60 protein-coding genes and 1 tRNA gene (1 of these 61 cut by a window edge) are annotated in these 52426 nt (G+C 70.1%); 33 read left to right on the top strand and 28 right to left on the bottom strand.

What is annotated here, in order from left to right:
* Positions 1–196, bottom strand: partial view of an NAD(P)/FAD-dependent oxidoreductase gene (locus IEX91_RS04785; RefSeq protein WP_188877435.1) — the 5' portion only. It extends 845 nt beyond the left edge of the window; the window shows 196 of its 1041 coding nt (coding positions 1–196); the start codon lies at positions 194–196; its stop codon lies beyond the left edge, outside the window.
* Between the two features lie 123 nt (positions 197–319).
* Between IEX91_RS04785 and IEX91_RS04780 the strand changes: the two genes are divergently transcribed.
* Together IEX91_RS04780 and IEX91_RS04775 are read left to right on the top strand one after the other, a co-directional pair.
* On the top strand, positions 320–1096 hold the full coding sequence (locus IEX91_RS04780) for a 23S rRNA (uridine(2552)-2'-O)-methyltransferase (protein ID WP_188877434.1): 777 nt from the start codon (positions 320–322) through the stop codon (positions 1094–1096).
* Positions 1097–1138: 42 nt separating this feature from the next.
* A complete protein-coding gene (locus tag IEX91_RS04775; RefSeq protein ID WP_188877433.1) occupies positions 1139–1672 on the top strand; it encodes a cupin domain-containing protein in 534 nt (177 codons plus the stop codon).
* Here the strand turns inward: IEX91_RS04775 and IEX91_RS04770 are convergent, their stop codons facing one another.
* The 3 genes from IEX91_RS04770 to IEX91_RS04760 are packed head-to-tail and all read right to left on the bottom strand — an operon-like array spanning position 1673 to position 4911.
* Complete coding sequence (locus IEX91_RS04770) at positions 1673–2386, bottom strand: queuosine precursor transporter (RefSeq protein ID WP_188877432.1); 714 nt, start codon at positions 2384–2386, stop codon at positions 1673–1675.
* On the bottom strand, positions 2379–2573 hold the full coding sequence (locus tag IEX91_RS04765) for a CopG family transcriptional regulator (RefSeq protein ID WP_188877431.1): 195 nt from the start codon (positions 2571–2573) through the stop codon (positions 2379–2381). The genes IEX91_RS04770 and IEX91_RS04765 overlap by 8 nt, the downstream gene beginning before the upstream one ends.
* A gap of 40 nt (positions 2574–2613) precedes the next feature.
* Positions 2614–4911 carry a twin-arginine translocase subunit TatC gene (locus IEX91_RS04760; protein WP_188877430.1) on the bottom strand — a complete coding sequence of 766 codons (2298 nt, stop codon included), beginning with the start codon at positions 4909–4911 and terminating at the stop codon, positions 2614–2616.
* Between the two features lie 92 nt (positions 4912–5003).
* Here IEX91_RS04760 and IEX91_RS04755 point away from each other — a divergent pair, with 92 nt between their 5' ends.
* Positions 5004–6125, top strand: coding sequence for a twin-arginine translocase subunit TatC (locus IEX91_RS04755; RefSeq protein ID WP_326837954.1), 1122 nt, complete (start codon positions 5004–5006; stop codon positions 6123–6125).
* A 311-nt stretch (positions 6126–6436) separates the two neighbouring features.
* Here the strand turns inward: IEX91_RS04755 and larE are convergent, their stop codons facing one another.
* Positions 6437–7264: an ATP-dependent sacrificial sulfur transferase LarE gene (gene larE / locus IEX91_RS04750; protein ID WP_188877428.1), complete on the bottom strand. Its 828-nt coding sequence runs from the start codon at positions 7262–7264 to the stop codon at positions 6437–6439.
* Between the two features lie 92 nt (positions 7265–7356).
* Here larE and IEX91_RS04745 point away from each other — a divergent pair, with 92 nt between their 5' ends.
* The 4 genes from IEX91_RS04745 (at position 7357) to rpiA (ending at position 11694) form a co-directional block, all read left to right on the top strand.
* Entirely contained in the window at positions 7357–7689 is a 333-nt protein-coding gene (locus IEX91_RS04745; RefSeq protein ID WP_188877426.1) for a hypothetical protein, read from the top strand.
* A gap of 40 nt (positions 7690–7729) precedes the next feature.
* A complete protein-coding gene (locus tag IEX91_RS04740) occupies positions 7730–9718 on the top strand; it encodes a MutS-related protein (protein WP_188877425.1) in 1989 nt (662 codons plus the stop codon).
* A gap of 81 nt (positions 9719–9799) precedes the next feature.
* Positions 9800–10921, top strand: a complete 1122-nt coding sequence (locus IEX91_RS04735) for an ORC1-type DNA replication protein (RefSeq protein ID WP_188877424.1) — start codon at positions 9800–9802, stop codon at positions 10919–10921.
* 71 nt (positions 10922–10992) lie between these two features.
* Entirely contained in the window at positions 10993–11694 is a 702-nt protein-coding gene (rpiA, locus tag IEX91_RS04730) for a ribose-5-phosphate isomerase RpiA (protein WP_188877423.1), read from the top strand.
* Positions 11695–11718: 24 nt separating this feature from the next.
* Here rpiA and IEX91_RS04725 read toward each other — a convergent pair whose 3' ends face one another.
* Positions 11719–11886 carry a DUF1931 family protein gene (locus IEX91_RS04725; protein ID WP_020222877.1) on the bottom strand — a complete coding sequence of 56 codons (168 nt, stop codon included), beginning with the start codon at positions 11884–11886 and terminating at the stop codon, positions 11719–11721.
* A gap of 118 nt (positions 11887–12004) precedes the next feature.
* Between IEX91_RS04725 and larB the strand changes: the two genes are divergently transcribed.
* A complete protein-coding gene (larB, locus tag IEX91_RS04720; RefSeq protein WP_188877422.1) occupies positions 12005–12772 on the top strand; it encodes a nickel pincer cofactor biosynthesis protein LarB in 768 nt (255 codons plus the stop codon).
* A 44-nt stretch (positions 12773–12816) separates the two neighbouring features.
* Positions 12817–13053 carry a GIY-YIG nuclease family protein gene (locus IEX91_RS04715; RefSeq protein WP_188877420.1) on the top strand — a complete coding sequence of 79 codons (237 nt, stop codon included), beginning with the start codon at positions 12817–12819 and terminating at the stop codon, positions 13051–13053.
* Between the two features lie 9 nt (positions 13054–13062).
* Here IEX91_RS04715 and radA read toward each other — a convergent pair whose 3' ends face one another.
* From radA to htpX, 3 genes are all read right to left on the bottom strand, one after another.
* Entirely contained in the window at positions 13063–14097 is a 1035-nt protein-coding gene (radA, locus tag IEX91_RS04710) for a DNA repair and recombination protein RadA (protein WP_188877418.1), read from the bottom strand.
* 126 nt (positions 14098–14223) lie between these two features.
* The gene (gene pspAB, locus IEX91_RS04705) at positions 14224–14820 is read right to left on the bottom strand and encodes a PspA-associated protein PspAB (protein ID WP_188877416.1); all 597 of its coding nucleotides are present in this window, start codon (positions 14818–14820) and stop codon (positions 14224–14226) included.
* Complete coding sequence (htpX, locus tag IEX91_RS04700; RefSeq protein WP_188877414.1) at positions 14820–15707, bottom strand: zinc metalloprotease HtpX; 888 nt, start codon at positions 15705–15707, stop codon at positions 14820–14822. Before htpX ends, pspAB begins: the two co-directional genes overlap by 1 nt.
* Positions 15708–15957: 250 nt before the next feature.
* On the opposite strand from htpX, the gene IEX91_RS04695 reads away from it, so the two are divergent.
* Complete coding sequence (locus tag IEX91_RS04695) at positions 15958–17052, top strand: 60S ribosomal export protein NMD3 (RefSeq protein ID WP_188877413.1); 1095 nt, start codon at positions 15958–15960, stop codon at positions 17050–17052.
* Positions 17049–18263: a class I SAM-dependent methyltransferase gene (locus IEX91_RS04690; protein WP_229772793.1), complete on the top strand. Its 1215-nt coding sequence runs from the start codon at positions 17049–17051 to the stop codon at positions 18261–18263. The genes IEX91_RS04695 and IEX91_RS04690 overlap by 4 nt, the downstream gene beginning before the upstream one ends.
* A gap of 232 nt (positions 18264–18495) precedes the next feature.
* Here IEX91_RS04690 and IEX91_RS04685 read toward each other — a convergent pair whose 3' ends face one another.
* Positions 18496–20328 carry a helicase C-terminal domain-containing protein gene (locus IEX91_RS04685; protein ID WP_188877412.1) on the bottom strand — a complete coding sequence of 611 codons (1833 nt, stop codon included), beginning with the start codon at positions 20326–20328 and terminating at the stop codon, positions 18496–18498.
* 70 nt (positions 20329–20398) lie between these two features.
* Positions 20399–20614 carry a DUF7561 family protein gene (locus IEX91_RS04680; RefSeq protein WP_188877411.1) on the bottom strand — a complete coding sequence of 72 codons (216 nt, stop codon included), beginning with the start codon at positions 20612–20614 and terminating at the stop codon, positions 20399–20401.
* A gap of 76 nt (positions 20615–20690) precedes the next feature.
* On the opposite strand from IEX91_RS04680, the gene IEX91_RS04675 reads away from it, so the two are divergent.
* From IEX91_RS04675 to IEX91_RS04665, 3 genes are read left to right on the top strand one after another with little or no spacing between them, the layout of a single operon-like run.
* Positions 20691–21569 carry a YkgJ family cysteine cluster protein gene (locus IEX91_RS04675; protein ID WP_188877410.1) on the top strand — a complete coding sequence of 293 codons (879 nt, stop codon included), beginning with the start codon at positions 20691–20693 and terminating at the stop codon, positions 21567–21569.
* Positions 21570–21593: 24 nt separating this feature from the next.
* Entirely contained in the window at positions 21594–22574 is a 981-nt protein-coding gene (locus tag IEX91_RS04670) for an NAD(P)H-binding protein (protein ID WP_188877409.1), read from the top strand.
* Positions 22567–23250: a DUF7530 family protein gene (locus tag IEX91_RS04665; RefSeq protein ID WP_188877408.1), complete on the top strand. Its 684-nt coding sequence runs from the start codon at positions 22567–22569 to the stop codon at positions 23248–23250. The genes IEX91_RS04670 and IEX91_RS04665 overlap by 8 nt, the downstream gene beginning before the upstream one ends.
* Positions 23251–23266: 16 nt before the next feature.
* On the opposite strand, the gene IEX91_RS04660 is transcribed toward IEX91_RS04665, so the two are convergent.
* Both IEX91_RS04660 and IEX91_RS04655 read right to left on the bottom strand, forming a co-directional pair.
* Entirely contained in the window at positions 23267–23440 is a 174-nt protein-coding gene (locus IEX91_RS04660) for a DUF5786 family protein (protein ID WP_188877407.1), read from the bottom strand.
* A 72-nt stretch (positions 23441–23512) separates the two neighbouring features.
* The gene (locus tag IEX91_RS04655; RefSeq protein ID WP_188877406.1) at positions 23513–23797 is read right to left on the bottom strand and encodes a DUF5789 family protein; all 285 of its coding nucleotides are present in this window, start codon (positions 23795–23797) and stop codon (positions 23513–23515) included.
* Positions 23798–23898: 101 nt separating this feature from the next.
* Here IEX91_RS04655 and IEX91_RS04650 point away from each other — a divergent pair, with 101 nt between their 5' ends.
* Both IEX91_RS04650 and IEX91_RS04645 read left to right on the top strand, forming a co-directional pair.
* Positions 23899–24711, top strand: a complete 813-nt coding sequence (locus IEX91_RS04650; protein ID WP_188877405.1) for a PHP domain-containing protein — start codon at positions 23899–23901, stop codon at positions 24709–24711.
* Positions 24712–24753: 42 nt separating this feature from the next.
* The gene (locus IEX91_RS04645; RefSeq protein WP_188877404.1) at positions 24754–24915 is read left to right on the top strand and encodes a DUF6757 family protein; all 162 of its coding nucleotides are present in this window, start codon (positions 24754–24756) and stop codon (positions 24913–24915) included.
* 264 nt (positions 24916–25179) lie between these two features.
* On the opposite strand, the gene IEX91_RS04640 is transcribed toward IEX91_RS04645, so the two are convergent.
* Positions 25180–25500: a 4Fe-4S dicluster domain-containing protein gene (locus IEX91_RS04640; protein WP_188877402.1), complete on the bottom strand. Its 321-nt coding sequence runs from the start codon at positions 25498–25500 to the stop codon at positions 25180–25182.
* A gap of 103 nt (positions 25501–25603) precedes the next feature.
* On the opposite strand from IEX91_RS04640, the gene IEX91_RS04635 reads away from it, so the two are divergent.
* Positions 25604–26071: a cupin domain-containing protein gene (locus IEX91_RS04635; protein WP_188877400.1), complete on the top strand. Its 468-nt coding sequence runs from the start codon at positions 25604–25606 to the stop codon at positions 26069–26071.
* A complete protein-coding gene (locus tag IEX91_RS04630) occupies positions 26068–26589 on the top strand; it encodes a DCC1-like thiol-disulfide oxidoreductase family protein (protein WP_188877399.1) in 522 nt (173 codons plus the stop codon). The genes IEX91_RS04635 and IEX91_RS04630 overlap by 4 nt, the downstream gene beginning before the upstream one ends.
* A 6-nt stretch (positions 26590–26595) precedes the next feature.
* On the opposite strand, the gene IEX91_RS04625 is transcribed toward IEX91_RS04630, so the two are convergent.
* On the bottom strand, positions 26596–27297 hold the full coding sequence (locus IEX91_RS04625) for a type 1 glutamine amidotransferase (protein ID WP_188877398.1): 702 nt from the start codon (positions 27295–27297) through the stop codon (positions 26596–26598).
* Between the two features lie 93 nt (positions 27298–27390).
* Positions 27391–30183, bottom strand: coding sequence for an alanine--tRNA ligase (gene alaS / locus IEX91_RS04620; protein WP_188877396.1), 2793 nt, complete (start codon positions 30181–30183; stop codon positions 27391–27393).
* A gap of 309 nt (positions 30184–30492) precedes the next feature.
* Between alaS and IEX91_RS04615 the strand changes: the two genes are divergently transcribed.
* A complete protein-coding gene (locus tag IEX91_RS04615; RefSeq protein ID WP_188877395.1) occupies positions 30493–31506 on the top strand; it encodes a glutathione S-transferase family protein in 1014 nt (337 codons plus the stop codon).
* A 199-nt stretch (positions 31507–31705) separates the two neighbouring features.
* Here IEX91_RS04615 and IEX91_RS04610 read toward each other — a convergent pair whose 3' ends face one another.
* A complete protein-coding gene (locus IEX91_RS04610) occupies positions 31706–32668 on the bottom strand; it encodes a replication factor C small subunit (protein ID WP_188877394.1) in 963 nt (320 codons plus the stop codon).
* A gap of 141 nt (positions 32669–32809) precedes the next feature.
* On the opposite strand from IEX91_RS04610, the gene samp2 reads away from it, so the two are divergent.
* On the top strand, positions 32810–33007 hold the full coding sequence (gene samp2 / locus IEX91_RS04605; RefSeq protein ID WP_188877393.1) for a ubiquitin-like small modifier protein SAMP2: 198 nt from the start codon (positions 32810–32812) through the stop codon (positions 33005–33007).
* Entirely contained in the window at positions 33000–33488 is a 489-nt protein-coding gene (locus tag IEX91_RS04600; protein WP_229772792.1) for a GNAT family N-acetyltransferase, read from the top strand. Before samp2 ends, IEX91_RS04600 begins: the two co-directional genes overlap by 8 nt.
* Here IEX91_RS04600 and IEX91_RS04595 read toward each other — a convergent pair whose 3' ends face one another.
* The gene (locus tag IEX91_RS04595) at positions 33489–34868 is read right to left on the bottom strand and encodes a phosphoglucomutase/phosphomannomutase family protein (RefSeq protein WP_188877392.1); all 1380 of its coding nucleotides are present in this window, start codon (positions 34866–34868) and stop codon (positions 33489–33491) included. It abuts the gene before it with no gap.
* A 55-nt stretch (positions 34869–34923) separates the two neighbouring features.
* Positions 34924–35349, bottom strand: coding sequence for an iron-sulfur cluster assembly scaffold protein (locus IEX91_RS04590; RefSeq protein ID WP_188877390.1), 426 nt, complete (start codon positions 35347–35349; stop codon positions 34924–34926).
* Between the two features lie 192 nt (positions 35350–35541).
* Between IEX91_RS04590 and IEX91_RS04585 the strand changes: the two genes are divergently transcribed.
* Positions 35542–36006 carry a hypothetical protein gene (locus tag IEX91_RS04585; RefSeq protein WP_188877388.1) on the top strand — a complete coding sequence of 155 codons (465 nt, stop codon included), beginning with the start codon at positions 35542–35544 and terminating at the stop codon, positions 36004–36006.
* Here IEX91_RS04585 and IEX91_RS04580 read toward each other — a convergent pair whose 3' ends face one another.
* The 4 genes from IEX91_RS04580 to IEX91_RS04565 all read right to left on the bottom strand — a co-directional run bounded on the left by IEX91_RS04580 (position 36007) and on the right by IEX91_RS04565 (position 38667).
* Positions 36007–36216, bottom strand: coding sequence for a hypothetical protein (locus tag IEX91_RS04580; protein WP_188877387.1), 210 nt, complete (start codon positions 36214–36216; stop codon positions 36007–36009).
* Between the two features lie 72 nt (positions 36217–36288).
* Positions 36289–37536, bottom strand: a complete 1248-nt coding sequence (locus tag IEX91_RS04575) for an aminotransferase class V-fold PLP-dependent enzyme (protein ID WP_188877386.1) — start codon at positions 37534–37536, stop codon at positions 36289–36291.
* Between the two features lie 73 nt (positions 37537–37609).
* The gene (locus tag IEX91_RS04570) at positions 37610–37912 is read right to left on the bottom strand and encodes a DUF424 domain-containing protein (protein WP_188877385.1); all 303 of its coding nucleotides are present in this window, start codon (positions 37910–37912) and stop codon (positions 37610–37612) included.
* The gene (locus tag IEX91_RS04565) at positions 37909–38667 is read right to left on the bottom strand and encodes a tetratricopeptide repeat protein (protein ID WP_188877384.1); all 759 of its coding nucleotides are present in this window, start codon (positions 38665–38667) and stop codon (positions 37909–37911) included. The genes IEX91_RS04570 and IEX91_RS04565 overlap by 4 nt, the downstream gene beginning before the upstream one ends.
* A 53-nt stretch (positions 38668–38720) precedes the next feature.
* On the opposite strand from IEX91_RS04565, the gene thpR reads away from it, so the two are divergent.
* Complete coding sequence (thpR, locus tag IEX91_RS04560) at positions 38721–39275, top strand: RNA 2',3'-cyclic phosphodiesterase (protein ID WP_188877383.1); 555 nt, start codon at positions 38721–38723, stop codon at positions 39273–39275.
* 19 nt (positions 39276–39294) lie between these two features.
* Here thpR and IEX91_RS04555 read toward each other — a convergent pair whose 3' ends face one another.
* Positions 39295–39735, bottom strand: coding sequence for a DUF7522 family protein (locus IEX91_RS04555; protein ID WP_188877382.1), 441 nt, complete (start codon positions 39733–39735; stop codon positions 39295–39297).
* A gap of 103 nt (positions 39736–39838) precedes the next feature.
* On the opposite strand from IEX91_RS04555, the gene IEX91_RS04550 reads away from it, so the two are divergent.
* The 5 genes from IEX91_RS04550 (at position 39839) to ftsY (ending at position 42926) form a co-directional block, all read left to right on the top strand.
* Complete coding sequence (locus IEX91_RS04550) at positions 39839–39991, top strand: 50S ribosomal protein L39e (protein ID WP_188877381.1); 153 nt, start codon at positions 39839–39841, stop codon at positions 39989–39991.
* Positions 39991–40272: a 50S ribosomal protein L31e gene (locus tag IEX91_RS04545; RefSeq protein WP_188877380.1), complete on the top strand. Its 282-nt coding sequence runs from the start codon at positions 39991–39993 to the stop codon at positions 40270–40272. Before IEX91_RS04550 ends, IEX91_RS04545 begins: the two co-directional genes overlap by 1 nt.
* A 7-nt stretch (positions 40273–40279) precedes the next feature.
* On the top strand, positions 40280–40942 hold the full coding sequence (locus tag IEX91_RS04540) for a translation initiation factor IF-6 (protein ID WP_188877379.1): 663 nt from the start codon (positions 40280–40282) through the stop codon (positions 40940–40942).
* A 97-nt stretch (positions 40943–41039) separates the two neighbouring features.
* Positions 41040–41510 carry a prefoldin subunit alpha gene (gene pfdA / locus IEX91_RS04535; RefSeq protein WP_188877378.1) on the top strand — a complete coding sequence of 157 codons (471 nt, stop codon included), beginning with the start codon at positions 41040–41042 and terminating at the stop codon, positions 41508–41510.
* A gap of 6 nt (positions 41511–41516) precedes the next feature.
* Positions 41517–42926 carry a signal recognition particle-docking protein FtsY gene (gene ftsY / locus IEX91_RS04530; protein ID WP_188877377.1) on the top strand — a complete coding sequence of 470 codons (1410 nt, stop codon included), beginning with the start codon at positions 41517–41519 and terminating at the stop codon, positions 42924–42926.
* Between the two features lie 96 nt (positions 42927–43022).
* Here the strand turns inward: ftsY and IEX91_RS04525 are convergent, their stop codons facing one another.
* Positions 43023–43466 carry an MPN domain-containing protein gene (locus IEX91_RS04525; protein WP_211086550.1) on the bottom strand — a complete coding sequence of 148 codons (444 nt, stop codon included), beginning with the start codon at positions 43464–43466 and terminating at the stop codon, positions 43023–43025.
* A gap of 1 nt (position 43467) precedes the next feature.
* A complete protein-coding gene (locus tag IEX91_RS04520) occupies positions 43468–43728 on the bottom strand; it encodes a hypothetical protein (RefSeq protein ID WP_188877375.1) in 261 nt (86 codons plus the stop codon).
* A 98-nt stretch (positions 43729–43826) separates the two neighbouring features.
* Here IEX91_RS04520 and IEX91_RS04515 point away from each other — a divergent pair, with 98 nt between their 5' ends.
* On the top strand, positions 43827–45566 hold the full coding sequence (locus IEX91_RS04515) for an excinuclease ABC subunit C (protein WP_188877374.1): 1740 nt from the start codon (positions 43827–43829) through the stop codon (positions 45564–45566).
* Positions 45567–45623: 57 nt separating this feature from the next.
* On the top strand, positions 45624–46727 hold the full coding sequence (locus IEX91_RS04510) for an SPFH domain-containing protein (RefSeq protein WP_229772791.1): 1104 nt from the start codon (positions 45624–45626) through the stop codon (positions 46725–46727).
* Between the two features lie 6 nt (positions 46728–46733).
* On the opposite strand, the gene uvrB is transcribed toward IEX91_RS04510, so the two are convergent.
* Positions 46734–48791, bottom strand: a complete 2058-nt coding sequence (gene uvrB, locus IEX91_RS04505; protein ID WP_188877373.1) for an excinuclease ABC subunit UvrB — start codon at positions 48789–48791, stop codon at positions 46734–46736.
* A gap of 85 nt (positions 48792–48876) precedes the next feature.
* On the opposite strand from uvrB, the gene IEX91_RS04500 reads away from it, so the two are divergent.
* Genes IEX91_RS04500 through IEX91_RS04490 form a run of 3 tightly spaced genes read left to right on the top strand, consistent with a single transcriptional unit; the run spans position 48877 to position 52121 of the window.
* Positions 48877–49152: a DUF7553 family protein gene (locus IEX91_RS04500; protein ID WP_188877372.1), complete on the top strand. Its 276-nt coding sequence runs from the start codon at positions 48877–48879 to the stop codon at positions 49150–49152.
* A 60-nt stretch (positions 49153–49212) separates the two neighbouring features.
* On the top strand, positions 49213–50634 hold the full coding sequence (locus IEX91_RS04495; RefSeq protein ID WP_188877371.1) for a PAS domain-containing protein: 1422 nt from the start codon (positions 49213–49215) through the stop codon (positions 50632–50634).
* Between the two features lie 32 nt (positions 50635–50666).
* A complete protein-coding gene (locus tag IEX91_RS04490; RefSeq protein WP_229772790.1) occupies positions 50667–52121 on the top strand; it encodes an ATPase domain-containing protein in 1455 nt (484 codons plus the stop codon).
* A 41-nt stretch (positions 52122–52162) separates the two neighbouring features.
* On the opposite strand, the gene IEX91_RS04485 is transcribed toward IEX91_RS04490, so the two are convergent.
* Positions 52163–52238: transfer RNA gene (locus tag IEX91_RS04485), tRNA-Cys, on the bottom strand.
* Between the last annotated feature and the right edge of the window lie 188 nt (positions 52239–52426).

Here is a 52426-nt window from a genome sequence, read left to right as displayed (position 1 = left end):
TGACGCGCGCGTCGTCGTCGCGGAGGTAGTTCGCGCCGTAGTCGTACGTGACGTCGTCGCGGCGTCTGGTCGCGGCCCGCCCGCAGACGCCGCCGGACTTCTCCAGTACCGTCACGTCGGCGTCCGTCTCCCCGTCGACGACGTGTGCGAGCGCGGCCGCCGCCGGGCCGGCGCCGACGATACCGATGTGAGCCATACGGGACCCACGAACGACGGGATGTTAAGCGATCGGGCGCGCGGTCGATCCGGTCGCCCTCCCGGCGCGGCGGCGCGGCCGAGCGAAGGGAGTAAACGGCGCGGCGCCCTCGTTTCGGCCATCATGGCCGGAAAAGACGACTACTACAACCGGGCGAAACAGCAGGGGTATCGCGCGCGCTCGGCGTACAAGCTGAAACAGCTCGATCGGTCGTTCGACCTCATCGAGCGCGGCGACACGGTGGTCGACCTCGGCGCGGCGCCGGGCGGGTGGCTCCAGGTCGCCGCGGAGGAGGCGGGGGCGCACGGACGGGTCATCGGCGTCGACCTCCAGCGGATCGACGACGTGGAGCGCGGCGACGCGCCCGTCGAGACGATCAGGGGCGACATGACCGAGGACGAGACGAGAGCGGCGATCCGCGAGGCCGCCGACGGTCGCGTGGACGTCGTCGTCTCCGACATGGCGCCGAACATGACCGGCGAGTACAACCTCGATCACGCCCGATCGGTCCACCTCGCCCGCCAAGCCCTCGAAACCGCGGACGACCTCCTCGGCGAGGGCGGGAACTTCGCCGTGAAGGTCTTCCAGGGGCAGGACCTCGCGGACTTCCAGGCGGACGTCGAACGCGAGTTCGCGTTCTCTCGGACGACGAGCCCGGACGCCTCGCGGGAGTCGTCCTCCGAGGTGTACGTCGTCGGGAAGAACAAACTGACCGGCCCGGTACGCGTCGGGGACGAACTCACCGTCGAGGTCACGGACGTCGGCGAGGAGGGCGACGGCATCGCCAAGGTCGAGGGGTTCACCCTGTTCGTCGACGGCGCCGAGGCGGGCGACGAACTCCGCGTCGAAGTGACGGACGTGAAGCCGCGTTTCGGGTTCGCGGAGCCGATCGAGGAGTAGCGGCCGTGCGGTCTTTTTGACGCCGCCGAGCGAGGGGTCGGTATGGAGCCTGTGGACGCGACCGACCTCGACTGGACGGGGACGGACACCGATCGGATGACCTTCCGGCGGAAGAAACTGGGCGCGGCAGCGGGCGGCGACGCGCTCGGGTGTAGCCTCTACGAGCTCGCGCCCGGGGACTCGGCGTGGCCGTACCACTACCACGCGGCGAACGAGGAGGCGCTCTACGTGCTCGCGGGCGGGGGACGCCTGCGCACCGCGAACGGCGAATACGCGATCGAGGCCGGCGACTACGCGGCGTTCCCGACGGGCGAGGCTGGCGGACACCGGGTGGTGAACGATGGCGACGACGCCCTCAGATACCTCGTCGTCTCGACGATGGCGGAGCCGGAGGTCGTCCGCTACCCCGACGGCGAGGGCGTGGGCGTGATGGTCGGCGGGGCGCCGGGTGCGGGCGAACGCGACTTCGAGGCGTGGTTCAAGAAGAGCGACGCGCGGTCGTACGCCGAGGCGACGTCGGCGGGGTCGACGTCCGCGGAGACGACGGCGAGAGGGGAAAGGGACGAGATGGAGTGATTACTCCGTCGGCGTGACGCGTCCGCCCCGCCGGCGGTCGCCGAGGAGGGCGACGACGGCGTAGACGAACGGCGTATCGCAGAGCGCGATTAGGAGTTTGAGGAGGTACTGTCCGACCATCAGCGACGCGAGGACGCTCCCGGGGAGCGGGCGGCCACCGAGGAGCGTCGGGGCGAGCCAGAAGCCGACGCCGACGAAGAGGACGGTGTCGATGGCCTGACTCGTCGCCGTCGAGCCGATGTTGCGTAGCCAGAGGTATGCGCCGTCGGTGCGCCGGCGGAGGGCGTGGAAGACGAAGACGTCCCAGTTCTGGCTGACGAGGTACGCACAGAGCGAGCCGGCGACGATGCTCGTCGAGGAGCCGAGGACGGCGGCGAACGTGCCGGGGTCGATGGAAGAGGCCGCGGCGGGCGCGAGGATCGTCGACCAGACGAGGGCGAGCAACACGAGGTTCATGGCGAAGCCGGTGTTGACGACGACGGTGGCGGCCCGGCGGCCGTAGAGTTCGCTGTAGCAGTCGCTCGCGAAGTACGTGAGCGCGTAGGCGAGCGCCGCGCCCGGCATCACGAGCGTGCTCCCGGTGACGGGGAGGGAGACGGGGATGTCGAAGGCGAGGATCTTCGCGGCGGTCAGTTGCGCGGTGACGAGCGCCGTGACGAAGAGCGCGACGAGGACGACCCGGCCGGTGGCGAGCGGCGTTTCGCCGTCAGGCATCGTCCTCGGCGTCGTACTCGTCGGAGAGGCGGCCGTGCCGGGCGTCGATGTCGTCGAGGACGTCGAGCGTCTTGCGGAGCGAGGCGCGCACGGCGTCCGATCGGTTCACGAACTTCCCGTCGTCGCCGACGTGGTCGTCGAGGTCGTCGAGGAGCTCCTGCGGGACGTCGACGGATATCTTGGGCATAGTCGAGTATTCGAACCCGAATAGTTAAACGACGTGTTCGTTACGCCGGGCGTCGCTCGGGCGCGGGTTCGTCGGCGGTCGCGCCACCGCCGCCGCGCCGGCCGCCGAGGGTGACGATCCAGAGGCCGGCGAGACCGACGAAGAAGGCGACGGCGATGGGCGCACCGACGACGACCATCGTGTAGAGGCTGTCGGGGGTGACGAGCGCGGCGAAGCCGAACGCGGCGAGGACGAAGACCCGCCAGCGCCGGCGCATGCTCGGGTAGCCGACGACGCCGGACCAGTGCGCGAGCCACATCGTCACCGGGACCGTGGCGAGGAGGCCGATCCCGGCCGTGGTCATGAAGACGAGCCAGAGGAAGTCGCTGATCCGGTAGCTGATGATGACCTGCGCCTGCAGGGCGTCCCAGACGAGGTAGGAGATGATCGTCGGCGCGACGTAGATGTAGCCGAGGACGCTCCCCGCGACGATCGTGACGCCGATCGCGCCCGCCCAGACGGTGACGACGCCGCGACGCGCCGCGATGAACCCGCGCTCGCGCAGCGCCGGCCAGATGAAGAAGAGGACGAGAGGGATCGTGGCGATCGCGGCGACCACCGTCGAGAGCTTCACGGAGAAGATCAGCGCCTCGACGGGGTGGAGGGCGACCGGCCAGCCGAGCGCCTCCGGGTTCCCCTGGAGGGCCCCGGCGGGGATGCGCCCGATGAAGTCGTCGCGGACGAACCCGAGGCCGCCCCGGTAGAGGAACCCGAAGACGACCGCGAGGACGAGCATGAACCAGCCGACGAGCCAGAAGAGCCGCGAACGCAGGCTTCCGAGGATGAACTGGAGGTCGTGGTAGTAGCCGCCGATGTCGTCCTCGGTCGTCTCCTCCTCGGTGAAGGCGTCGAGCATCCCCGCACTCGTCCGGGAGAAGACGTTGCCGGACTCCTCGGCCGCCGCGGCCTCGTCCGCCCCGTCGGTGCCGTCCCCGCTCTCCTCGCCCTCGCTCTCGGCCGCGGCGCGGGCCTCGGCCTCGTCGAAACGATCGAGGATCGCACCGGCCTTCTCCTTCTCGCCGGCCTCCATCGCCCCGTTTGCGAGTTCGAGGGCCTCTTCCTCGTCCATCGCGTCGAAGCGCTCGTCCGGGGCGGCGCGCACGCCCGCGGCGTCGAGCACGTCGAGGTTTATGTTCTCGGGCTTCGGGGCGCGCCCGCCGTAGACCGCGGACTCGGCGCGGGCGGCCGCGGCGATGGCGTCGTAGACCGCGTAGGCGAGCACGAGAACGAGCGCGAGGAGCGCGACGACGGCGCCGACGACGGCGAGCGAGGCGTCGGGGCCGAGCCCGACGAGAGCGGTCGCGGTCGGGACGCCGCGGGCGGCGAACGCGTCGAGCGCCCCGCCGACGAGCGGGAGGTCGGCGGCCGCGGCGCGGGCGAGCGCGTCGTTCACCGCGGCGGCGCCGCCGTAGCCGAAGAAGCCGTAGCCGAGGAGGAAGCCGAGGACCGCGCTCCCCGCGAGGACGTTCCAGCGCCCGCGGAGTTCGGCGCGGAGGTCGACCCGCTCGCTCCCGCGGCGGGCGAGCGTCACGACCTTCGCGAGGTAGAGGCTGACCGCGTAGAGGAGGAGCAGCGGCACCGCCCACATGATCTGGGTGAACGGATCGGGCGGGGAGAACAGCCCGCCGAAGACGAAGATGGCGACGACGGCGTGCTTCCAGTAGTCGCGGAACGTCTCGTAGGGGACGACGTCGAGGTAAGAGAGCGCCGTCATCACGAGCGGGAGCTGGGCGGCGACGCCGAAGGAGATGGCGAGCACGAGGATGAACTGCGTCCACGCGACGATGGAGTACATCGGCTTGATGTTCGCGCTCATGGCGTTCCCCGCGAGGAACTCGAACATCAGCGGAAAGAACAGCTCGTAGGCGTACGCGACGCCGACGAACGCGAGGAAGAGCGCGACGAGCGCGCCGCCCGCGAGGTGCCAGACGGAGAGCGAGACGTCGGGGACGATGTCGCGCTCCGCGAGCGGCCCCTTCGCGTAGTAGAGCAGGATCGGGAGGGCGAGCAGGACGCCGACGACCATCCCGATCTTCACCTGCAGGAGGATGACGTCGAACGGCGTCTGGAAGATGACCTCGACGCTCGAATCGAGACCGAGCTTCGTGATGAGGTCGCGTTTCAACGCGGGCCAGATGTACGTCCGCATCGCCATGATGCCGCCGAAGAGCCCGACGACGAACGCGATGAAGACGACTTGGAGGCGCTTGCGCGCGGCCCCGACGACGACGCCGATCGTCTCGCGCCCCTTGTCGACAGCGCGGGCCGTGTCCTCGCTGATGACCCCCGAGTCGCTCATTTGTGTCCGGTAGCCGGTTTCCCGTTATCAATCTTCCCGTCGGCACCCAAAAGAAAGCCTATAACGCCCACGTCGCCAATCGTAGGCAGAGAATGGGAGACGCACCGGACGGGCCGTCCGACGACGGGGACGACGCCGACGGCGAGGACGTCGCCCGCGCCGAGGCGGTGGACGCCGGTTCGACCGAGCCGGACGCCACCGACCTGAGCGAGGGCGACTCGACGGCCTCCCACGGTGCGACGACCGACGGTGACGCCACGAGCGCCGACGGCGCCTCCGAGGGCGACTCGACCGACGGCGCGGGCGGCTCGGCTGACAGTGCGGACGGCGCGGCCGACGGCGGCTACGCGGATCCGCCCGACTCGGTCCCGGAAACCGGCGATCCGTCCGTTCCCGACGAGGGCCCGACCGTCGCGGACGAGGGCCCCCCGATCGAGGAACACGACGGCGCGGAAACGCCTCCCGCAGAGGAGGAAGGGGGCGTGCTCGGCGGGGCGCCGGAGACCGATCAGGAGCAGCCGATCGCCGTCCACGTCGAGGAGATGGTGCGCCGCCTCGGGATCGTCGTCCTCGTCGCCGGCGTCGTGAGCGCGCTCTGCTTCCCGTGGGGCGACACTCTCATCACGTTCATCTGGGACGGCGTCCTGCCGGCGAGTTCGACCGCGCAACCGCACGTCTACGCGCCGCTCGAACTCATCGTCACGCAGTTCAAGGTCGCCTCCATCGCCGGCGTCGTCGTCGCGCTCCCCGTCATCGTCTACGAGACGTACGCGTTCATGCGCCCTGGTCTCTACCCCCACGAGCGGCGCTACTACCTCGCGGCGATCCCGACCAGCCTCGTGCTCGCCGTCGTCGGCATCGTCTTCGCCTACTTCGTCGTCGTCCCGAGCGTGATGTCGTACTTCCTCTACTACTCGACGAGCGTCGCCAACGCCGCGCTCGCCCTCGGGTCGACGTTCAACCTCATCCTCGTCCTGATGGCGTACCTCGCCATCGTCTTCCAGATCCCGCTGTTCGTCATGCTCGCCATCATGATGGGGCTCACGACGCGGCGGTGGCTCGCCGAACGCCGCCTCCTCTTCTGGGGGGCGTTCGCGGGCGTCGCCTTCCTCGCCACGCCCGACCCGACCGGCGTCGCGCCCGTCGTCGTCGCCGCCACGATGATCGTCCTCTTCGAGGGGACGCTGGGGCTCCTCAGGTGGACCGGGAACTAGACCATCTTTTTGCGCGGAGGGGTCGCGCTCCGCGCGACCCTCGACTCGCAAAAACATGGGTGAAAAAGGCCGAGCGACTTCGTCGCTCGGTGAAACTCGCGCTTCGCGCGAGTACGCTGGACCGCAGACCGAACCGCGACGTTAGCTGTAGCGGATGTGCTGAACGTTGCTGTTCGCGCGAACGAGCGGTCCGAAGGACCCGGTAGTGAGCGCGATTCCCCGCGACGCGTAGCGTCGCGGCCTTTTTCACCCATGTTTTTGGCGCGAGCGGTTCGCCGCAGGCGAACCCGAGCGGGAAAAAGATGGATGTGTCAGTCGTCGGCGTCCGCCGTCTCACTCCCCGACGACACCGATCCCGTCCGATACCCGTGTAGGTCCAGCGTCACGTGCTCGAAGCCGACGTCCGAGAGGTGTTCGCGGGCGGCCGCGGCGAACTCCGTGGTGAGGGCGACGTCGAGTTCCTCGGGGGCGACCTCGATGCGCGCGAGGCCGTCGTGGTCGCGGACGCGGAACTGCTCGAACCCCCAGGTCCGGAGCAGTTTCTCGGCCCTCTCGACGCGCGAGAGCTTCTCCTCGGTGACTTCGAGACCGGTCGGGATACGCGAGGAGAGACACGCCATCGAGGGCTTCTCGGCGACGCTCAGGTCGTATCGCTCGGCGATCTCCCGGACCTCGTCCTTCGTGATATCGGCCGCGCGTAGCGGCGAGTAGGCGTCGAGTTCGTCGACGGCGCGGAGGCCGGGGCGGTGGCTCTCGCCGGGGTCGGAGGCGTTCGTGCCGTCGCAGACGGTGTCGATGCCGAGGTCGCGCGCCGCCGAGAACATCTCGGAGAGGCGCATCGAGCGGCAGTGATAGCAGCGTTCGCCGTCGTTCTCGACGAATTTTGGGTCGTCGAGTTCGCTGAAGGAGACGAGCTCGTGGCGGATCCCGATCTCCTCGGCGACGCGTTTCGCGTCCGCGAGTTCGGCCTCGGGGAGCGTCTCGCTCTTCGCGGTGCAGGCGACGGCGTCGTCGCCGAGCGCGTCGTGCGCGATGGCGGCGACGACGGCGGAGTCGACCCCGCCGCTGAACGCGACGAGCACGCCGTCGCGCTCGGCGAGGGCGTCGCGGGCCGCGTCGAGTTTGGCCTCGACAGTCATGTCTCTCGTCTCCGGTCGCCACCGCCTTCCGTGTACCGGTCAGGCGAGCCGTGACGGGCGTTTTAAGCCGTCGGGGCGCGTCCGAACGCCCGATGTTCGACATCGACGACGTCGCGCGCTGGGTGAGCGGACGCGCCGTCTGGTGGTCGTTCGCGACGCTCGCACTGCTCGTCCTGACGCACGCACTCGTCGGCACGAACGCCACGCTCGGCGTGCTCGGTGTTCCGGGAGCGCTACTCGTCGACGCCGCGACGACGGCGTTCGAGGCGCTCGGCCTCGCGAGCGACGGCGCGACGTGGACGCTCGGTCTCGTACTCGCCTGCTACGTCCCCGCGCTCGTCGTCGGGGCGGTGGTGCGGGCCGTCGGCGCGGCGTGGCGCTGGCGGAAGGCACTGCTCTACCCGGAGGAGTACGCGCACTACTGAGGGCGAGGGCTTTTTTCCGATGCCGCCCGATTCACCGGCGATGGACTTGGAGGACGTGCCCGGCGTCGGCGCGAAGACGGCCGAGCGGCTCCGCGAGCTCGACGACCCGGCGGGGGCGCTCGAACGCGAGGACGTCGCCGCCGTGGCGTCCGCGCCCGGGATCTCGACCGGACGCGCGGCGCGCATCGTCCGCGGCGCGATCCGAGCGCGCCACGACGATCCCGGCGGGTTCCTCGCCACCGACCGCGCCCGCGAGGTGTACGACGCGGTGCTCGGGCTGTTGCAGGAGCGCGCGACGACGACGTACGCGGAGCACCGCCTGGCGACGCTCTACCCGACGGCGTCGGCCTCGCGGATCGAGGAGGTCGCGGCGTTCGCCGAGCGGGCGCACGAGCGGTCGCTCGACCCCTCGGTGGCGGAGGCGCTCGCGGACGTCGAGCCGATCGAGCGGCCGGACGACGTCACCGTCCGGGATCGCTGTCTCGCCACCGCCGACGCCGAGACGTATCAGGCGGCGACGGCGGCGTTCCCGGAGCTCCCCGTGGAGATCGTCGACGACGCGCGCGGGCTCGCGGACCTCGCGCGCGGCTACTCGTCGGTGGTCGCGCTCGACGAGGCGTTCGCGGGCGTCGCCATCGAGGGGGACGTGACGGTCGACCCGAGCGCGTTCGACCACCCGGCGGAGCACATCCCGGAGCGCGCGCTCGCGTTCTTCGCGACGAATCGCGCGTCGCTGCGCGCGGCCGCCGCCGTCCACCGACGCGCGGGCGTCGACGCGCCGCTCGACCTCGACGAGTTGGAGGACGCGCTCGACGACCTCGCGGCGGACGGGAGCGTCGCGGGCGACGAGGAGCTGGAGCGATTGAACGTCGCCGTCGACGACCTCGACGCCGCGGTCTCGACCGCCGAGTCGGTGGCGAACGACCGGCTGCGGGCGGCGATCGAGGAGCGGGACGTCACCATCGAGGGCGCGGACCTCCTCTCGCTCGTCGAACGCGGCGCGGGGGTCGACTCGCTGCTCTCGCGCGAGCTCGCCGACGAGTACGCGGCGGCGGTGGCGGCGGCGCGCGAGCACGTCCGCGACGCGCTCGCGCTCCGGAACGACGAGGCCGAGCGCGCGGTGCGGATCTTCGGCGACGAGCCGACGTATCCCGTCGAGCGCCGCGATGAGGCAGTCTCGCGGCTGCGGGAGGCGCTCGTCGCCGAACGCGATCGGCGCGCGGCCAAACGCAAGCGCGACCTCGCGGGGCGGCTCGCGGACCTGCGAGCGGGTGCGAGCGTGCTCGTGCGGGACGCCCTCGAGCTGGACGTCGAGCTCGCCGTCGCGCGCTTCTGCGCGGACTTCGACTGCACGCCCGCGGAGCGCGGCGGCGTGGGCTTCGAGATCGAGGGCGGGCGCTCGCCGCTGCTCGACGTACCGTTCGACGACGTCGAGCCGGTCGACTACGCGGTGGACGGCGTCGCGCTCCTCTCCGGGGTGAACTCGGGCGGGAAGACGAGCACCCTCGACCTCGTCGCCGTCGTCGTCGTGCTCGCGCACATGGGACTGCCGGTGCCCGCCGAGTCGGCGCGCGTCCCCGCAGTGGAGGAGCTCCACTACCACGCGAAGAGCCAGGGGACGCTCGACGCCGGGGCCTTCGAGTCGACGCTGCGCGACTTCGCGGCGCTCACGCGGGGCGCGGACGCGAAGTGCGTGCTCGTCGACGAGCTGGAGTCGATCACCGAGCCGGGCGCGTCCGCGAAGATCGTCGCGGGCATCCTCGAAGCGCTCCACGGCGCGGGCGCGACGGGCGTCTTCGTCTCCCACCTCGCGGGCGAGATCCGCGACGCCGCGGAGTACGAGGTCGACGTGGACGGGATCCGGGCGGTCGGTCTGAAGGACGGCGAGCTCGTCGTCGAGCGCTCGCCGGTGAAGGACCTGCTCGCGCGCTCGACCCCGGAGCTCATCGTCGAGAAGCTCGCCGGCGAAGCGGACGACGCGGCGTTCTACGAGGACCTGCTGGCGAAGTTCGACGGGGACGGACCGTGAGGGGCGTCGGGAAAGCGGGGTGATGCGGCGGCGGCGATCGCCCGCGAAGGCTTATGTGGCGTGCGGACCCACGTCACGGCGATGGCCGACGACTCGGACGGGATGCTGTCGTGGGACGAGTCGGTGTTCCGCGACGAGCACGTCTTCGAGATCGACTACGTGCCCGAGGCGTTCCGTCACCGCGAGTCGCAACTCCAGACGCTCCAGTACGCCCTCCGCCCCGCCGTCCGGGGGAACCGACCGCTGAACGCCATCGTCCGCGGGCCCCCGGGGACGGGTAAGACCACGGCGATCCAGAAGCTCTTCGGCGAGCTCGGCGGGCAGCCGGGCGTCCGGCCCGTCCGCGTCAACTGCCAGGTGGACGGGACGCGCTACGGCGTCTTCTCGCGGGTGTTCCAGTCGATCTTCGACTACGAACCGCCCTCGTCCGGGGTGTCGTTCAAGAAGCTCTTCGGGCAGGTCGCGGACCGCCTCGTCGACGAGGAGGAGGTGCTCGTCGTCGCGCTCGACGACGTCAACTACCTCTTCTACGAGAACGAGGCGAGCGATACGCTCTACTCGCTGTTGCGCGCCCACGAGACGCATCCGGGGGCGAAGGTCGGGGTCGTCCTCGTCTCCTCGGACACCGACCTCGACGTCGTGGAAGCCCTGGACGGGCGCGTGCAGTCCGTCTTCCGGCCGGAGGAGGCGTACTTCCCGATCTACGACCGCGAGGAGGTGGCGGACATCCTCGGTGAGCGCGTCCGCGTCGGCTTCCGCGACGGCGCGCTCCCGATGAGCGTCCTCGATCGGGTGGCAGAGCAGACCGCCGAGGCGGGTGACCTCCGCGTCGGCATCGACATGCTGCGCCGCGCCGGCCTCCACGCGGAATCGCGGGCCTCCGAGACGGTCTCGATCGAGGACGTCGAGGCGGTGAGCGAGCGCGCGCGCAACCACCGGCTCACGCGCGACATCGAGGCGCTGAGCGACGTCGAGCGCGCCCTCCTCGAAACGGTCGCGGCGCACGACGGCGACCGGGCGGGGGACGTCTACGACGCGTTCGCCGAGCGGACGGACCTGGGGTACACGCGGTACACTGAGCTCGTGAACAAGCTCGACCGACTCGACCTCATCGACGCGCGCTACGAGAGCCTCGAGGGGCGCGGACGCTCGCGGACGCTGACGCTCGCACACGACGCCGACGCCGTCGAGCGCCGGCTGTAGTGGAGGAGAGTGAGCGATTCGGGTTCGGCCCCTTCGGACCGTTTTTGGGCTCCCGGTCGTAGGTGGCGGGTATGAAGCGCACTGGCGGGGGCGAGACGGCGAAACGACACGCTGGCGAGCGGGCGGCGGAGGCGGTCGACGACGGCGACGTCGTCGGCCTCGGAACGGGGAGTACGGCGGCGCACGCGATCCGCACGCTCGGGCGTCGGGTGGACGCCGGCCTCGACGTGACGGGCGTGGCGACGAGCTTCCAATCGCGCGAGCTCGCCCGCGAGGTCGGCGTCCCCCTGACGACGCTGGACGACGTCGAGAGCGTCGACGTCGCCATCGACGGCGCCGACCAGTTCGATCGGGCGACCGGCGCGCTGATCAAGGGCGGCGGCGCGGCGCACGCCCGCGAGAAAGTGGTCGACGCCTCCGCGGACCGGTTCCTGGTCGTCGCGGACCCGACGAAGGCCGCCCGGGGGCTCGACGCCTCGGTCCCGATCGAGGTGCTCCCGTCCGCCCGCCGGCCCATCGAGGCCGCGCTGGACGACCTCGGTGGCGAACCGACGCTCCGCGCCGCGGCGCACAAGGACGGGCCGGTGGTGACGGACAACGGGAACCTCGTGCTCGACTGTGCGTTCGGCGCGCTCGCCAACCCGGACGCGCTCGCGGTCGATATCGCGGGTATCCCGGGCGTCGTCGCGCACGGCCTGTTCGTCGGCCTCGCCGACGCGGTGCTGGTGGGAACGGACGACGGCGTCGAGCGATACGACTACGCGGTCGAATAAAACGGAGGAACGGAGAGGTCTGGTTTACAGGTCGCGCGGCTGAACGGTCTTGCGACCGTTCTCCTCGGCGCGGCGGGCGGCGTCGTCGAGGAGGTCCTCGACCTTCTCGTCGAGCGCATCGTAGAAGTCGGACGCGACGTTCTTCTCCTCGAGCGCTTCCTTCACGGCGGCCTTAACGATGAGGTCTGCCATACGGCGTTTGCTTTACTTGCCTTGTTAATAAGGCTTCCCATAAACTGACGTGAGAGGGGCTTCTGTCCGGGGATCGGGAAGCGAAACCCACCTGTATTTGGGGGGCGACGGGTCGTTTATGCGTGACGTGCTCGAACAGCTCGCGGCCGGCGAGCTGTCGGTCGCGGAAGCCGAGGCCGAGCTCGCGGGGTACGCGACGACGGACGCGGGGCGGTTCGACGCCGCCCGCGAGACCCGTCGCGGCGTCCCGGAGGCTGTTCTCGCCGAGGGCAAGACCCCGGCGGAGGTCGGCGCGCTCGCCGCGACCGCGATGGAGACGGCCGGCCGCGCGCTCGTCACGCGCGCCGACGACGAGCGGCGGGCCGCGGTCCGCGCGGCGATGGCGGAAGAACACCCCGACGCCGACGTGACCGTGGACGAGCGCGCACGGGTGGTCGTCGCCCACGCGCCGGCGTTCGAGCCGCCCGCGTTGGACGCCACTGTCGGCCTCGTCTCGGGCGGGACGAGCGACGCCGCGGCGCTGGGGGAGGCCGACGCCGTGGCGACGGAGATGGGGGCGCGAACGATGCGGGTCGAGGACGTCGGCGTCGCCAGCATCGCACGCCTCCTCGATCGGGTCGACGAACTGCGCGCGTGCGACGTCGTCGTCGTCGCCGCCGGGAGGGAGGGCGCGCTTCCGACCGTCGTCGCCGGACTGCTCGACGCGCCCGTGATCGGGCTGCCCGTCTCCACGGGATACGGCCACGGCGGACGCGGCGAGGCCGCGATGCTCGGGATGTTGCAGTCCTGTACGGTACTGTCGGCCGTGAACGTCGACGCGGGATTCGTCGCGGGCGCACAGGCCGGCCTGATCGCCCGGCGGATCGCGGCGGCGCGCGCGGAGTGACGACGAGCGAAACGGTCAATCCGACGCGGCGGGGAGTAGGCGACGTGCACTACGTCTACGTCCTCGAATGTGCCGACGGAAGTCTCTACACGGGGTACACGACGGACGTCGAGCGCCGCGTGCGAGAGCACGACGCCGGCGAGGGTGCGAAATACACGCGCGGGCGGACGCCGGTGGAACTCCGACACACCGAGGCGTACGAGACCAAGAGCGCGGCGATGAGCCGGGAGTACGAGATCAAGCAGTTCTCGCGGGCGCGAAAGGAGCGCCTGATCGAGTAGCGACGCGTGTTACTCGGGTTTCAGGCCGCCGTCCTGAACGCGCATGATCGCCTCGCCGTCCGCGAGGTTCGGCGCGTCGACGAGCCGAACGATCCGCTTGTCCCCCTTGGACTTGCGGAGGTAGATGCGGAACGTGGAGGTGTGTCCGAGGATGTTCCCGCCGATGGGCTTCGTCGGGTCGCCGAAGAACGAGTCGGGGTTCGACTGGACCTGGTTCGTGATGACGACCGCGGTGTTGTGGAGGTCGCCGATCCGCAGGAGGTCGTGGAGATGCTTGTTGAGCTTCTGCTGGCGGTCGGCGAGTTCGCCCCGACCGACGTACTCCGCGCGGAAGTGTGCGGTGAGCGAGTCGACGCAGAGCAGGCGGACCGGCCAGTCGGTGTCCTCGTTCTCCTGGGCGACCTCCTTGGCCTTCTCGGAGAGGAGGATCTGGTGGTTGGAGTTGAACGCCTTGGCGACGTGGATCTTGTCGAGGACGCGCCGGACGAGTTCGTCGAGGTCCGCGTCGTCGGTCGGGTCGCCCTCCTCGATACCGTGGAGTTCCATGGTGTCGGCGAGGACGTCGTCGTCGAGGCCGCGCACCATGTCGTCGATCCGCTCGGGGCGGAAGGTGTCCTCGGAGTCGACGAAGATTGCGGATCCTTCGAGGCCGCCGTGCTCCTCGGGGAGCTGGACGGTGACGGAGAGCTGGTGGGTCACCTGGGACTTCCCAGCGCCGAACTCGCCGTACACCTCGGTGATGGACTGCGTCTCGACGCCGCCGCCGAGGAGGTCGTCGACCTCGGGGACGCCCCACGTGAGTTTGCCGATCTGCTCGCGGCGTTCGAGAACGGACGTGCCGCTCTCGAATCCGCCGATGTCGGCGTGTTTTCGCGCGCTCTGGATGATGTCGCTGGCGCTGGACTCGCCGACGTCACCGGTGTTGGAGAGCTCGCCGGGACTGGCGACGGCGATGCTCTGGAAGGAATCGTAGCCGGCGTCACGGAGCTTCTCGGCGGTCGCGGGGCCGACGCCGGAGAGCTCCTCGAGGTCTACATCGGGCATGTACCCCTCCGTTGTGCGCCCGTGGGGATAAACCCTCGTACACAGGAGGGTGAAAGTGAAACTACGAGGCGTGAACCGGTCGCTCGTCGGGTCGAGGCGAACGTTCAAGCGAGAAGAGCAGATCCGCTACTCCCAGGGGTGGCCACCGGGGGCGTCGGACCAGAGAGGGTACCAGTACGCGGTGTCGGATTCGACGTCGAGTTCCCCGTCGAGGACGGATTGGAGCGTCACCTCGGTGCTCGAATCACGCTCGTGATCGCCGGCGGGCGCGAACGGGTAGAACGACCCGCGCTTGAACGAGTAGACCCAGTAGATCGGGCGACCGCCGTCGAGGGGATCGAACGGGAAGACGGCGGCGAGGAGCCGATCGCCGTAGCCGCGGTCGGCGAGCGTGTCCGCGGCGACGTAGAGTTCGGTCGTGAGGTCGGTGATGTCGTCGCGGTCGACGACGGCCCACGTGTAGCCGTGATCGTCCGTGCGGATCTCGCTAAACCCCCCGCCCTCCAGGACGTCCTCGACGTCGCGGAGGGTGCTCCGGAAGTCCGTCGAGTCCATGGCGGAGAGACAGAGGCCGGCCCGATCGGCGGGTCGGTAGTCGAGATCGGCCTCCATCGTGACGGACGCCGCGTTCAACTGGAAGAAGTCCTCGGGGTCCGCGGGTCGCGTCGCGTCCGCCTCGGCGCTGAGACCGAGGACGTCACGGACGGTGTCGAAGAGCCCCATCACGCGCTCGTTCGGGTCTCCATCTCGCGTTCCAGCGCGCGGAGGCGTTCGACGCGCTTCTCGGTCGACGGGTGCGTGCTGAACAGTTTGGTGAGCGTCCCCCCCGAGAGCGGGATGATGAAGAACGCGTTCATCTCGGCCTGCTCGCGCATGTCCTCCGTCGGCACGCGGTCCATCCGGCCGTCGATCTTGAGCAGCGCGGAGGCGAGCGCCGCGGGGTTGCCACAGATGAGCGCCCCGCCGCGGTCCGCGGCGTACTCCCGGTAGCGGCTGAGCGCGCGGATGAGCAGGTAGGAGACGATCCAGACGACGAGCGAGACGACGATGGCGACCCACACCGGCGCGGCGTTCCGGTCGCGGCTGTTGCCGCCGAAGAGCCACCCCCAGCGCACGATGACGAACGCGATCGTCGAGAGGAACGACGCGACGGTCATCACCGCCATGTCGCGGTGTTTGATGTGCGCGAGTTCGTGCGCGAGGACGCCCGCGAGCTCCTCGTCGTTCAGCGTCTCGAGCAGGCCGGTCGTGACGCAGACCGCGGCGTGGTTCTTCGAGCGCCCCGTGGCGAACGCGTTCGGGACGCGCGAGTCGACGACGGCGACATCGGGTTTCGGGAGGTCCGCGCCCTGCGCGAGTCGTCCCACGGTACCGTGTAAGTGAGGGTACTCGTCCTCCGTGACCTCGCGCGCGCCCATGCTCCAGAGCGTGAGCCGATCGCTGAAGAAGTACTGGACGACCGAGAACCCCCCGATGAAGAGCGCCATCAAGAGGAGACCGCCGCCGAGGTACGTGACGAGCGCTCCCGCGAAGACGAGGTAGAGGACGAACAGCAGGACCATCGTCAGGACCATCCGGGCCCGCAGGCCCCAGTCCGTGTGCCACTCCATACACTCGTCGTTGGCGACGTGAGACTAAAAGCCGTCCCCACGGTGGATCGATAACGGGGGACCACCGCCGGTGTCGGTAGAGACTCGGACGCCACTCGCGCCGGTGCCGTCGACGGCGCGGCGAGCGACGGGGCGCGACGGCGAGCGAAACGCCGGCCAGCCCCGCGGCGCCGTGCTCGAAGCGCGGCGCCACCGAGGTCGGGCGCGGAAGGACCGACTTTAACCGTTCTCGCGCCGTATTCGGGCCAACATGAGCGATGCCGTTTTCTGCCCGCGCTGTGGCGATCCCGCCCCCGAGGGAGCGACGGGGCACACTCGCCGCGAGCGGGCGCTCTGCAACGACTGCTACTTCGAGGACTTCGACCTCGTCGATCGGCCCGACCGCGTGGAGGTGACGGTCTGCGCGCACTGCGGGGCCGTCGAACGCGACAACCGCTGGGAGGACGTCGGCGCGCGCGACTACACGGACGTCGCCATCGAGTCCGTCTCGGAAGCGCTCGGCGTCCACGTCGACGCGGAGGACGTCTCGTGGGGCGTCGACCCCGAGCAGGTCGACGAGACGACGATCCGGATGCACTGTCAGTTCTCCGGCGTCGTCCGCGGCGAACCCCGCGTCGAGGAGTTCACCGTTCCGGTGAAGATCGGGAGGCAGACCTGTCAGCGATGCGGTCGGATCGCGGGCGACTACTACGCGAGCGTCGTGCAGGTACGCGCCGTCGGGGATCGGACGCCGACGAGCGAGGAGACGGGGCGCGCCCGGGAGATCGCCGAGGAGATCACCGATTCGATGGAGGCCACCGGCGATCGGAACGCGTTCGTCACGGAGGTCTCGGAGAAGCCCGAGGGCCTCGATCTCAAGCTCTCCGACACCAAGATCGGCAAGAACGTCGCGCGAAAGCTCACGGAGGAGCTCGGCGGAGCGTACGACTCCTCGGAGACGCTCGTGACGGAGGACGAGGACGGCAACGAGGTGTATCGGGTGACGTTCGCCGTTCGGCTCCCGGCGTTCGTTCCCGGCGACGTCATCGACCTCGCGGACGACGACGGGGGGCCGGTGCTCGTGCGCTCCGTGCAGGGGAACCTGAAGGGCGTGCGCCTGACGACCGGCGAGCCCTACGAGGCGAATCACGAGGTCGGGGACGCCCCCGAGGCCCGGAAGCTCGGGACGCGGGAGGACGCGGCGGAGACGACGCTCGTCGCCGTCGAGGACGAGAACGCCGTGCAGGTCCTCGACCCCGAGACGTACGCGTCCGTGACGGTCGCGCGTCCGGACTACCTCGACACGGACGATGCCGAGGTACCGGTGCTGAAATCGCGCGCGGGTCTCCACGTCCTGCCGTCGTGAACGCGCTCGCCGTCGTCGTTCCGAAGACCGAGACCGAGGCGAAACTCGACGGCCTCGAAGCCGAGGGGGTCTACGACGACGCCCGGAGGGTCACGGCGCACGACGCCGAGCGCGTCGAGTTGCCCGTCCTCGCCGAACCGCGCGCGACGACGTTCGACGCCCTGATCGAGCAGGACGACCCCGCGTTCAGGACGGCGGGCCTCGACGACCGCCTCCGCGAGCGCGGGTGGGACGAGGAGGCGATCGCGGCCGCGCCGTCGTCGTGGGCGGTGGTCGGTGACGTCGTTCTCGTCACGTTCCCGGACGGCTACGACCCGGCCGACAGGACGACCGTCGGCGAGGTCCTCCTCGACCTCCACGGGGAGGCGGAGACGGTGCTCGCGCGCGACGGCGTGCGCGGCGAGGCGCGCGAGCCCGCGGTGACGGTCGTCGCGGGGAGCGGCGACACGGAGACGATCCACACCGAGCACGGCACGAAGTACGCCCTCGACCTCGCGGAAGTCATGTTCTCGCCGGGCAACAAGGCCGAGCGGGCCCGGATGGGCGAGGTCGCGCGCGAGGGCGAGCGCGTCCTCGACATGTTCGCCGGCGTGGGGTATTTCGCGCTCCCGATGGCGCGCGCCGGCGCGAGCGTGACCGCCGTCGAGCGGAACCCGACCGCCTTCCGATACCTCGCGGAGAACGCCCAGTTGAACGGCGTCGCGGGGCGCGTCGAGTGCGTGCTCGGCGACTGCCGCGAGTACGAGAGCGTCGACCCCGTCGAGCGCGTCGTGATGGGGTACTACGACAGCCTCGGCGGATACAGCGCGGGGCGAAGCGACGCGGCGGCCGACGCGCCGGCGGGCGGCGACCGCGGGGCGACGAGCGGCACGGAGCCGGGCGAAGCTGCGGACGGACGCGAGATGAGCGGACGTGCAGGAGACGAGAGCGAGTGGGATGGGCGTGCAGGGGGCGAACGTGGGAGAGGCGGGGGAACCGACCCGCGAAGCGACTACCTCGCGGCGGCGCTCGACGCCCTCGACGGGTCGGGGACGGTGCACGTCCACACGGCGTGTCCCGAGGGGCTGTTCCCCGCGCGGTCGATCGAGCGCGTCCGCGCGGTCTGCGACGAGCGCGGTGTCGGCGTCTCGAACGTCGAATCGCGCGTCGTGAAGACGCACAGCGAGGGCGTCGTTCACGGCGTGCTGGACGCCACGATCGGCGATGGGTGAGGGCGAACGCCACGTCTGGCTCGCGCTCCTGTTGGCGCTGCTCGTCGTCGGCGCGGCGGTCGTCTGGGCGCTCGGGTAGAACGGGTCCCGTCGTTTTTAGGCGTTGAGCACCGTACCGTCGGTATGGAGCGCCAACAGTACATCGCGCTGTTCCTCGCCGCCCTGATGTTGTTCTCGACCGTCGCGTACGTCCTCTCCGCGGTCTGATCGGCCTCCCGAGGCCGCGCGGGAGTCAGTCGACGTCCCAGACGTCCGCCATCGGACTCCGTCGCTCGGTGTCGTCGGCGTCGCCGTCGCCGCTCGCGCCGCCGGCGGGGTCACTCGACGGTCGCTCGCCACCGCCGCCCGAGCGTCGGCCGCGACCGCCCGCCCCACCCTCGGTTCGAGTGGACGTCCCGCCACCGACGGGGGTCGGGGAACCGGGGGAGACGTTCGCGGTGGCGGCGTCGGCGTCGAGCGCGGGAAGGTCGGGGGTCGTCATGCGATCGACCTGTTCGCGGAACCACGGCGGCATGTCGGTGCGTGCGCGCTCGAAGACGTCGAGGATCGAGTCGTCGGCGACGTACGTCGCGCCGTGGTCGTCCGGCGCGCGGACGACTCGGCCCGCCGCCTGGATGACCGTGCGGAGCGCGCTGCGGAAGTACCACGCCCACTGGCCCTCCTCGAGGCGGCGCGCGACGCGCGAGTCGTTCGTGTTGAGGAACGGCGCCTTGCAGAGCAGTTGCCAGCGCGCGAGGTCGCCCTCCAAGTCGAGGGCCTCCTCCATCTTCACCGAGAGGAACGCCTCGGGTTCCGAGCTGGCCTTCCACGCCTCCAAGTCGGCGTCGCGGGTGTCGCTGCCGTGCGCGCGGACCCGATCCGACACGCCGAGCGAGGCGAGTTCGTCGACGAGGGCGTCCTGTATCGCGTAGGAGTGACAGTGGACGATTCCCTTCTCGTCGGGGTGCGCGGCCATGATCCGCGCGAGGGTGCGCGCGACCTTCGGGAGGGTGTCGTCGCGCTCCTCGTAGGTCATCTTCCCCCGAGTCACGTCGTAGAGGGGGCGGTTCTCGACGGGGAAGGTGTGCTCGACGTCGACGAGCGCGACGGTCGCGGGGTCGAGGCCGACGGCGCGGCAGAACGACTCCTTATCGAGGATGGTCGCGGAGAGGAGCGCGAAGCGGTTCGCGCGGTCCCAGACGGTGTGACGGAGGTACCGGGCGGGGTTCATCGGCTTCGCGGTGATGGTGCCGTCGTCGGCCTGATCGACGACCCACGTCGTCGCGGACTCGGGGTCGCGGTAGTCCTCCGCGAACCACGACGCCTCGCTGATGAGCTCCTGCAGTCGGTCGCGCTCGGCGGCCTCCTCGGCGTCGAGTTCGTCCGCGCCGAGCAGTTCGTCCTTGCGGGACTCGCAGGTCGAGACGAGGGCGTCGGTGAAGCGCGCGGCCGCCTCCGCGCCGTCGACGTCGGGGACGCGGAGGTCGTCCCAGAGGGGGACGGTCCGCGGACCGAGTTCGACCGTCGCGTACATCTCCGCCCACTCGGCTAAGCCGTGGGCCTCGTCGATGACGCAGACGTCGCGTTTGCGGAACACCTCGCTCCCGGCCGTCCGCATGAAGTACGCGAGCGTCATCGCGGCGTGCGAGCGCGCGGAGGCGACGGCGCGCGCCGAGAAGTACGGACAGCGGTGTTTGACCGCGCAGTCGTAGCCGCGTTCGCGGGCGCACGGCGCGCGGTCGACCGGCGTCCCCTCCTCGTCCGAGAGGATGCAGGTGTAGTTGTTCTTCCCGCGGATGACCTTGAGATCGTCGAGCAGGTCGTCGTCCGCGACGTCGTCGAGTTGCGAGACCTGCGGCGTCGTGTAGTACGCGCCCGTTGCCTGATGCGGATCGGCCTCGTCGACGGTCCGCGCGCACCCCATGATCGCGCGGGCGATGAGCGACTTCCCGGACCCGGTGGGCGCGCGCACGAGGACGACGTCGTTGCCCGCCGCGAAGGCGTCGCGGACGTCCGCGAGCGCGCGTTCCTGCGCGCCCCGGTAGGCGGGCGCGGGGAACTCGTCGTGGATGCGCACCGGGTTCACTGCGTGTTCGTGACGCCGTCGCGCGTCTTAACCCCCGCGCTCGGCGAGACGGTGGCGGGCGCGGCGGGCGTCACTCCGGGGTGAGCGCGTCGACGTCCGCGCGCGTCGGGTCCTCCGGGAGGGCCTCGATACAGTCGAAACAGAGGAAGAACTTGCTCCCGTCGTCGAGTTCGAGCGTCAGTCCCCCCGGACCGGCCTTCTCCAGCGAACCGAAGTCCCAGAAGTCCCCGACGCCACCGGGGACTTCGACGCGCGCCTCGCAGGCGTCGCAGCGTCGCTTGCTCATGGCGTCGTTCGGGGCGCCGGCCCCTTCGCCCTGTCGGGGAGAAGGCTTTCCGTCCGGTGACGCCAACGGCCACGGCATGGAGGTGAACTGCGAGGGGTGTGCGGGGTGTTGCATCGACTGGCGCCCGCTCGCCGACGCCCCCGGGGACCGCGAGCATCGCGGGGCGCGTCCCGCGCTCGACGACACGTACAACCTCGTCCCGCTGACCCGCGAGGACGTCCGCGCGTTCGTCGACGCCGGCTACGGCGACGCGCTGACGCCGCGGCTCTGGACGCCCGCCCCGGGGGACGACCGCGTGACGGTGGACGGCCACGAGCTCGCCGCGATCGGCGACCGACCGGTCTTCTTCGTCGGCCTGCGAAAGCCGCCGAAGCCCGTCGCGCCGTTCGACGGCGACGCGCGCTGGCTCCCGTCGTGTGCGTTCCTCGATCCCGAGACCCTGCAGTGTCGGATTCACGAGACGGATCTCTATCCCACGGAGTGTGGCGACTACCCGGGGCACAACCTCGCGCTGGACGCCGAGACGGAGTGCGAACGCGTCGAGGACGCCTTCGGGGGCGAGCGCCTCGTCGGCGGCGAGCCCCCGGCGGACGCGGGCGTCCTGCTCGGGCCGCAGGCGCTCGGCGAGAAGGTGTTCTGCTATCCGGACCCCGACGAGCTGACGGGCGCGGTCGAACGCCTGCGCGCGGGCGAGTTGACGCGGGCGGAGCGCGCGCGTTTCGTCGGCGTCGCGGCGGCGAGCGCGCCCGGGACGGCCGCGATCGCCCCGGAGAAGCGCGAGACCTACGAAGAGCGCGCCGCGGGGGCGGATTCGTGGGTCGGGCAGGCGGCCGCGGAGTGGGCAAATCGGAGGGAGGAGGGCGAGGCGGGCGGGGACGACGCGGAACCGGGACTGGCCGGGGCGGTCGAGGGGGCGCGCGGCGCGCCGCCGACGCCCGGGTGGGACGACGTTTAAGCGGGTGACGTGCGACGGGACAGTATGCGCGTGCTCGTGACCGGCGCGACCGGCTTCATCGGGGGACACCTCGTCCCGGAACTCGTCGAGGCGGGCCACGACGTCCGCGCCCTCGTCCGTGACCCGGAGCGGTACGATCCGCCGGCGGGGGTGGAGGTCGTCGTCGGCGATCTGCTCGATCCGGCTAGCCTCGACGGCGTCTTCGAGGGGTGTGACGCCGCGTACTACCTCGTCCACTCGATGGGGGCGGGCGACGCGTTCGCGGAGCGCGACCGGACGGCCGCGCGGAACTTCGCGCACGCGGCGTCCGGTGGGGACGCCGCGGAACGAACGAACGCCGCGGGCGCGAGCGACGCGGCCGGCGTGTCACGCGTCGTCTACCTCAGCGGGCTCGGCGCGGACGGCGACGACCTGAGCGCACACCTGCGCTCGCGCCGCGAGGTGGAGGGCGTCCTCCGCGAGGCCGACTTCGACCTCACCACGCTGCGCGCCGCGATCGTCGTCGGGGCGGGATCGACGGGGTTCGACGTCGTCCATCAGCTGGCGAAGCGCCTGCCGGTGATGGTGACGCCGAAGTGGGTGCGGACGCCCTGCCAACCGATCGCGATCGGGGACGTCGTCGCGTATCTCGTCGGCGTCCTCGACGCGCCCGCGACCGCGGACGGCACCTACGAGATCGGCGGCCCGGAGGTACTCACGTACGAGGCGATGCTCGAACGCACCGCGTCGCTCATGGGCCGACGCCTCCGCGTGATCCCGATACCGGTGCTCACGCCGACGCTCTCGGCGTACTGGATCGATCTCGTGACGGACGCGCCCAGGTCGGTCGTCCGGCCGCTCGTGCGCGGCCTGAAGAACCCGGTCGTCGCGGACGACGGGGCGATCCGCGAGCACGTCCCCGTCCCGCTGACGCCGTTCGACGAGGCGGTGCGCGACGCCCTGCTCGCGTACGGGGAGACGCCCGCGACGCACGGCGGAGACACGGGCGGGCGCCGCGATGCGTGACGTCGACTACGGGCGGGCGTGGACGTACGAGAGCATCGTCGGCGCGATCCCGGGCGTCGACGTTCCGGACCGGGTCGCGCTCGCCGTCCAGTTCGCGCTCTTCGAGGGCGCGGTGCTCGCGCTCGCCGGCGTAAGCGACCTGTGGACCGCGGTGCCGGCGGCGACGGCGGCGGTGATCGTCGCCACGGCGGGGAGCGCGCTCATGCTCGACCTCGGGCGCCGCCTCCGCCGCGCGGACCTCCCGGACGCCTACACGCACGTCGTCTTCGGGTCGAGCGTGGAGACCGTGCTGGGCGTGGTCGCGTACGTCACCCTGCTGACGTACCTGTTCGTCGTCGACCCGCGCGACGGGACGGCGCTCGTCACGACGCTGCTCGGGCACCCACCGTCGGCGCCCGCGACGTTCCTGGCGCTCCTCGTGTGCTGGGACGTCTGCTATCGCATCGGCGTCGGCTGGTGGGCGGCCGTGACGGCGCTCTGGCGGACGCTGGCCTTCGACCTCGACCAGCACGCGCGGCGCGCGGTCGCGGCCGCGGACAGACGGACGGCGGCGTTCGGGCTCCTGCAACTCCTCCTCGTCCCGTTCGTGACGCCCGCGCCGCTGTTGGTGGTCGCGGTCGTCGGGCACGTGGTGGCGGTGCTCGCCGTGCTCGGGGTCGCGTCGATGGTCCGGTGACGTCGGGGAAAAAGAGTCAGTTCTCTTTCATCCGCTTGAACTGATCGAGCAACGCCTCGGCGGAATCGCCCGCGTCGTACGTGATCGAGCCGTGGTACTCGATTCGGTCGTCGTCCTCGCTGAGGTCGACGTCGGCATTCTTTCGTTCGCGGCGCTCGTGTTCGTCTTCGTCGTATGATCCGATGGACATGGTACCGATACCCGTGTGTACCTTTCGCATTGTAAAGAGGGTATCGGAGGGCGGCAAAAATCCCGGGTCCGCTCAGAACGAGACCGGATCGGGGCCGTCGACGCCCATCGGGGTCGGATCGCGATCGGAGTAGCCGACGCGGCCGACCGCGTCCTGCCCGACTGCGCCGTACACCGCGTGGATCGCGGCCGTCGCGTCGGCGAACTCGTCGTCACCCGTTCGTTCGAGGACCTCGCCGAGACGTTCCTCGCCCGTGGGGTGTTCGATGCGCACCTCTCCGTACGCCGCGCGCAGGTCGTCGATAGTCGCCGGATAGGTTGCGTCTTCGAGCAGGTCGGTCGCCGTTCGGAGCGTCATTACGACCATATCTATTGGGGACGATCATTATGAATTTGGTGGGTGACGTGTTACCACGGCGTGTGGAGTACGTTCTTGCCGCGTTCGACCGTAGGATCGGTGTGCCCTACGCCGACCTCCACGTCCACACGACGGCCTCCGACGGGTCGATGGCGCTCGCCGACGTACCCGCCGCGGCCGAGCGCGCCGGCGTCTCCGCCGTCGCCGTCACCGATCACGACACCGTCCATCCGGCCCTCCCCGCACCGCTGACCGAGCGCGGCGGCGTCGAGATCGTCCGCGGAATCGAGTTGCGCGTCGAGACGCCCGCGGAACGCGTCGACCTCCTCGGCTACGGCGTCCGCGAGACGTCCGCGCTCCGGGGAGAGCTCGAACGCCTCGGACGCGACCGGATCGAGCGCGGCCGGCGGATCGTCGAGAACGTCGAGGCGGAGCTGGGGATCGACCTCGCGCTCGACGTCGGATCGGGCTTCGGTCGCCCGCACGTCGCGCGCGCCGTCGTCGCCCACCCCGACACCTCCTACGACGAGGTCGGGCCGGTGTTCGCCGACCTCATCGGCGAGGACGCGCCGTGCTACGTCGCCCGCGACGTCCCGTCGTTCGAGCGCGGCCGCGACCTCCTCGCCGACGCCTGCGGGGCCGTCGGGCTCGCCCACCCGCTCCGGTACGCCGACCCGGACGCCGCGCTCGCGCGCTGTGCGTCGCTCGACGCCGTCGAGCTCCACTACCCGTACGACCGGCCGGTCGGACGTGACGCCGCCGACCACGCGGACGGTCACGCGCGGGTCCGACGGGCCGTCGAGGAACACGACCTGCTCGCGCTCGGCGGGAGCGACGCGCACGACGACGCGCTCGGCGTCGACGGCATCGACAGCGGCGAATACCACCGTCTCCGCCGCCGTATCCCGGGGTGAGGCGGCCACGGGCTTAAGGTGCTACGGCACCGAGGTACGCGCATGCGCTGTCACTACTGTGACCGGAGCGCCGACGTCTCCGTCGATAAGTCCGGTGTGCGCGTCGCTCTCTGCGAGGAGCACTTCCAGGAGCGCCTGGACGAGCTCGCGGACTCGGAGGCGCTCTCACAGCTCCGCGAGCAGCTCGACATCGACCGGGCGTGACGCCGCCCGGCGAGACCCGCGACGAGGGGAGAGTCCGTCGATCCCGCCGCGGACGGTAGCGACGACGCGAGAGTCCGTTCCCGAGCGCCACCCACGAGCGGCGACGCGCTCGCCGTCCGGAGCGCTCCCCACCGCTCCCCCCGGCGTTCGTCTTCGTTCACGCGCGTGACCCGGCGTCGCCGTTCGTCCGGACCGAGTCACCGCTGGCGCTCAGGCTCGCGAGTCGTCCCTCCCCGCTCCCCTCCCGCGCGTTCACCGAGGCGTTCACGCGCGTGTGCTATCCACGTCGATCGCGTCCACCGGACAGACGTCGACACAGAGCATGCAATCGATACACTGCGTCTCGTTGGCGGGGTCGGCCTTCTTCTCGCTCGTCGGGTGGCCGGGCGTCTCCACCCACTCGAAGACGTCCACCGGACAGTCCTCGACGCAGACGCCGTCGGCGTCGCAGATGTCGAAGTCGACGGCGACGTGCGTACCGTGGATCCCCAGCTGCTCAGGCTCCTCCACGGGCCCCCAGACGTCGTGGCCCTGGTGGTCGTCCACGACCTCCCGGTTCTGGTCGAAGTTCGGGTCGATAGCCATACCGGAACGGTGTCGCCGCGCGCGTTTAAACGACCGGGACGGGACCGCGAAAGCGGGCCGTCGGGCCGGCAGTTTTGAGGCGTCGGGGCCCCAGAGATCGACCATGCACACCGTCTCGCTCGACGACCAGCGCAGTCGGATGGGTCCCGCCTCGACGATCTACGCGCTCACGGACGCCCTCGGCGCGTCCGACCTCGCGCTCAACTACTACGAGGTCGCCCCCGGCGAATCGACCGCGTACGGCTATCACAGCCACGCCGCCCAGGAGGAGGTCTTCTACGTCCAGTCGGGCGAGCTCACCTTCCGGACCGCGGACGACGACGTCACCGTCGGGGCGGGCGAGCTCGTCCGCTTCGGCCGCGGGGAGTTCCAGCGCTCGCGCAACACCGGCGCGGAGAGCGCCGTCGTCCTCGCCATGGGCGCGCCACAGGACGCCGGCGAGACCGTCACGCGCCGCGAGTGCGACGAGTGCGGCGGGGAGACCGTTCAGGGGGTCGAGCTCGCCGATGAGGGCGACGAGGTGCTCGTCCGCTGTCAGGCCTGCGGCGAGGTCACGGGGCGATACGAATGACGCGCGTCGACGACGAATCGACGCGGAATGAACGAACGGCGACCGGAAGCCGCGAGCCGCGCGTCGACGGCCGAGGAGAGAGCGAGCAAGCAGGGAGAGGTCGCCGCGAGCCGCGCGCCGACGGCGGCGAGACGGACCACCCGCCGCGGCTCGTCTACGACGACGACTGCGGCTTCTGCACGTGGTGCGTCGAGCGCGCACTCGACCGGGGCGACTTCGAGCCCGTCGGCTTCTCCGAGCTCTCGCCCGATCAGCGCGCGCGCCTCCCTGAAGAGTACGAGACGTCGGCCCACCTCCTCACGGACGACGCCGTCTACTCCGCGGGCGAGGCCGTCGAGCAGACCGTCGTCCGGCTCTACCCCGAGCTGGAGCCGCTCGTCGAGGAGCTGCGCGCGTTCGAGACCTATCGCGAGCTCCGCGAGGGGCTCTACCGGTGGGGCGCGGATCGGCGGAGCTGGTGGGGGAAGATCGTCCGTGCCTGTCCGCCGGCGCGCCGGCCGGGGGACCGAACAGAGTGAGCGCCGTCAGTCCGCGGCGGGGGGCGCGTCGCGGGCGGCGAGTTCGCAGAAGTTGTCGAAGAGCCGCTTGGCCTCGCAGGCCGCCCGGTACTGCTCGGCGTCGATCCCCGCGAGCACGGTGGCCTTACGGTCGTCGGCGAGGTCGTCCTTCCGCTCGGTGACGCGTTCCGCAGTACGGGTGTCGTACTCGGGGTGGAACTGGACGCCGTAGGCGTTCCCGCGACGGAAGGCGTGGACGCCGTACTCGTTCTCCGCGAGCAGGTCCGCGCCCGGCGGGAGATCGGTCACGGCGTCCGAGTGCGTCGTGAACACCGTGAACTCGGTGTCGATGCCGTCGAAGAGCGGATCGCTCCCGTCGTGAGTGACCTCGCGATAGCCGATCTCGTACTCGTCCATCCCCTCGACGGTGCCGCCGAGCGCCTCGGCGACGAGCTGATGGCCGAAGCAGACGCCGAGGACGGGGAGCCCGCGCTCGTCGGCGCCCGCGACCCACTCGCGGGTCAGCGCGATCCATTCCTGCTCGTCGTCCCAATACACGGACGAACGCGAGCCCGTGACGATCGCGGCGTCGAAGTCGTACGAGTCGGGGAGTTCCCCGCCGGCGGCGTGAAACTCGACGAGGTCGGCGTCGACGTCCCGCCGGAAGTTCCGCGCGGTGTCCGCCGGGTCGTGGGCGGCGTTCAGGAGCGCGACGCGGAGCGACTGCATGGTGCTGTGAAACGTTCCCAGCCCGAAAAGCGTTGTCGCTGGTCGGGGTTTCGCCGCGATCGCGGACGCCGGTTCGCGGCCGCGAGCGCCGTCTCAGGCCCCTGCGGCGTCGCGGAGGATGTCGGGCGCGGATTCGAGCGCGTCGTCGAGCGCCTCGGCGTCGGGTCCGCCGCCCTGCGCGAAGTCGGCGGGACCGCCGCCGCCACCGCCCACGAGGGAGGCGAGTTCGCCGACGACCCGCCCGGCGTTCACCGGCGCGCCGTCGGGGACGCCGACGACGAACTGCGCGCCGTCCGCGCCGCCCCCGACGACCGCGATCTTGCCGTCGTCGACGAGCGCGTTCGCCGTCGCGCGCAGTTCGTCCATGTCCGCGTCCACGCGCTGGATCACGGCCGTCCACTCGCCGATCTCGATCTCCTCGCCGCCGCCACCGCCCGACGCGCGGGCCTCGGCGAGCTGTTCTTTCAGTTCCTCGATCCGCTTACCGCGCTCCTTCCACTCCGTGAAGAAGCGCGCGGCGGTCTCGGGCACCTCGGGCGGCGCGACGTCGAACGTCTCGGCGGTCTCGCGGAGGTAATCCTCCTGCGTCTGGTCGTGTTGGAGCGCGGCGATCCCGGCCGCGAACGTGATCCGCTCGACGCCGTCCTGGATGCGCTCGGTGTTCAGGATCCGGATCGAGCCGATGTCGCCGGTGCGCTTGACGTGCGTCCCCGCACACGCCTGCACGTCCTCGGCGACGTGGATCAGCCGGATGGTCTCGCCGGGCGGGATCCCGCCCTGATAGAGGTCGAAGCCGTGTTCCGATTCGGCCTCGTTGCGGTGGGGCCACTCCTGTTCGACGACCGTGTTGTCCGTCACGATCTCGTTCGCCACGCGCTCGATCGCCTTCACCTCGTCGCGCGAGAGCCGATCGTAGTGGCTGATGTCGATCCGCGAGGAGTCGGTCCCCTTCTGCGCGCCCGCCTGCCGGACGTGCGAGCCGAGCACCTCGCGGGCCGCGTGTCCGATCACGTGCGTCGCCGTGTGGTGTTGCATCAGCCGCCGCCGCCGGCTCATGTCGATCTGGCCGCGGACGAACTCCCCCTTCCCCGGGTCCTCGTCCGTCCGGTGGAGGACGACGCCGTCGCGCATCTGCACGTCCGACACCTGAACGGTCATATCGTCCGTCGAGAGCGTCCCGTGGTCGGCCGGCTGACCGCCGCCCTCCGGGTAGAACATCGTCTGATCGAGGACGACGTCGTACGCCGGGCCGCCGTCCTCGCCCTCGCCGTCGCGCTCGAAGACGTCGAGCACGACGGCCTCGAACTCCGCGCGGTACTGATCGTCGTAGTAGAGTTCCTCCGTGTCCGGGAGGTCGCCGAGGCGGGCGTCCGTCTCCTCGGTCTCGTCGAAGGCGTCGCCCGAGTCGTGGCGGGAGGCGACGAGCGAGTAGAAGTCGTCGGGCTCGTCGACGCGCGCGCCGACGTCCTCCGCGATCTCCGTCACCATGTCCGGCTGGAGGCCGTGGCTGTCGTAGAACTCGACGAGCTGGCTCGCCGGGATCGGCTCGCCGCGCTCCGCGTACTCCTCCGCGAGCTGCTCGACCTTCCGGGAGCCGCGCTCTAAGGTCTCCTCGTACTTACGGACCTCCGAGCGGACGATGTCGCGGATCGTCTCCCGGTTCTCGTAGTCGAGGCGCTTGGCCTGCCGATCCACGAGGTCGTCGAGTGCAACGTCCGCGTCGAGGCCGTCGATCAGGCGTGCCGTGCGGCGCAACACCATCCGCGCGAGGTAGCCCGTCCCGACGTTCGAGGGCACGATGCCGTCACCGAACATGTAGGCCAGCGTTCGGACGTGGTCCGCGATCGCGTAGATGTCCTCCAGCGGGCGCATCAGCTCGTGGAGGCGCGCGGGCTCGACGCCGAGTTTGTCCGCGATGTTGTCGCGCGCCGCGTCCATGTCCTCCACCTCGTCGATGTCGAGGTGGCCGGCGAGCTTCGCCGCGCGGTGGATGAGCTCCTCTTCCTCCTCGCCGTGGTCGATCGCCGCCGCGTCCTTCAGGTAGGCGATCGTGTCCGGGTAGACCGCCTCGTAGACGGTCGGCGTCCCCTGCGAGACCCACGTCCACCGTTCGAGGCCGTACCCCGTGTCCACGATGTACGTGTCCATCGGCGAGTACGTGTTCCCGTCCTTCATCTCGTACTCGCCGTCGGGGTCCTCGCTCATCGACATGAAGACGAGCGTTCCCAGCTCCGCGCCCTTGTAGATGACCTCGAAGGCCGGGCCGGCGTTCCCGCCGCCGACCCACGGATCCTCGATGTACGTGATCTCCTCGGGGTCCGCGCCCATGTCGACGAAGAACTCGTCGCAGTACGCGACCGTCTCCTCCTTCCAGTAGACCTCGCCCTCGTAGGCGTACTCGTCGTCGACGTCCTCGCGGGCGTTGAACGCCGTATGCGACATCATCTCGAACGCCATCGTGTGCCGACCCGTCCGGCCGACGTTGTCGATGTCCTGCATCCGGATGCAGGGCTGGCTGATGCACAGCGGGTTCGCCGGCGGCGGGGTCTCACCCGACGTGACGAGCGGTTGGAAGTCGTAGATGGAGGCCTGCGTCAGGAGGACGTCGTCGCGCCACCGGTTCGCCGCGACCGGATACGGGTCGATCCGTTCGTGATCGTGCGCCTCGAAAAAGGAGAGGAAGCGCTCGCGCATCTCGCCGAGCTCGTACGCCTCGTCGAAGCCCGGGTCGTCGATGAACCCGTACTCCTCGCAGGGCGGCTCCCCGCACGTCTCCCGGTCCGGATCGCGGGTCCAGAAGTGCGCCCCGCACTCCGTACACTGCCCGCGACGGAACCCCTCCTCCTCGAAATAGTCGAGGCGGTACTCCGCTTCGAGGTCGCTCATTGCCTCTTTCTGACCGACCGAACGGCAAAACGCTTCCGCACTAAGCCCTCACGCCTTCGACGCTTGCCCTCAGTATTCCACCGAGCCCGCCGGTTCCGTCCGAGCGGCGAAGCCGTCCGAACGTAGCGTGAGGCACGGACGGGCGGCCCGCCGCCACCGCCGCGTTGTCGTCCCCTCTCCGCCACGTCACCGCGACGGACGCCGTCACGCCACGCCACCGTATCGCCCTCGCACAGCCGCTATCGCCGGCCATTCACGTGCCCCGCCGAGTCCCCCGCGCTTTTGCGCCGCGCGCGCCTTCACACGCGTATGGCCCGAATGATCGACGGGGAGTGGCGATACGACGTCGAGCAGATACAGAGCGACGAGTCGGGGGAGTTCGAGCGCGACACCACGTCCTTCCGGGACTGGATCGCCGGAACGCGACGCGGCCCCGACGACGTCGTGACGGACGGTCCCGAACCCGAGGCGGGACGCTACCACCTCTACGTCTCCTACGCCTGCCCGTGGGCGCATCGCACGCTCTTCACGCGGGCCGTGAAGGGACTGGAGGACGCGATCAGCGTCGACGTCGTCGATCCGGTGCGAAAGGACGAGGGCTGGGAGTTCACCTCCGAGAAGGAGGGGTGCACCGCGGAGTCCCAGTACGGCCACGACTACCTCCGCGAGATCTACGCCGAGGCCGACGAGGGCTACACGGGACGCGTCACGGTGCCCGTCCTCTGGGACACGGAAGAGGAGACCATCGTGAACAACGAATCCGAGGAGATCATGCGGATGCTCGACACCGGCTTCGACGCGTACGCCGAGAACGACGTCGAACTCTACCCCGAGGGCTACCGGGCGGAGATCGACGACGTCATCGACGCCATCTACCCGGTGATCAACAACGGGGTCTATCGCGCCGGCTTCGCGAAATCGCAGGGGGCCTACGACGACGCCGTCGCGGACCTCTTCGACGCGCTCGACACGTGGAACGAACGCCTCGCCGACCAGCGCTACGCCGCCGGCGACCGACTCACGCTCGCCGACGTGGCGATGTTCACGACGCTCTACCGGTTCGACGAGGTGTACCACACCCACTTCAAGTGCAACCGCCGACAGATCGCGGAGTACGAACACCTCTGGGGCTACCTCCGCGAGCTCTGCCAGCTCTCGGGCGTCGAGGCGACGCTCCACATGGACCACGTGAAGAACCACTACTACCGGAGCCACCCGGACGTCAACCCCTCGAACCTCGTCCCGGTGGGTCCCGATCCGGACTTCTTCGCGCCGCACGGCCGCGACGACCTCCCGGGCGGGCCGCCCGCCGACCTCGCGTAGGCGACTCGGTGCGACCCGCACGGGTCGCATTCGTCGTACGGGCGACCCCAGAGTCGCCCGTACGGACACGCGGGACCTCCGGTCCCGCATGGCTCCCCGTTCGGTAGTTCGGGGGCGCCTGCGGAGCCGCGTCATCCCTCGCGTCTCGCTCCGTTCGCGCTCGGCGTTCCCGCGAACCCTCGCCGCGCTCGGCGCCGCGTTATTCGCTCTCCAGCGCCACCGACGCCAACAGCGCCTCCAACTGCACCTGTTCGTTCGCGCCCTCGGCGATCCGGTAGTCCGCCTCGCCGATGCGGTCCATGAGGCGCACGGCCTGTCTCTCGGCTAGATCGAACTCCCAGACGGAGCGGTGCAGTTGGTCGATGATATCGCCGCCGGCGAGACCGCGCTCCGTCAGGAGGTCGTCGAGGGTGGCGCGCGCGGCGACGAACTCGCCGTCGATGGCCTCCGTCACCATCTCCTCGATCTCCTCGGGACGGGCGGTGCTCGTGATCGCGTAGACGGTCTCCTCCGTCACCGCCTCGCCCGTGGCGGCGGCGGCCTGCAGGGCGTTGATCGCGCGTCGCATATCGCCGTCAGCCGCGTAGACGAGCGCGTCGACGCCGTCCTCGGTGTAGTCGACACCCTCCGCCTCCGCGACGTGCCGGACGCGCTCCGCGACGGCGTCGTCCTTGAGGCCCGCGAAGCGGAAGACCGCACAGCGGGACTGGATGGGGTCGATGATCTGCGAGGAGTAGTTACAGGAGAGGACGAACCGGACGTTGTTGGAGAACTGCTCCATCGTGCGCCGGAGCGCGCTCTGGGCGTCGCTCGTGAGCGCGTCGGCCTCGTCGAGGAAGATCACGCGGTAGTCGTAGCCGCCGAAGGAGGCGCGCGCGAAGTTCTTGATCCGATCGCGCACGACGTCGATCCCGCGCTCGTCGGAGGCGTTCAGTTCGAGGAAGTTCTCCCGCCAGTCGTCGCCGTAGAGCTCGCGCGCGATGGCGGTCGCCGCAGTGGTCTTGCCCGTGCCCGCCGGGCCGGCGAAGAGGAGGTTCGGGAGGTCGTCCTCCGCGACGTAGCTCCGCAACCGCGAGACGACGTCCTCGTGGCCGACGATGTCGTCGAGCGTCTCCGGCCGGTACTTCTCGACCCAGATGTCCTGTCGCCCCGCGTCTGCCATGTCGGTTCGAAGACGCCCGCGTCCCATAAGCGCCGCGAAGCGCCGAACGGGGGACGTCGACGGGGCGGCGAGCGGGCGTCACCGGGCGCGACGGTGGGCGGCGGACGACACGCTGATACGCGCCGGCGTCCACGCACACGTATGCGCGTCACCGTCGAAGTCGTCGGGGAGGACGTCCACGAGTTCGACGTCGAGGGGGCGTCTTACGCGGATCTCTTGGAGCGCGTGGACCTCAGCCCCCACGAGGTGTCGGTGATGGTCGACGGCCGCCCCGTTCCGGAGGACCAACCGGTGGAGAGCGAGCACGTGACCGTCCTCCGGCTCGTCCAGGGTGGCTGAACGCGACGTCGCGGTCCGCGCGGCGCGATCCGACGAGCACGTCGCCGTGCGACGCGTGCTCGACGCCGCGGTGCTCGCCGTCGACGACGCCCTGCTCGACCGCGAGCTCGACGGCGACGGGGACGGGGTGTTGGTCGCCGTGAGCGACGACCGAGTGATCGGCGCGCTCGTCGCCGACACCGCGGGCGCACGGCCCGGCGGGACGAACGGGCGGGGAGACGACGGCGACACCACGGGAGGCGCGGCGGCTCGGAACGAAGACGCGGCGGACGGCGACCGGTCGGGCGCGCACGTCGCCGCGATCGCCGTGCGGCGTCGCCGTCGGGCGCAGGGGATCGGCACCGCGTTGATCGCGGCCGCGGCCGAGCGCTGGCGGCCGCTCAGCGCCGACTTCGACGCGGACGTCCGGCCGTTCTACGAGGCGCTGGGGTTCGAGATCGCGGCGATCGACGAGGGGCGCTTTCGCGGGCGCCTACGCTAACTACACCAGCGGTTCGACGAGGTCGCGCCCGGCGTCGAGGAGCTCGCGGACGCGCGCCTCGCTGTCGGCCTCGGCGTACACGCGCATCTTCGGTTCCGTCCCCGAGGGACGGACGAGCACCCAGGAGTCGTCGACGAGGCGGACCTTGAAGCCGTCCGCGTCGTTCACGCCGGCGACGTCGACGCCCGCGACGGCGTCGGGGAGCGAGTCGGCGAGGTCGCGCACGACGGCGGCCTTCCGGTCGTCGGGACAGCGCACCGAGGTCTTCGACTGGACGACGTTCCCGTACGCCTCGCGGAGTCTGGCGACGCGATCGTCGTAGGACTCCTCGGCGGCCGCGGCGGCGGCGAGGAGCGCCATGAGGACGCCGTCCTTCTCGCGCACGTGGCCGCGGACGCAGAAGCCGCCGGACTCCTCACCGCCCATCAGGGCGTCGCGCTGTTTCATCTCCTCCGCGATCCACTTGAAGCCGACCGCGGTCTCGTAGACGGTCTCGCCGTGCGCCTCCGCGACGCGGTCGACGAGCGAACTCGTCGAGACGGTGCGGACGGCGGGCCCGGACCGGTCGTCGAGGAGGTAGTCGTACGTCGCGGCGAAAAAGCTGTTCTCGTCGAGGAAGCCGCGCTCGGGCGTGACGACCGCGATCCGGTCGGCGTCGCCGTCGTTGGCGATCCCGAGGTCCGCGTCGTGCTCTTGGACGGCGAGCGCGAGCGCCTGGAGGTTCGCCTCGTCGGGCTCCGGGGGCGTCCCGCCGAAGTCGTCGTCGCGCTCGCAGCGGTGGCGCTCGACGGTCGCGCCCGCGGCTTCGAGGAGGCGGTCCGTGACGCCGCGGCCGCTCCCGTGCATCGCGTCGTAGATCACGTCCAAGCCGTCGAGGTCGGCGTCCACGAGGGCCCGGCAGTGCTCGGCGTGCGGCGTCACGAGATCGACCTCGGTGATCTCGCCGCGCTCGGCGTCGGGGTCCGCCTCCGGCGGTCGGAGGTGGGCCTCGATGGCCTCGGTGACGTGCGGGAGGGCGGGCGCACCGTCGGCCGGGATGAACTTCACGCCGTTGTACTCCGGGGGGTTGTGCGACGCCGTCACGACGAGCGCGCCCGCGAGGTCGCGCTCGACGATGGCGTGCGCGACGAGCGGCGTCGGGCAGTCGCGCTCGGGGAGGAGGACGTCGTGGCCGTTCGCGGCGAGGACGTCGGCGATCTCCTCGGCGAACTCGCGGGAGGTGGGGCGGGCGTCGTAGCCGACGGCGACCGTCCCGTCCGCGTGTCCGGCGTCCGCGAGGTGATCGGCGGTCGCCTGCGCGACCGCGCGGACCCGCGGCGTCGTGAACACGTCGAGCGTCGCACGCCAGCCGTCCGTGCCGAACGCGATAGCGTCGTCCATGGGTCGTACTCCCGCCGCCGCCGGCAAAACGACTGCGGTCGGATCGACCGGAGGCTTACTCGTCGTCCTCGGTCGACGTCGCTTCGAGTTCCTTCTCGCCGCGGTAGATGTCCGCGCCGTCCTGCACGACCTTCTCGGCGAGCACCGCGCACTTGATCCGCATCGGCGTCACCTCGACTCCAAGGAGGTCGAGCACGTCGTCGCGGTCGAGCTCGTCGATCTCGTCGAGCGTCATCCCGGGGAGCTCCTGAGAGAGCAGGCTCGCCGAGGCCTGACTGATCGCGCAGCCGTCGCCGTGGAAGGCGACGTTCTCGACCGTCTCCCCGTCGTCGGCGAGCTGGACGTCGAACTCGATCTCGTCGCCGCAGGAGGGGTTGAACCCCTCGTGGCTGAACGTCGGCTCGTCGAGTTCCCCGTGGTTCCGGGGGTTCCGGTAGTGGTCGAGGATCTGCTGTCGGTACATATCCGAACCCATGCTCATGATGACCGTACGTACGGACGTACGGCGGAAAAACGTTCCGTCGCCGGCGTTCTCGGGCGGTACGGGACGCGACGGGCCGGCGGCCGCGGGTGACGATCGCGGCGGGCGGCTGACGACGGACGGTGGTGGGCGCATCACGGCGTCACGCTCGCCCCACCGCGCTTTACCCCGTGGGACACGCACGAGTCGCGCATGGGCTATCGGGACCGGCTCGCGCGGACCCTCCTCGACGAGTCGTGGGCGTACGGCTACACGCTCACGATCTGGGGCGCGGGAGCGTTCCTCATCGCCGAGTTCGGCGTCCCGACGCACCTCGACGTCCTCGGCTACGTCACGGGATCGCTGGTCGGCTTCGCCGCGCTCACGTGGTACGGCTTCGGTGGCTTCCTCGTGCGCGTCGAGCGCGACAGCCGCGACGTCCGCTCGGCCGTCGAGATGGTACACCTCTTCGCCACGTTCTGCAATCTGCTCGGCGCGCTCGCCGCGATCAGGCTCGTGGACGCGTTCCCCGTTCCCGAACCGGTCGTCTTCAGCGCCGTCGGCTGCTGGGCGACCGTCGGCTACAGCCTCCTGTTGCTCGTCGAGGAGTACGTCGGCGAGCGCTGGATCGACGGGGACGCGACGCAGTCAGAGGGGAACGACGGCGGTAAAAAGTGATTACTCCTCGGTGGCGCGGTCCGTGAGCGTCTCGTAGGCGCTCTTCGCGCCGGCGCTCGTCTCGCCGAGGAAGGCCCCCGCGAGCGCGCCGAGCGCGCCGCCCGTGCTCGCCGCGTTCCGACTGACCAGTCCGCCGATACCGGCACCGAGCGCCGCTCCGACCGCCGCGTACTTGGCGCGGTTGACGGCGCGCGTGATCTTGTCCTTCACGGTACGACGTAATCCGCGAGGCGGCATAAAGGTCGGGGTCGAACGAGCGCCACCGGGGCGCGAGCCGCCGGCTCAGTGGAAGATGTCGATGGCTCCCTCGACGCCCTCGATCAGGGTGTCGACCTCGTCGCGGGTGTTGTAGAGGTAGAAGGAAGCGCGGATGCTCGCGGGGACGCCGAGGGTGTCGTGGAGCGGCTGGGTGCAGTGATCGCCGGCCCGGACGGCGACGCCATAGTCGTTGAGGATGCTGGAGAGGTCGTGGGCGTGGATGCCCTCGACGTTGAACGCGACGAGACCGCCGCGACGGTCCGCGGGCGGGCCGTAGATCTCCACGCCGTCGAGCTTCGAGAGCTCGTCGTAGGCGTACTCCGTGACGTACTCCTCGTGAGCCCGGATGTTCTCGAGGCCCACGTCGTCGACGTAGTCGGCGGCCTCGGCGAACGCGATGCCCTCGGAGATACTCGGCGTGCCGGCCTCGAACTTCCACGGGAGGTCGTTCCACGTCGCGTCGTCGTAGGTGACCTTCTTGATCATCTCGCCCCCGAAGAGGTAGGGATCCATCGCGTCGAGGAGGTGGCGTTTCCCGTAGAGCGCGCCGATGCCGGTCGGGCCGGCCATCTTGTGCCCGCTGAAGGCGTAGAAGTCGGCGTCGATGGCCTCGACGTCCACGGGGCGGTTGGGGACGGCCTGCGCGCCGTCGACGAATATCAGCGCGTCCTGCTCGTGAGCCATCTCGGCGAGGTCCCCCACGGGGTTGATGGCCCCGAGGACGTTCGAGGCGTGGACGACGGAGACCATCGCCGTGTCGTCGTCGATGAGGTCGCCCGCGGCGTCCATGTCGAGCGTGCCGTCCTCGGTGATCGGGATGTACTCGACCGTCGCGCCCGTCTTCTTGGCGATCTGCTGCCACGTGACGAGCGAGGCGTGGTGTTCCATCTCGGTGAGGACGACCGTATCGCCCTCGCCGAGTTCGTTCAGCCCCCACGCGTAGGCGACGAGGTTGAACGCCTCCGTCGTGTTCTTCGTGAAGACGATCTCCTCGCGTGCGCCCGATGCGCCGACGAGCTCGGCGATCCGATCGTGGGCCTCCTCGTACGCGATCGAGGCCTCCTGGCTCAGCTGGTGGATCCCCCGATGGACGTTCGAGTTGTACTCGTAGTAGTAGTCGGTGATGGAGTCGACGACCCGCGTGGGCGTCTGGGTCGTCGCGGCGTTATCGAAGTAGACGAGCGGCACGCCGTCGGCGACCTCGCGCTCCAGAATCGGGAAGTCCGCGCGGAGCGCCTCGACGTCGAGCGGGCTCTGTTCCTGCGTCCCCATGTTGAGCGTACTAGCGCGTGAGAACGTTTGGTAGCTTCGGAACCGCGAGCGGTTGCCGTCGTCGGCGACGAACCTACAGCCGGAGGTACTGGGCGTGCGGGACGCCGCCGAGGTCGACGACGTTCGCTTCCGCGACGTAGCCGGCGTCGATGGCGGTCGTGACGGCGATATCGCCCACGAGGTTGGCGACGCTCGCGCGCCCGAGGCTCGCCGCGAGGGCGTCGGCGTCCGTCTCGCTCTCGGCGTCGCCGTAGAAGGACGGCTCGACGGTGACGGAGACGGTGCCGTTGTCGTACGTCTCGCCGACGATCGCCGCGTCCGCGGCGGCGACGAGGAGACCGCGGTCGGTGTTGCGCTCAGTGAGCCGGACGCTCATTCGCGCTGTCGTTCCTGATCCACGAGGCGTTCCTCCTGACGTTCGCGGATCTCCTCGGCGTGTTCGACGACGTCCGTCGCCTCCTCCTCGCGCCCGAGCTCGTCGAGCGCGCGGGCCTTCTCCTCGTAGACGTCCGCCTGTTTGAAGCCGAGGCGGATCGCGTTGTCGAGGGCGTCGAGGGCCTGCTCGTGACGGCCCTGCTCGTTCTCCATGAAGCCGAGGTTGTACCAGCCGTGCGGGAGGCGCTTGTCCTTGCGGACGGCGTCCTCGGCGTGCTGGTAGGCCTCCTCGGTCTTCCCGTACTCCCAGAGGGCGTACGCGAGGTTCGTCTGCGCCTCGGCGGCGAACGGGCCGTCCTCGTCGATGTAGAGCGCCTCCCGGTGGGCGCTCGCGGCGGCGTCCCACTCCTCGAGTTCGGCGTGCGCGACGCCCTGATTCACCCGCGCCTCCTGCTCGTCCGTCTCGTCGTCGGCGAAGCGCGCGGCGCGCTCGAAGGCGTCGACGGCCTCCTCGAAGCGATTGATGCCCATGTAGCTCAGCCCGACGTCGATGAGCGCGTCGGCGTCGACGCGGTCGGCGGCGATGTTCGCGTCGTCGAGCAGGTCGACGAGAACGCGGTCGTCAACGGGGTCGACCTCGGTCGGGTCGACGTCGAGTTCCGGCGGGTCGAGATCGAACCCCTCGTAGGGGTCGTCGAAGCCCTGCCCCTCGGAGAAGCGATGATCCGCGCCCTCGCGTGGCTCGCGGTCGGTCATGGTCCCGTTTAGCGGCCCGCGGGGTTAAGGGCTACGCCGTGCGAGAGGCCGGTATGCGGCTGTTCGTCAGCGTCGACCTCCCCGACGCGCTCGTCGAGCCGATACGGGCGCTCCAGGCCGAGTTCGCGGACGCGGACGGCCTCGACTTCGTCGACCCCGCGACGGCGCACGTGACGCTGAAGTTCCTCGGCGACGTCGAGGAGTCGGCGTACGCGGAGACGGTGGCGGCGGTCGAGCGCGCCGTCGCGTCGACGCGCGTCGGGCCGTTCGACGCGACGTTCGGCGGGCTCGGCGTCTTCCCGAGCCTCGACTACATCAGCGTGCTGTGGCTCGGCCTCACGGCGGGCGCAGTCGAGCTCGCGGCGCTCCACGACGCCGTCGAGCGCGAGTGCGTGGCCGCGGGATTCGACCCCGACGGGACCGAGTTCACGCCCCACGTCACGCTCGCGCGGATGCGACACGGCGGCGGGAAGGAGCTAGTGCGGCGTCTCGTCCGGGAGCGCGATCCCGAAATCGGGACGGCGCGCGTCGAGGAGGTGCGGGTGACGGAGAGCACGCTGACGCACGAGGGCCCGGAGTACGAGACGCGCGAGCGATTCGCGCTGTAGCGGGACGCCGCGTCGTCCGCTACTCCGCGTCGTCCGCGTCCTCGCCGAGGTTCCCCTCCCGCCAGTGATCGAGGGTCTCCTCCAGGGCGGCGGCGCAGGACTCGACGTCCGTCATGGTCAGGCCGTCCGTCGTCAGGAAGACCCCCTCGCGGTCGGTCGTGACGCGCAGGAGGTAGCCGTTACTGAACGCTCGGATCGTGTAGTCGTACTCGCCCAGTTCGCTGCCCGCGTAGGCGTCCTGGGTGAGCTGGAACGACTGCCACTCGGCGCCGATGAACGCGGAGAGGTCGGCGTCGCGTTCGAGGTCCGAGCGGAGGTAGACTTGCTCGTAGTCGGTGTGCGTGAAGTACGTCACGGAGCGGAGGCTGTCCCCGAGCGCGGTGCGCGCGATGATGCGCAGCCGCTCGCGGGCCTCCTCTGAGAGCAGGTCGTGTTCCAGCTCGGCGTCTTCGTTGGCCATACTGGGGGTGTCCGCGTACAGGTCCTTAACTGGTCGGGCGGCGGCGCGTGCCGGGTCGAGAAGAACAACGTTTTAAGCGCGGCGGGGAAACGTTCGTACCACTATGGGCAAGAAGACCAAGGCCAAAAAGAAGCGGCTGGCGAAGCTGGAGCGCCAGAACAGCCGCGTCCCGGCGTGGGTCATGATGAAGACGGACCGCGACGTGCAGCGAAACCCGAAGCGCCGCCACTGGCGGCGTAGCGACACGGACGAATAATGAGCGCCAGCGACTTCGAGGAGCGCATCGTCACCGTCCCGTTGCGCGACCTGCAGGCCGTCGCCAAGCACGAACGCGCCGGGAAGGCCGCGACGCTCGTTCGCGGGCACCTCGCCAAGCACTTCGCCGTCGACGAGGAGGAGGTCCGCCTCGATCCCTCGATCAACGAGGCCATCTGGTCGCGCTCGAACAAGAACCCGCCGCGGAAGCTTCGCGTACGTGCCGCCCGCTTCGAGGAGGAGGGCGAGACGGTCGTCGAGGCCGAGCACGCAGACGAGTAACACCACCTTGCTCCGCGCTTCGTTCTCCGGATCACCGTACGTCGGCGTGTTCGCCCGCGCGACCGACGGTTGCGTCCTCGTCCGCCCGGACCTCGACGACGACCTCGTCGAGTCGGTCGCGGACGAGCTCGACGTGCCCGCCGTCCCCACCCGGATCGGCGGGTCGAGCACCGTCGGGTCCCTCGCCACCGGCAACGCGTCGGGAATCCTCGTCAGCGGCCGCGTCCGCGACCGAGAGCGCGAGCGCATCGCCGACGCGACCGATCTCCCCGTCGGGGCGCTCCCGGGACGCGTCAACGCCGCCGGCAACGTCGTCCTCGCCAACGATCAGGGGGCGTACGTCCACCCGGACCTCGGCCGTGAGGCCGTCGAAGTGGTGACCGACACCCTCGACGTGCCCGTGACGCGCGGGCGCATCGCGGACGTCGAGACGGTCGGCACGGCCGCCGTCGCGACGAACGACGGCGTGCTCTGTCACCCGAAGACGACCGACGACGAGCTCGATCGGCTGGAGGAGGTCCTCGGGGTCCCCGCCGACATCGGCACGATCAACTACGGCGCGCCGCTCGTCGGCTCCGGCCTCATCGCCAACACGCACGGCTACGTGGTCGGCGAGGACACGACCGGCCCCGAGCTCGGCCGTATCGAGGACGCCCTCGGCTACATCTGAGACTTCGCTCACGCCGACGCACCCCGTTTTCGCCGGCCCGCGAGGCGTCGGGACCCACATCCTAAGATACTTCCCGCTCGCGGCCCCCCTTCCACGCATGAGTCTCGGAGGCGGCGGTGGCGGTCGACAGCAGCTGCAGGAACTCTCCCAACAGATTCAGGCCCTCGAAGAGGAACAGGCCGAACTCGAGGCGGAAGTCGAGAGCCTGCGAGAGGAGAAGCGCGAGGCAGACGAGGCCATCGAGGCCCTGAACACCATCGAGACCGGCTCGACGGTGCAGGTACCGGTCGGCGGCGGCGCGTACGTCCGCGCGGAAGTCGAGGACATCGACGAGGTCATCGTCGAGCTCGGCGCCGACTACTCGGCCGAGCGCACCCAGGAGGGCGCCGTCGAGAGTCTGGAAGCCAAAAAGGAGACGCTCGACGAGCGCATCGAGGACGTCCGCGAGGAGCTCGCGGAGGTCGAAGAGGAGAGCGCACAGCTCGAACAGCAGGCCCAGCAGGCCCAACAACAGATGATGCAACAGCAGATGCAGCAGTCGCAGGGGCAGGGCGGCGACGGCGAATAACCCGACATGTTCGACGGGCTGAAGGAGAAGCTCGGTCGGTTCCGCAAGGACGCCGAGGAGGTCGCAGAGGAGAACGCCGAGGCGGTCGAAGCCGACGTTGAGGCCGACGCCGACGCTGAGGCCGACGCCGACGCTGAGGCCGACGCCGAGACCGCGGAGCCGAGCGAAGCGACGGCGGGCGCCGCCGAGCCGGACGCGGAGGCTGTCGAGGCCGCGACCGAGGAACGCGGAGACTCGGAGACGCCGGCCACCGAGAGCGGGGGGTCGAGCGGGCCCGCGACGGCGGACGCGGACACGAATGCGACCGCGGCGGCAGCACCGACGACGGACGCCGCGTCCGAGACGGACGACGCGGATGTCGTCGAGGGCGAGGTCGGCACCGGCTCGGACGCGACGCCCGCACCCGAAGCGACGTCGGCCGACGAGCGTGCGGCCGCGGACGTCGAGCGCGAGACTGAGACTGCGACCGACACCGAACGCGGGAGCGACGGCGACGACGAGCGCGAGTCCGAGGAGTCCACGACGGGCTTCGGCCTCGCGAAGAAGGCCAAGTCCGCGGTCCGCGGGCGGGTCGTCATCGAGGAGGAAGACCTCGAGGACCCCCTCTGGGAGCTCGAGATGGCGCTCTTGGAGAGCGACGTCGAGATGAGCGTCGCCGAGGCCATCCTCGATCAGATCCGGACGGAGCTCGTCGGACAGGAGCGGAAGTTCACGGAGTCGACGGGCGATCTCGTCGACGAGGCGCTGCGCGACGCGTTACTCTCGGTCATCGGCGTCGGCCAGTTCGACTTCGATCGGCGCGTCACCGAGGCCGAGAAGCCCCTGGTGATCGTCTTCACCGGGATCAACGGCGTCGGGAAGACGACGAGCATCGCGAAGCTCGCGAACTACCTCGACGAGCGGGGGTTCTCGTCGGTCATCGCCAACGGCGACACCTATCGCGCGGGGGCAAACGAGCAGATGCGCGAGCACGCCGAGACGCTCGACACGAAGCTCATCGCCCACGAGCAAGGCGGCGACCCGGCGGCCGTCATCTACGACGCGGTCGAGTACGCGGAGGCGAACGATGTCGACGTCGTCCTCGGCGACACCGCGGGCCGCCTCCACACCTCTGACGACCTGATGGAGCAGCTGGCGAAGATCGACCGCGTCGTCGATCCCGACATGACGCTGTTCGTCGACGAGGCCGTCGCCGGACAGGACGCGGTCAACCGCGCCCGGGAGTTCGACGACGCCGCGGAGATCGACGGCGCGATCCTGACGAAGGCGGACGCCGATTCGCAGGGCGGCGCCGCGATCTCGGTCGCGTACGTCACCGGGAAGCCCATCCTCTTCCTCGGGACGGGACAGGGGTACGACGACCTGCAGCGCTTCGACCCCGAGGAGCTCGTCGACGACCTCCTCGGATTGGAGTAAGACCGGCCCGAGCGGCGGCGGGGCCCGCGCGTACCGAGCGCTGACGAAGGCGGCTCGACGTACGCGCGGCTAGGAGAGGCGTTTATCGGTAAACCGTCAGATCGACTCTTCGGGGGCGCTCGCGGCGAGGAGGACGATCTCACGGCGCCCGCGTCGGTCGTACGCGCGGACGTCTTCTGCGATCCACGGCGGGACGGCGACGAGCAGCCGCGCCGCCAAGTCGTCGGTCAGCGACGGGTTCGGGTCGCCCTCCGGGTGGGAGAGGAACCGACCGCGCGTCCGACCGGACGGCGTAGCGAGGTCGACGCCGAAGACCGCGGCGATAGCGCCGCCGGCGTCGGGGAGGTAGAACTCGGCGAACACGGGGGTATCAGCGGGCACGTCGGCGAGCGGCGTGCCCGCTCCGTCGTCGGCGTCGAGCTCGCCGGCGGGCCGCGTCGTGAGCGCGATCGAGAGCGTCTTCGGATCGGCGTCGGCGGCGAGGTCGCAGAGCGCCTCGGCGAGCGCGCGCGTCGCGTACACCGGATCGTCATCGGCCACGTCAGATGGGGTCGTCCGGTGCGTTCGACTCGCGGACGCGCTCGACCTCGCGCCGGTATCGCTCGGCGCGATCGGCGTCCTCGACCGGCGTGAGTTTCGCGGGGTCGACGTCGCGGGCAGCGGTCGGGTCGGGCGCGTTCAGCGACTGCTGTTTCTCGAATCGCGCCTCGCCGTCCGGCGTCGCGTAGCGGACCGTGAGCATCCCCTTATCGGTGTACTCGCGGCCGACGAACCAGACGCGGACGCTGTCGTCGTCGCTCATACGTCGCCCGTGGGACCGCGGGCGTTTGGCTCTGTGGGTACGGGGGCGCGTCCGGGGCGAACGCGACGTTCAAACGGCCGCGGGTGCTAACGCGGGTGATGGACGACGAGGCGGTGCGCGGGGCCGCACGGTCCCTCCCGGCGGATCCCGGCGTCTACCAGTTCCAGCGCGACGACGGCACGACGCTCTACGTCGGGAAGGCCGTCGACCTGCGCGCGCGGGTGCGTTCGTACGCCGATCCGCGGAGCGCACGTATCGCGCGGATGGTCGAGCGGGCCGACGAGCTCGACTTCGCGGTGACGGACACGGAGACCCAGGCCCTCCTGCTGGAGGCGAACCTGATCAAGCGCCACCAGCCGAAGTACAACGTCCGGCTGAAGGACGACAAGTCGTACCCGCTCGTCCAACTCACCGACCACCCGTTCCCGCGGATCGAGGTGACGCGGGATCCCGACGAGGGCGCGACGGCGTACGGCCCCTACACGGACCGCGGGCGCGTCGAGACGGTCGTGAAGGCGATCCGCGAGACGTACGGCCTCCGCGGGTGTTCCGACCACAAGTTCGACGGCCGCGAGCGGCCCTGTCTCGATCACGACATCGGACTCTGTTCGGCGCCCTGCACGGGCGCGATCGACCGCGAGTCGTACGCGGAGGCCGTCGAGGCCGCGAGTCGCTTCTTCGAGGGCGAGACCGGCGCGCTCGCCGACCCGATCGAGCGCGAGATGGAGGCGGCGGCCCGAGCGCAGGAGTTCGAGCGGGCCGCGAACCTCCGCGACCGCCTAGCGGCCGTCGAGGCGTTCCACGGCGGCGGCGGGGAAGCCGTCGCCTCGCGAGGCGGCGAGCGCCACGTGGACGTCCTCGGAGTCGCCGTGGAGGGCGACGCCGCGACGGTCGCCCGACTCCACAGCGAGGGCGGCCAGCTCGTCGAGCGCGATCAGCACCGCATGGACGCCCCGGACGGCGACGAGCGCGTCGCGGACGTCCTCGCGGCGTTCGTCCCGCAGTATTACGCCGAGCGCGCGCTTCCGGACGCGCTCTTGCTCCCCGAGGACCCGAGCGACGACGACCTGCGGGCGTGGCTCGACGCGGAGGGCGTCGCCGTCCGCGTCCCCGGCGCGGGCCGCGAGGCGAAGCTCGTCGATCTCGCGCTGAAGAACGCCCACCGGCGCGCGGGTGGCCGGGACGAGCTCTCGGCGCTCCGTGACGCGCTCGGACTGGACCGACGGCCGGCGCGGATCGAGGGCGTCGACGTCAGCCACGCGCAGGGGAAGGCGGTCGTCGGGAGCGACGTGACGTTCGTCGAGGGGAGCGCCGAGAAGGGCGACTACCGGCGGAAGAAGCTCGAAGAGGAGAACGACGACTACGCGAACATGTATCGGCTCGTCTCGTGGCGCGCCCGGCGGGCCGTCGCGGGACGGGACGACCGGCCGGACCCCGATCTCCTCCTCGTCGACGGCGGGCGCGGCCAGTTGGACGCGGCGCTGGACGCCCTCGACGACGCGGAGTGGGACGTCCCGGCAGTCGCGCTCGCCAAGCGCGAGGAGGTCGTGATCACGCCTGAAGGCACGCACGACTGGGCGTCGGACGCCCCGCAGTTGCACGTCCTCCAACGCGTCCGCGACGAGGCCCACCGCTTCGCCGTTCAGTACCACCAGAGCCTCCGCGACAGCGTCGACACCGCGCTCGACGACGTCGACGGGATCGGCCCCGAAACCCGAACGCGGCTCCTCCGACGGTTCGGGAGCGTCGAGGGCGTCCGGGCGGCGAGCGTCACGGAGCTCCGCGACGTGGAGGGGGTCGGTCCCGCGCTCGCCGAGCGCATCGATCGGCGGCTCTGAGAGAGCGGGGACGAGAACGGGGCAACGGCTAAGGGCACTGAACGGGACGGTCGGTGTATGTCCGGGGACGAGACGATGCGGCGGTTCTTCCGCTCGCTCGGGCGCGCGAGCGCCCGCGTGGGACGCTGGCACCTCGGTGTCGGCCTCCTCGCGGTCGTCGCGCTCTCCCTCGCCGCCAGCATCGGGACGGGCGCCGTCCTCCTCGTCCTCGCACTGAGCGCCCTCGTCGTCGTCGCCGTCGAGAGCGTGGAGATCGTGCAGGCCTACGAGCGCCGGCCCTACACCGTCTTCGGGGCGTACAAGGGGATCCTCGGGCCCGGGATCAACCTCGTCGTCCCGTTCGTGACCGAGACGGCGGTCTTCGACACGCGCACCCAGACCGTCGAGGTGCCGACGCAGGAGGCGATCACGCGCGACAACTCGCCGGTGCGCGCGAGCGCCGTCGTCTACCTCAGCGTCGTCGACGCCGAGAAGGCGTTCCTCGAAATCGACGGCTACCGCGACGCCGTCGCCTACCTCGCACAGACGTCGCTGCGCGCGACCATCGGGGACATGGCGCTCGACGAGACGCTCAGCGACCGGACGGCGATGAACGAGCGGATCCACGAGCAACTCGACGCGACGGTCGCGACGTGGGGCGTCGCCGTCGAGGCCGTCGAGGTGAAGCGCGTCATGCCGAGCGAGGGGGTCGTGAGCGCGATGGAGCGCCAAGCCGCCGCCGAGCGCTACCGCCGGGCCGCCATCCTCGACGCACAGGGGGTGCGCGGTGCCGCGGTCGAACGCGCGCTCGGCGAGCGGACGGCCGCGGTGCTCCGCGCCGAGGGGAAAAAGCGCGCGAGCGTCTTGGAGGCGCAGGGCGACGCCGCCGCGACCGTCCTCCGCGCCCGCGCGGCCGAGGCGATGGGCGAGCGTGCGCTCATCGAGCGCGGCTTCCGCGCGCTCGAACGCGTCGGGGCCGGCGCGGCGACGACGTACGTCGTTCCCCAAGAGCTCACGTCGCTCGTCGGCCGCTACGGCCGGCGGATCGACGGTGGACGCGGCGGTCGCGGCACCGACGCGAGCGGGCTCACCTCGAACCCCGTTGACCTCGTCGAGCTCGATCTCGAGGACGTGATCGAGACGCCGGCGAACGCCGACGCGATCGACGTCGAGATCGAGTAGCCGCGACTACCAGTCCGCGTCCGGTTCGGGGGCGACTCCCTCGTCGTCGCCGTCGAGGTCGTGTTCGGATCGGAGAGTGGCGATCCGGTCGCGGATGTCGGCCGCGAGCTCGAACTCCAGGTTCGCGGCGGCGTCTTCCATCCTGGTTTCGAGCTCGGCGACGCGCTCGGCCGCGGCCTCGGCGTCCGCGGGCGTCTCGCCGCCCGTCGCGCCCCCGGTGTCCGTCTTCGAGCCGGGGAGGTTCGCGTCCGAGACCGCCTTGTCGATCGTCGTCGGCGTCGTCCCGTGCTCCTCGTTGAACGCCTGTTGGATCTCGCGGCGGCGCTCGGTCTCCGCGATGGCGTCCGCCATCGCGTCCGTCGTCTCGTCCGCGTAGAGGACGGCCTTGCCGTTCACGTTGCGCGCCGCGCGCCCCATCGTCTGGATGAGACTCGTCCGCGAGCGGAGGAACCCCTGCTGATCGGCGTCGAGGACGGCCACGAGCGAGACTTCGGGGATGTCGAGGCCCTCGCGGAGGAGGTTGATGCCGACGAGGACGTCGAACTCGCCGAGGCGAAGCCCGCGGACGAGTTCGTGGCGCTCCAAGGTGTCCGTCTCGTCGTGCATGTATTCGACCGCGACGCCCGCTTCCTCCAAGTACTCCGTGAGATCCTCCGCCATCCGCTTCGTCAGCGTCGTCACGAGCGTCCGCTCGTCGCGATCCGCGCGCTCGCGGATGCGTGCGAGGAGGTCGTCGATCTGTCCGTCGGCGGGCGAGATCTCCACGGCGGGGTCGACGAGGTACGTCGGACGGACGACCTGCTCGACGACCTGTCCGGAGACCTCGCGCTCGTAGTCCCCCGGCGTCGCCGAGACGTACAGCGTTCGATCCGTCTTCGCCTCGAACTCCTCGAAGCTCAACGGGCGGTTCGCGTACGCCGTCGGGAGGCGAAAGCCGTTGTCGACGAGACTCTCCTTGCGCGCCTTGTCACCCGCGAGTTGGCCCTTGATCTGCGGGACGGTCCGGTGGGACTCGTCGATGACGGTGAGGAAGTCGTCCGGGAAGTAGTCCAACAGGGTGTAGGGGGCGTCCCCCATCTCCCGATCGGAGAAGTAGAGCGTGTAGTTCTCGATCCCGGAACAGTAGCCGGCCTCTTGGAGCATCTCCAAGTCGAAGGTGGTGCGCTCCTCGATCCGCTGGGCGGCGAGCAGGTCGCCCTCGCGTTCGAACTGGGCGACGCGCTCCTCCATGTCCGCCTCGATCTCCGCCATCGCGTCCGCCAGACGCTGCTCGGGGATCGAGTAGTGTTCGGCCGGGTGGAAGAGCACCGCGGGCTCCTCCGAGACGACCTCGCCCTCCAGCGGGTCGAGCTTCGTCAGGCGATCGACCTCGTCGCCCCAGAACTCGACGCGGACCGCGTAGCGCCCGTACATCGGGTACACCTCGACGGTGTCGCCGCGGACGCGGAAGGTGCCCTGCGTGAACTCCACGTCGTTGCGCTCGTAGTTCAGATCGACGAGCCGGGAGAGGAGTTCGTCGCGCTCGATGGTCTCACCGCGCTCGACGGAGAGCGACATGTCGACGTAGTTCGACGGGTCACCGAGGCCGTAGATGGCCGAGACGGAGGCGACGACGATCACGTCGTCGCGCGTGAGAAGCGAGCGCGTCGCCGAGTGGCGGAGGCGGTCGATCTCCTCGTTCACCGAGGCGTCCTTGTCGATGTACGTGTCCGTCTGCTCGACGTACGCCTCCGGCTGGTAGTAATCGTAGTAGGAGACGAAGTACTCGACGGCGTTGTCGGGAAAGAGGTTCTTCAGCTCCTCGTAGAGCTGCGCCGCGAGCGTCTTGTTGTGCGCGATGACGAGCGTGGGTTTCTGAAGCGCCTCGATCGTCCACGAGACGGTGTTCGTCTTCCCCGAGCCCGTCACGCCGAGGAGCGTCTGGGCGTCCATCCCCGCCTCGAACCCCGACGCGAGCGCCTCGATCGCGTCCGGTTGATCCCCCGCCGGGTCGAAGGGCGCGTCGACGCGGAACTCACGTTCGGCGTCCGGGCGATCCGGTTGCAGCGGGCCGGCGTCACTCATTGGACGCGTTTGGCGACGCGGCTACGTAAGTGGCGTGCCGGGAACGCGTCGAAACGTTTAGGCGGTCGTTCGCTCAGTTTCGGGTATGGTGATCGACGAACTCCGAGACGCGAGCGAGACGCTCGAAGCCGCCGCGAACGACTGCGACGACGACGACCTGCGCGAACGGCTGGCCACGCAGGCCGACGCGCTCGCGTCGCTCGCGACGCGTGATCAGGGGCCGGACCACGGCCGCCTCGCACGACACACGCACGCGCTTCAAGACATCGCGTCGGACGCGGACGACGACGATATCGCCGCGGCCGTCGACGACGCGCTCGCGTCGATCCGAGCTTACCGGGAGACCGTCAGCGGGGTCTGATCCCACCGCGGACGCCCGGCGAGCCACAGAGAGAAGTATCAGGGGGACAAAAACAAAGCCATGGACGACGCGGCGACGGGGGTGTTTCACGAGCCAGACGTCACGGAACGGGTGATCCTCCTCATGTCGCCCGGCCGGGACCGCGAGCTACTCGCCGACTGGCTCGAAGACGCCGCCGACTACGCCGTCGAATCCGCGAGCGACGCGAGCGGCCTCCCCGCCGAATACGACATCTGCCTCCTCGACGATCGGGCGCTTCGATCGGACCGGGAGTCCATCGTCGAACACAGCCGCGACGCCGACCCCGTCTATCTCCCGCACGTACTCTTGACGACCCGCGACGACGAGAGCGTCTGGGACGTGGTGGGCGTTGACGACGTCGTGTCGCTCCCGGTCGGACGCGACGAACTGCACCGCCGCATCGAGAACCACCTCCGCACGCGTCGCGCCTCGCTTCGCCTCGCCGAACGCGAACAGCGCCTCCGACTCTTCCGACGGGGGATCGAAGCCGCCTCCCAAGGTATCACGATCGCGGACGCGGAGGCGGACGACACGCCCATCATCTACGCGAACGAGGCCTTCCATCGGATCACCGGCTACGACACCGACGAGGTGATCGGGCGGAACTGCCGCTTCCTCCAAGGGCGGAACACGGACGAATCGACCGTCGAGACCATCCGCGAGGCCATGAAGCGCAACGCCCCGGTCTCCGCCGAGATCCTCAACTACCGAAAGGACGGAACGCCGTTCTGGAACCGACTCGACATCGTCCCCATCCGCGACGACGAGGGCGATATCACCCACTACCTCGGGTTCCAGCAGGACGTCACCCAGCGCAAGCGCCACGAGCTCCGGCTCTCCGTGCTCAATCGCGTCCTCCGACACAACTTCAGGAACAAGATGACGGTGATCAAGGGGTACGCAGAGCGGATCGAAGCGGGGGAAAGCACGTCCGAGGACGCAAAGCGGATCCGTCGGGCCGCCGACGAGCTCCTCCAGATCGGCACCCAGATGTACGAGTTCGACACCCTCGTCGCCGACGGCGACGCCGAGGGGGAATCGTTCGACGTCGTCGAGATCGTCGAGAACGAGGCGGACGCGCTCAGAAGACAGGTCCCGCGCGCCGACGTCGTCACCGACCTCCCCGACCGGGCGGTCGTCTCCGGACATCCGTCGTTACGCGCCGCTCTCCGCGGGTTCTTCTCCCTCTTCGAGGACGTCTCGAAGATCGATCTCGACGTCGCGGTCCGTGAGCGCGACGGCGAAGTGCGTCTCACCGCCACCGACCGGAGCGGCACGCTACGGCGTCACGGCGTCGAGATCGTCGCCCGTGACGCCGAAACGCCACTCGACCACCTCGATCGGCTCGAACTCTGGTTGCTCCGCTGGGCCGTCGAACAGTCGAGCGGCGAATTCGAGGTCGACGCGAGCGACGACCACCCCACCGTCACGATCCACCTGAACGCGACCGAAGCGGGGTAAGAGCTATTCGAGCCGTCCACTCATACAGGGACGTGTCACCGACCGACGACCGTGACGGTCGCACGAGCACTGGGATAGCCGGTCTCGACGAGGTCCTCGACGGCGGTTTCATCCCCGGGCGAAGCTACATGCTCCGCGGCCGGCCCGGGACGGGGAAATCACTCCTCGCGCTCGCGTACCTCATCGACGGCGTCGAACGGGGCGAAGACTGCCTCCTCGTCGCACTCGAAGAGACCGAGGCCGACATCCGGCGCAACGCCGCAGCCGTCGGCCTCGACATCGGGGGGATCACCGTCCTCGATCTCACGCCCGAATCCAGCGCGTTCACCGACGACGGGACGTACGACGTCTTCGATCCCGGGACCGTCGAGGAGCGTTCGCTCACGGAGACCATCACCCAACGCGTCCGTGAGGTCGAGCCGACCCGCGTCGTCATCGATCCGATGACGCAGTTACGATACCTCGCGCCCGACGAGTACCAGCTCCGAAAGCAGATCCTCGCGCTCACCCGTTTCCTCGAACAGGTCGGCGCGACTCTCGTCTTCACGACGCAGGCGACCAGCGATCACAGCGACGAGGACTTCCAGTTCATGGCTGACGGCGTCATCGAGATCGACAACGGCGAAACCGGGCGAACGATCTCTGTCCCCAAGTTCCGCGGGTCCAAAACGCGCGGCGGCACGCACACGCTCCGGATCCGCGATAGCGGTCTCAGCGTCTACCCCGAACTCGATCCGAATCATCACCGGCCGTTCGAGTCCGAATCCATCCCCTCCGGTATCCCGGAGTTCGACGAGCAACTCCACGGCGGAATCGAACGCGGGACCGTCACCATCATCTCCGGGCCGACCGGCGTCGGGAAGACGACGACCGGCGCGCAGTTCATGAAGGAAGCCGCCGGTCGCGGCGAACGCTCCGCGATCTACCTCTTCGAGGAGGACGAACGCACGTTTCTCGAACGCTGCACCGACGTCAACATCCCCGTCGATCGGATGATCGAGCGCGAAACCCTCGCCATCGAGGAGATCGAAGCCCTCGAATACACACCACAGGAGTTCGCCAACACCGTCCGCCGAGACGTCGAAGAAGCTGGCACGCAGATCGTGATGATCGACGGTATCAACGGATACGAACTCTCCATCCGCGGCGACGAGCACACCTTCCGCTCCGAGATCCACCGGCTCTGTCGGTACCTCAAGAACATGGGCGTCACCGTCGTCCTCATCGAGGAGATCGCCTCCGTTACCGGTGACTTCCAAGCCACCGAAGGCGAAATCAGCTACTTGGCCGACAACATCGTCTTCCTCCGCTACATCGAGATGGACGGCGAGCTACGGAAAGTCGTCGGCGTCCTCAAGAAACGCACCAGCGACTTCCAGCGAACCCTCCGCGAGTTCGAGATTACGCAACACGGGATCAAGATCGGCGACCCGCTCACCGGGCTCCGCGGAATCCTCCGTGGGACGCCCGAACAGCCGAGCGAGTGAGCAGCGCGACTCCCGGTTTCCGCCCACGGTAAAAGGTGAGAAGCCAAGGGCCGGATTTGAACCGGCGATGGGCGGCTCTGCAGGCCGCTGCGTTAGGCCGGACTCTGCCACCTTGGCGCGGTTCACCGTAGCGGGCAGGCGCGCTTAAACGTAGCGATCCACCCCGAAACGGGTGAAGAGCGCTGTGGCTCTCCGGGCAAACGAATACCGAATGAACGAGTCGGTGGAATCCGCCCTCATCCCACCAACTCTCCGATTATGAATAGCGAGGCGGCGAATCGGTGTTCCCAGAGGCTCGCGCACTC

It is taken from the genome of Halarchaeum nitratireducens (assembly GCF_014647155.1).
Classification (GTDB): Archaea; Halobacteriota; Halobacteria; order Halobacteriales; family Halobacteriaceae; genus Halarchaeum; species Halarchaeum nitratireducens.
Note: the sequence above shows the minus strand (reverse complement) of the source record. Positions and strands in the feature narration are given on the sequence as shown.

Bases quoted from the DNA above. Each gene is read 5' to 3' on its own strand.
- IEX91_RS04780 (WP_188877434.1), top strand. From the start codon at position 320: ATGGCCGGAAAAGACGACTACTACAACCGGGCGAAACAGCAGGGGTAT.
- IEX91_RS04775 (WP_188877433.1), top strand. From the start codon at position 1,139: ATGGAGCCTGTGGACGCGACCGACCTCGACTGGACGGGGACGGACACC.
- IEX91_RS04770 (WP_188877432.1), bottom strand. From the start codon at position 2,386: ATGCCTGACGGCGAAACGCCGCTCGCCACCGGCCGGGTCGTCCTCGTC.
- IEX91_RS04765 (WP_188877431.1), bottom strand. From the start codon at position 2,573: ATGCCCAAGATATCCGTCGACGTCCCGCAGGAGCTCCTCGACGACCTC.
- IEX91_RS04760 (WP_188877430.1), bottom strand. From the start codon at position 4,911: ATGAGCGACTCGGGGGTCATCAGCGAGGACACGGCCCGCGCTGTCGAC.
- IEX91_RS04755 (WP_326837954.1), top strand. From the start codon at position 5,004: ATGGGAGACGCACCGGACGGGCCGTCCGACGACGGGGACGACGCCGAC.
- larE (WP_188877428.1), bottom strand. From the start codon at position 7,264: ATGACTGTCGAGGCCAAACTCGACGCGGCCCGCGACGCCCTCGCCGAG.
- IEX91_RS04745 (WP_188877426.1), top strand. From the start codon at position 7,357: ATGTTCGACATCGACGACGTCGCGCGCTGGGTGAGCGGACGCGCCGTC.
- IEX91_RS04740 (WP_188877425.1), top strand. From the start codon at position 7,730: ATGGACTTGGAGGACGTGCCCGGCGTCGGCGCGAAGACGGCCGAGCGG.
- IEX91_RS04735 (WP_188877424.1), top strand. From the start codon at position 9,800: ATGGCCGACGACTCGGACGGGATGCTGTCGTGGGACGAGTCGGTGTTC.
- rpiA (WP_188877423.1), top strand. From the start codon at position 10,993: ATGAAGCGCACTGGCGGGGGCGAGACGGCGAAACGACACGCTGGCGAG.
- IEX91_RS04725 (WP_020222877.1), bottom strand. From the start codon at position 11,886: ATGGCAGACCTCATCGTTAAGGCCGCCGTGAAGGAAGCGCTCGAGGAG.
- larB (WP_188877422.1), top strand. From the start codon at position 12,005: ATGCGTGACGTGCTCGAACAGCTCGCGGCCGGCGAGCTGTCGGTCGCG.
- radA (WP_188877418.1), bottom strand. From the start codon at position 14,097: ATGCCCGATGTAGACCTCGAGGAGCTCTCCGGCGTCGGCCCCGCGACC.
- pspAB (WP_188877416.1), bottom strand. From the start codon at position 14,820: ATGGGGCTCTTCGACACCGTCCGTGACGTCCTCGGTCTCAGCGCCGAG.
- htpX (WP_188877414.1), bottom strand. From the start codon at position 15,707: ATGGAGTGGCACACGGACTGGGGCCTGCGGGCCCGGATGGTCCTGACG.
- IEX91_RS04695 (WP_188877413.1), top strand. From the start codon at position 15,958: ATGAGCGATGCCGTTTTCTGCCCGCGCTGTGGCGATCCCGCCCCCGAG.
- IEX91_RS04680 (WP_188877411.1), bottom strand. From the start codon at position 20,614: ATGAGCAAGCGACGCTGCGACGCCTGCGAGGCGCGCGTCGAAGTCCCC.
- IEX91_RS04675 (WP_188877410.1), top strand. From the start codon at position 20,691: ATGGAGGTGAACTGCGAGGGGTGTGCGGGGTGTTGCATCGACTGGCGC.
- IEX91_RS04670 (WP_188877409.1), top strand. From the start codon at position 21,594: ATGCGCGTGCTCGTGACCGGCGCGACCGGCTTCATCGGGGGACACCTC.
- IEX91_RS04665 (WP_188877408.1), top strand. From the start codon at position 22,567: ATGCGTGACGTCGACTACGGGCGGGCGTGGACGTACGAGAGCATCGTC.
- IEX91_RS04660 (WP_188877407.1), bottom strand. From the start codon at position 23,440: ATGTCCATCGGATCATACGACGAAGACGAACACGAGCGCCGCGAACGA.
- IEX91_RS04655 (WP_188877406.1), bottom strand. From the start codon at position 23,797: ATGACGCTCCGAACGGCGACCGACCTGCTCGAAGACGCAACCTATCCG.
- IEX91_RS04645 (WP_188877404.1), top strand. From the start codon at position 24,754: ATGCGCTGTCACTACTGTGACCGGAGCGCCGACGTCTCCGTCGATAAG.
- IEX91_RS04640 (WP_188877402.1), bottom strand. From the start codon at position 25,500: ATGGCTATCGACCCGAACTTCGACCAGAACCGGGAGGTCGTGGACGAC.
- IEX91_RS04635 (WP_188877400.1), top strand. From the start codon at position 25,604: ATGCACACCGTCTCGCTCGACGACCAGCGCAGTCGGATGGGTCCCGCC.
- IEX91_RS04630 (WP_188877399.1), top strand. From the start codon at position 26,068: ATGACGCGCGTCGACGACGAATCGACGCGGAATGAACGAACGGCGACC.
- IEX91_RS04625 (WP_188877398.1), bottom strand. From the start codon at position 27,297: ATGCAGTCGCTCCGCGTCGCGCTCCTGAACGCCGCCCACGACCCGGCG.
- alaS (WP_188877396.1), bottom strand. From the start codon at position 30,183: ATGAGCGACCTCGAAGCGGAGTACCGCCTCGACTATTTCGAGGAGGAG.
- IEX91_RS04615 (WP_188877395.1), top strand. From the start codon at position 30,493: ATGGCCCGAATGATCGACGGGGAGTGGCGATACGACGTCGAGCAGATA.
- IEX91_RS04610 (WP_188877394.1), bottom strand. From the start codon at position 32,668: ATGGCAGACGCGGGGCGACAGGACATCTGGGTCGAGAAGTACCGGCCG.
- samp2 (WP_188877393.1), top strand. From the start codon at position 32,810: ATGCGCGTCACCGTCGAAGTCGTCGGGGAGGACGTCCACGAGTTCGAC.
- IEX91_RS04595 (WP_188877392.1), bottom strand. From the start codon at position 34,868: ATGGACGACGCTATCGCGTTCGGCACGGACGGCTGGCGTGCGACGCTC.
- IEX91_RS04590 (WP_188877390.1), bottom strand. From the start codon at position 35,349: ATGAGCATGGGTTCGGATATGTACCGACAGCAGATCCTCGACCACTAC.
- IEX91_RS04585 (WP_188877388.1), top strand. From the start codon at position 35,542: ATGGGCTATCGGGACCGGCTCGCGCGGACCCTCCTCGACGAGTCGTGG.
- IEX91_RS04575 (WP_188877386.1), bottom strand. From the start codon at position 37,536: ATGGGGACGCAGGAACAGAGCCCGCTCGACGTCGAGGCGCTCCGCGCG.
- IEX91_RS04570 (WP_188877385.1), bottom strand. From the start codon at position 37,912: ATGAGCGTCCGGCTCACTGAGCGCAACACCGACCGCGGTCTCCTCGTC.
- IEX91_RS04565 (WP_188877384.1), bottom strand. From the start codon at position 38,667: ATGACCGACCGCGAGCCACGCGAGGGCGCGGATCATCGCTTCTCCGAG.
- thpR (WP_188877383.1), top strand. From the start codon at position 38,721: ATGCGGCTGTTCGTCAGCGTCGACCTCCCCGACGCGCTCGTCGAGCCG.
- IEX91_RS04555 (WP_188877382.1), bottom strand. From the start codon at position 39,735: ATGGCCAACGAAGACGCCGAGCTGGAACACGACCTGCTCTCAGAGGAG.
- IEX91_RS04550 (WP_188877381.1), top strand. From the start codon at position 39,839: ATGGGCAAGAAGACCAAGGCCAAAAAGAAGCGGCTGGCGAAGCTGGAG.
- IEX91_RS04545 (WP_188877380.1), top strand. From the start codon at position 39,991: ATGAGCGCCAGCGACTTCGAGGAGCGCATCGTCACCGTCCCGTTGCGC.
- pfdA (WP_188877378.1), top strand. From the start codon at position 41,040: ATGAGTCTCGGAGGCGGCGGTGGCGGTCGACAGCAGCTGCAGGAACTC.
- ftsY (WP_188877377.1), top strand. From the start codon at position 41,517: ATGTTCGACGGGCTGAAGGAGAAGCTCGGTCGGTTCCGCAAGGACGCC.
- IEX91_RS04520 (WP_188877375.1), bottom strand. From the start codon at position 43,728: ATGAGCGACGACGACAGCGTCCGCGTCTGGTTCGTCGGCCGCGAGTAC.
- IEX91_RS04515 (WP_188877374.1), top strand. From the start codon at position 43,827: ATGGACGACGAGGCGGTGCGCGGGGCCGCACGGTCCCTCCCGGCGGAT.
- IEX91_RS04510 (WP_229772791.1), top strand. From the start codon at position 45,624: ATGTCCGGGGACGAGACGATGCGGCGGTTCTTCCGCTCGCTCGGGCGC.
- uvrB (WP_188877373.1), bottom strand. From the start codon at position 48,791: ATGAGTGACGCCGGCCCGCTGCAACCGGATCGCCCGGACGCCGAACGT.
- IEX91_RS04500 (WP_188877372.1), top strand. From the start codon at position 48,877: ATGGTGATCGACGAACTCCGAGACGCGAGCGAGACGCTCGAAGCCGCC.
- IEX91_RS04495 (WP_188877371.1), top strand. From the start codon at position 49,213: ATGGACGACGCGGCGACGGGGGTGTTTCACGAGCCAGACGTCACGGAA.